We start from the raw sequence: 56160 nt of genomic DNA on the forward strand, positions 1-56160 counted from the left end.
GCCAGGGGCCCCCGGTTCCGGCTTCGCTGCGGCCGGCCCCACTCCGAACGGCAAGCCGCGCCGCAACTCACGACTGCTGCTCATCCTCGCGATCCCGGCGGCGGCGCTCATCGCGGGTCTCGGCGGCTATTTCATCGGGGAGAGCAACGGCAGTGTTCTTGCGGCGGAGCCGTTGCAGGCGGAGGTGACTCGCGTGCTGCAGGACGACTTCGGGCTCGTGGAAGTCAGCGATGTCAACTGCCCGGAGCAGGTGAAGGCCGACCAGGGTTCCGAGTTCCAGTGCACGTTCACCTACGCGGAGCAGGACCAGTCGGTGACCGTCACCGTTTCCTCCGCCGACGGCCAGGTCGTCGTCGGCGCGCCCGAGTAACCTCCGCCGGTCACCGAGCGGACGCGGGTCACAGGACGCAGACGCCGCCAGCCTCCAGACTGCCCGTTGACCGGCAAGCGGCCGAGTCCCAGCCCGTCCGCGCGAGACGGCAGGGTCAAGAGGCTGTCCAACATCAGTGCGATATCAGTGCGCTGAGCCCGCCCAAGCTTCAATCGGCTGGAAATCGCACTCATTTTGGACAGGCGGGCTCCGAGTCGGCCCCGCCACAGCCCGTCCCAGCCCCTTCGGCCCGAAGGCCTTGACTCGCCGGCGCTACGCGGTCCCGTTCGGCCCGACGATCGGCAGCGCGACGCCATCGACGAGCAGCTCGCATTCGGGGCGGTCAGCCACCGCGACCGCGACGCGCGACGCGAGGTGCTCGGGCATGGCGGGGAGCGCATCCACTGGGAACCAGGCGACGTCCACCGACTCGTCGTCACCGACGGCAGCCTCGCCGGAGACCCACGTGCACCGGAAGACGAGGTCGCAGTACTGCGCCCGGTCACCCGTCGCGTGGACGATCTTCGGCGAGACGCTCAACCGCACGAGCCGGTCGACGCGCACCTCGACCATCGCCTCCTCGAGACTCTCCCGCACGGCGGCTGTCGCGGGATGCTCACCGGGGTCGACGATGCCCGTCACGGGACTCCACACCCCGTTGTCGGAGCGGCGAACCAGCAGCACCTCCTCGTCGGCGGGCACAGCCTCGCCAGCCGGCCGAGATCCTTCGACCGGCGACAGGTCGCCCGCGCGTGCACGCGGGCGGATGATGACGGCGGTCGAACCGGCAAGCCAGAGCGGATGCTCCGGCCCGATCTTGGCACGCAGGTCGGCGACGAATTCAGGAATCGGCATGGGGCCTATCCAACCGCAACACCGAAGATGAGGCCCAGCACGTAGGTGACGGCGGCCGCTCCGTAGCCGATGAGCAGCTGGCGTCCCGCGCGGCGCCACGGCGGGCCGCCCGAGAGCACGCCGACGATGGCGCCGGTCGTGAGCAGCGCGATGCCGACGACGATCGCGGAGACGATGACGGCCGTCAGCCCGCTCATGCCGAAGATGTAGGGCAGCACCGGCAGGAGTGCGCCGGCGGCGAAGAAGCCGAAGCTCGAGAGCGCCGCTGTCCACGCGGTGCCGAGCTCTTCGTGCTCCTCATCGGCTGCCTGCAGGGCGATGGGGCCCGAGGCTGGGTCGGCTCCCTGCAGCGCGAACACGCGATGCGCGTACCTGCGCGCCTCGGCCTCGTCCATGCCCCGCGCCCGGTACACGAGCTCCAGCTCGTTCGCGTTGACGTCGAGCCGCTGAATGGTCTGCGGCGTGTCAGGGCTGGGCGTGGATGCCTGCAGCAGTTCGCGCTGCGACCGCACCGAGACGTACTCTCCGGCCGCCATGGAGAGGGCGCCGGCGAGCAGCCCGGAGAGGCCGGTCGCGAGGATGATGACGGTCGGAGCGCCGGTCGCGCCGATGCCGAGCACCAGGGCCAGGTTCGAGACCAGGCCGTCGTTCGCTCCGAACACGGCAGCCCTGAACATGCCAGACATGCGGGACCGGCTGCGCATCGCGAGGCCGCGCACGACCTCTTCGTGGATGCGCTCGTCGGCGGCCATCCCCGGCGTCGCATCCGCTTCTCGCTCGTACGGGGACCTCGACTCGGCCCGCTGGATGAGGGCAAGCACGAACAGGGAGCCGAAGCGGCGAGCGAACCACCCGAAGAGGCGCGTGCCGAGGTGGGCGCGGACGCCGCCGTCGCCGGCAGGGCCGAGCAGCCGCAGCCAATGCTCCTCGTGGCGCACCTCAGCGTTCGCGAGGCCGAGGAGGATCTCCCTCTCCTCACCTTCACGCTTCGCGGCGAGGTCCCGGTAGACGGAACCCTCGGCGCGTTCGTCGGCGAGGTAGCGGCGCCAGCGGCGGATGTCCGCCGAGGTGGGTTCCCGCGTGAGATCCCCGGTCCCCGGGACTGGCGGTGGTGTCTGTGGCATGGCCGTGCATCCTTCGTGCGGATGCCTCGAGCCCTGTGGAGCACGGGCATCGTTGGCAACGTTCAGCCAACGCTACGCGCGCGCCTCCTGGTTTCCGCAACCTCGCGGAGATGTTCGGCGCACCTGAGCGGGGCTCAGGGTCACTGCCCGGGGGCGCCGGCCTCGGTCACGGAGACGTCCGCGCGCGTGAAGTTCATGAAGGAGCGGGATGCGGTCGGTCCGCGCTGCCCGAGGTACCTGGAGCTGTAGATCGCTGACCCGTAGGGGTGCTCCGCGGCGCTCGAGAGCTGGAAGAAGCACAGCTGCCCGATCTTCATCCCCGGCCAGAGCTTGATCGGCAGGGTCGCGACGTTGGAGAGCTCCAGGGTGACGTGTCCGGTGAAGCCGGGGTCGATGAAGCCGGCCGTGGAGTGCGTGAGGAGTCCGAGGCGGCCAAGCGAGCTCTTGCCTTCGAGGCGCGCGGCGACGTCGTCGCCGAGGGTGACGCGTTCGAACGTGGAGGCGAGGACGAACTCCCCCGGATGCAGGACGAACGGCTCGTCGGGCTTCGACTCCACGAGCCGGGTCAGCTCTGGCTGCTCCTCCGACGGGTCGATGAACGGGTACCGGTGGTTGTCGAACAGCCGGAAGTACCGGTCGAGGCGCACGTCGATGCTCGAAGGCTGGATGAGCCCCGGCTCGTACGGCTCAAGGCCGATGCGGCCAGTCTCGACGCCCTGTTTGATGTCCCGATCGCTGAGAAGCACGTCGCCAGCCTAGTTGCTCGCCGGAAGCCGACGGCTAGGCTCAGCCCGTGAGCAGAAACGTGTGGACCGTCATCGGGGTTGTCGTGGCCGTCGTCATCGCGTGGTGGCTTGTCGATGTGCTCTTCCACCTGGCGTGGATGGTGGCCCGCCTGAGCATCGTCGCGGTGGTCGCTATCATCGTGTTCTTCGTGATCCGGGCCCTCGTCACAAAACGCGACTGACGCCGACCGGGCGCCCTTGCGGTCTCGAAGCGGCGTGCATGTACGATGGTCGAGTCCGCAGGCCGAGTGCCGGCGGGTGCGCGGATGTAGTTCAATGGTAGAACTTCAGCTTCCCAAGCTGATAGCGCGGGTTCGATTCCCGTCATCCGCTCCACGAAGAAGGCCAGGCCGGATGCTGTTCGCATTCCGACCTGGCCGTTCTCGCCTTCTGGAGGCAGGCGCCGCGGTCAGCTCTCGCCGCGACCGGTCTCGTGCTGCAGCCGGTCGATGTGCTCCGACGCCTCCGCCTTCGTGATGTCCGCAGGGATCTCCTCGCCGGCCTCGCGAGCGAGCGTGTCGAGGTAGCTGCGCTGCGCGCCGGTCATCGGCTCATCACCGGTGACCCACGTCGACGGGTCCTTCTCGGTACCGTTCTCTCCAGGCTCGGTCGCGCCGAGCATTTCACCTTCGTGTGTCTCTGCCATGTCCGCGACAGTAGGTGGCGCTCCTGGCTGGCGGCCCGACGGATGCTGGGAATATGTGTTCGAATCCGGGTGGCCAGCGCACCTCGGGGTGCTAGGAATCAGAAGTCGGCGATCACGATCTTCTTCATCTGCATCATGCGCTCGTACCCCCCTGGCCTCGCCATCAGCTCGCCCATGTTCGCGGGCACGATCTGCCAGCTGACACCGAACTTGTCCACCAGCCATCCGCACTGCTCCGCTTCGGGTACGGCGGTGAGTGCATCCCAGTAGCGGTCGATCTCGGCCTGGTCGGAGCAGTCGACCTCGAGCGAGACGCCGCAGTCGAAGCCGAACTCCTGTCCGGCACCGTTGTCCATGGCGGCGAACCACTGCCCCGCAAGCTGGAAGTCGGCGTACATGATCGCCCCGGCCACAGCCGGGCCTGACGGAGCCGGATATTCGGCGACGGTGCCGATACGGGACTCCGGGAACAGGGATACGTAGAGGTCGATGGCCTCGCGCGCCCTGTTCTGCGCTTCGCGACCGAACATGAGGCTCGGGACGATGAATGGACGAGGCTCGTCAGCCGTGCTCAGCCCGTCGGGGTCGACGAGCATGAGCTGCCAGCTCACGCCGTACCGGTCTTCGATCCAGCCGTAGTGCGGGCTGAACGGGTAATCCTGCAACGGCATGAGGGCCTTGCCACCCTCGTTGAGCCCTGCCCAGACCCGGTTGATCTCCTCGCGTGCCGACGCCGCGTCTCCACCGAGCACGCGGGGGTCGAAGTTGAGCATGAACGAGATCGAAGGATTGGGCCTGAACTGGTCGCCCGCGTTGATGAGCGTGAACCGGTACTCGTCGATCTCCACGCCCACGACGAGCGGGAGGCCGGCGAACTCCTTCTGGAAGTCGAGGAGGTCGGTCTCGGGATACCTGGCTTCCACTGACGTCGTCGTCTTCGGGAAGATGGAAGCGTAGAACTCGCCCGCTTCCTCGGCGTTCTTGTTGAACCAGAGGTTCGGGATGATCTTCTGCATGACTCGCTACTCCTGCACGCGTCGGTGGTTCCGGGCCCAGTCGACCCCACTGGCAAAGTTACTCCCGACTACCGACATTGGCCGCGCGCCCGGACTCCGGGTCGGAGCGAACATCCAGACTGCGCCTACTGCAATCCCGCCGTGAGCCGCGCGAGGTTGTCGAGCACGGTCGAGCGCATCGGCTGCTTGCGCCACTCGAACATGGTGAGCTCGCGCGAATGCTCGCGGTAGTCCTGCTGCACCTCGCGGAGGTCCTCGACGAAGTCGGCGCTGCGCACCATGAGCGACACCTCGAAGTTGAGGGAGAACGAGCGCATGTCCATGTTCGACGACCCGATGACCGCGACCTCGTCGTCGATCGTGAAGTGCTTGGCGTGCAGGATCGTCGGCGACTTGTACATCCAGATGCGCACCCCCGCGAGCAGCAGCGCCTCGTAGTAGGAGCGCTGCGCGTGGTAGACCATCGCCTGGTCGCCGATCTCGGAGACGAACAGCTCGACGACCACACCGCGCGCGGTTGCAGTGGTGATCGCGTACAGCATCGACTCGTCTGGAACGAAGTAGGGGCTCGTGATGATGATCGACTTCTGGGCGACGTAGAGCAGATTGAGGAAGAGACGGAGGTTGTTCTCGCTGGGGTAGCCGGGACCGCTCGGCACGATCTGGCAGTCCATCCGCGCTTCCTGCGGCATGGTCTCGACGTCGGTGAGGTCCTCGGGGATGATCGTGCCCGATTCCGAGTACCAGTCGGTGATGAAGACGGCGCTGACGGCGTGCACGGCCGGACCCTCGAGGCGCACCATGAGGTCGTGCCAGTGGAGCCCGCGGCGGATGTTGCCGCGCTTGTTGTATGTGGAGTCGACGACGTTCTGCGAGCCGAGGTACGCGGAGTTGCCGTCGACGATGAGCAGCTTCCTGTGGTTGCGCAGGTCGGGCCGCTGGTACTCGCCGCGCCACGGACGCACCGGCAGCATGTAGTGCCACTCGGCACCTGCCCGCTCGAGGGCCTTGAGGCGTGACAGCGTGTGCTTGCGGTACCCGGGCACTCGGATGGACGCGATGTGGTCGAGCAGGATGCGCACGCTCACGCCGCGGGCGGCTGCCCGGTCGAGGGCATCGAAGATGGGGAGGGTGGTGTGGTCGCAGGCGAGGATGTAGAACTCGATGTGCACCCACTTCTCGGCCGTGTCGATCTCGGCGGCCATCGCCAGGATCGTCTCCTCGTAGCCTCCCTGCAGCACCACCTCGTTGTCGCTGATGAGCGGCATCGCCGTGTACGTGCGGTTGAGGGCGACGACGGAGTCGAACCACGGCGGGTCGGTGTGCTCGGTGGGTTCGACCTCCACGCTCGAGACGGCCATGTTGATGAAGGTCGTGACCTCCTGCTGGCGCTCCATGCGCTTGGCGGGGAGGCGGAAGCTGCCGAGCAGGAGGAAGGCGACGACGCCGACGTACGGGATGAGGAAGATGGCCATGAGCCATGCGATGCCGACGCTCGGCTTGCGGTTGCGGGGCACGACGATGATCGCGATGACGCGGATGATCAGGTCGATGATCGCGAAGATGAAGCCGGCGCTGATCGTGATGTGCGGAATCTCGGCCATCTGGTCTCCTCGGGGTACTAGGGGACAGCGTAGGGCAACGGATGCGCGTGGCGAGGCCTCGCATCCACTCGGAAGGCTTGTTGCACTTCCGGCTGGAAGTGCAATACTGCACTTGTGACCGATAGTGCAACGAGCCTGCGCGCCCGCAAGATGGCGCAGATGAGCCGCGACCTCGCGGCGGCCGCCCGCAGGCGAGCCCTCGATGCAGGACTCGCCGGCTTCACGATCGAGGAGCTCTGCGAGCAGGTCGGGATCTCCCGGCGGACGTTCTTCAACTACTTCGCATCGAAGGAAGACGCAGTTCTCGGCATCTCCGCTCGGCGCGACACGGCGCACCTCGACGAGGACTTCGTGGCTGGCGGTGACCCGCAGAGCAAGCACCTGAGCCCCGACCTCCTCGAGGCGCTCACCCGTCTCGCACTCGAGCGGTGGCGGATAAACGATCCCGAACCCTACCCCGAGCGCGTGCGCGAGGTCATGGCCGTCATCGACCAGGAGCCGCGCCTCTTCAAGCGTGTGCTCGAGCACATGTCGAGCGACGAGAAGCGCGACGTGGCACTCGTCGAGCGACGCGAGGGGCTCCCCGCCGGCGACCTCCGCGCCTCCGCCGCCGTGCAGATCCTCATGTCGATCATGCGGGCGAGTGCGTTCGAGTTCTTCACGACCGACAACACCGACGACATGGAGGCGATCGTCGGCAGGCGCGTCGACGCGATGCGCGCCGTGCTGCAGCGCTGACCCTCCCCCCTCCCGCGGTTCGCCGCATCCCCCACCGCACTCTTCGAACGGACCAACGCATGACCTCCACCGCACACGCGCCTGCCGAGCCGCAGTTCCTGCTGACGAAGCGCCGGATCTGGACGATCTTCGGCGCCCTCATCGCAGGAATGCTGCTCTCGAGCCTCGACCAGACGATCGTGTCGACCGCGATGCCCACGATCGTCGGCGAGCTCGGCGGCGTCGACCACCAGGTGTGGATCACGACGGCCTACCTGCTCGCGACGACCATCGTCATGCCGATCTACGGCAAGTTCGGCGATGTCCTCGGGCGGCGGAACCTGTTCCTCGTCGCGATCGCGATCTTCACGCTCGCCTCCGTGGGGTGCGCCTTCGCGGACAGCTTCTGGGCGTTCGTCGTGTTCCGCGCCCTGCAGGGACTCGGCGGCGGCGGCCTCATCATCCTGTCGCAGGCGATCATCGCCGACATCGTGCCGGCGAGCGAGCGCGGCAAGTACCTCGGCCCGCTCGGTGCGGTCTTCGGCCTCTCCGCGGTCGGCGGCCCGCTTCTCGGCGGTTACTTCGTCGACCACCTGACGTGGCAGTGGGCGTTCTACATCAACATCCCCGTCGGCATCGCGGCCTTCATCATCGCGGTCGTCGCACTGAAGCTGCCGAGCAAGAAGGCGACGAAGCGCATCGACTACCTCGGCGTCATCTTCCTCTCGGCCGCAACGACGTGCCTCATCTTCTTCACCGACTTCGGTGCGGATGCCGAGCACGGCTGGGGTTCGATGGTCACGTGGGCGTGGGGTCTCGGACTGCTGGTTGCGGCAGCACTGTTCGTCTTCGTCGAGTCGCGCGCCGAGGACCCGATCATCCCGCTCGGTCTCTTCAAGAACCCGATCTTCGTGAACGCGACGGCCATCGGGCTGACGCTGGGCATTGGCATGTTCGCGGCGATCGGCTTCGTGCCGACGTTCCTGCAGATGTCGTCCGGCACCTCGGCGGCGGCGTCCGGTCTGCTCATGCTGCCCATGATGGCGGGCCTCATGGGCACGTCGATCGCGTCCGGCATCCTGATCTCGAAGACCGGCCGCTACCGCATCTACCCGATCATCGGGACGGTGCTCACGGGGCTCGCGATGGTCGCGATGACGACCCTCACGGCGGATACGCCGGTCTGGTTGATCTGCGTGTTCCTGTTCTTCTTCGGGGCGGGGCTCGGCCTCATCATGCAGGTGGTGGTGCTGGTGGTGCAGAACGCGGTTCCGGCTGCGGAGATCGGCACGGCGACGAGCACGAACAACTACTTCCGCGAGGTGGGTGCGGCGCTCGGCACGGCGGTGTTCGGCGCGATCTTCACGACGCGCCTCACCGAGAACCTGACGTCGGTGTTCACGGCGAGCGGGGCCAGCCCGGCGGATGCGGCGGCGGCCACGTCGACGATCGACCCGCAGACGTTGTCACAGCTGCCCGACGAGGTACGAGATGGCATCGTCACGGCGTATGCGGATGCGCTGGCGCCCGTGTTCTGGTACCTCGTGCCGTTCATCGCCCTCGCGTTCCTGCTGTCGCTGTTCCTGAAGCAGATCCCGCTGTCGGATGTCGCGGGGCTGGTGGCCCGCGGTGAGGCGGTTGGCGGCGACGAGGCTGAGGAGCTGGATGCGGCGGCCCGAGGCGGCGCTCGGGCAGCGCACGCGGGTGTCGCAGAGACGGCACGGGTCGGCGCGGCGGCGGGCACGGGCGCGGTGACGACGACGGCATCGGCCGCAGAGGGGCCTGATCAGGCGTCTGACATCGGGCCGCAGCGCGACTAGCGTCCTGTCGTCACGGGCCGGCTTGCAGAGAGCTTCTTCTCTGCTCTTCTCTCAGGCAGCTGGCCCGTTGGCGAATGCCCGGGCGGCTCGGAGCGCGGCCTCGACGTGCATCCCCTCGAAGGGCAGGACGGCAACAAGCGCGTCGCGAGTGAGGTCGGGGCCCAGCTGCGCGGCGCGGAGAACGGCTTCGGTGTCCACGCGTTCGGGCGCTGATTCCGGGTCGTCGAGTTCCATGGCGGCGCCTTGGAACCAGTCGTCGGCGGCGTCGAGCATCCGTTGTTCGCTGAGCGCGGGCAGCAGGTGCCGGTCGAGGCCGTCGGCGACGCCGTGGTCGACGGTGTGCCAGTCGGCTTGACCGCGGTCGAGCCAGGAGACGAATCCGAGCCAGGGCTGCTCGTCACCGCTGGACCACTCGCTGCCCGATTCGTCGCGAACGGCGGCTTCGACGTGTTCGATCGCCCAGTCGGGGAGACCGGCAGTGGGGTCGATGCCCGTCTGATGCGTCTCGGAGTAGTCGCGGTCGATGCCGCTGAGGACGGCGCGGCCGTCGGCGAGTGGAGTGAGGCGGGCCCAGCTGCCGCCGCCGTCGGAGTAGAACCAGCCGTGGTGGTCGGCGCGCGCGTTGTGGTTGTTCTCACCGAGGATCGCCGTCTCTATGGCGGCCGCCAGGGCCCAACGGCCCCTCATGACCTCGAGGGGTGGGAACTGCTGAGCGCGGATTCGTGGCATGCGTCTATTCTCGCGAGCTGCCGGTCGACAGCTCCTGGGCGACGGGGTCGGCGACATGACTTGCGACGAGGTCGGGGGCCGAAGCCCTGAACTCCACGGGGCGCGCCGAGCTGTCACTTGAGCGAATCTGGCTGCGACTGATCCTTGGCCCTGTCGCGGGCTCGACCTTCCAGACACGGTCGGCCGAGGGCACGATGACGAGCCTTTCCAGGTGGACTTCGTGGTGGTGGAAGCTGCACAACGCGATGCCGTTGCAGGTGTCGGTGAGACCGCCCTGCCACCAGGGTCTGACGTGGTGGAACTCGATTATGTCGAAGGGGAACACGCAGCCGGGTGCCCGGCACCCGCCGTCTCTGGCGAAGATCGCTCTTCGCTGAGCGGGGCTGAAGAGTCGTCGCTTGCGACCCAGCTTGAGCACTTCTCCGTCGTCGTCGACGAGGGCGGCCCGGATGATGCCGTCGCACAGGATGCGCCTGGCGACGTCGATCGAGGCCGGTTCGCCGGAGTGTTCGAAGCGCGGTACATCGACCAGGCTGTCGATGGCTCCGAGGAGCCCTGTGCGAGTGACCGAGACGACCAGGGTCGGAGCCTCGCCGCCCGTGCGCGGCGCGGCCGGGGACTCAGCATGCTGCGCGAACACCGACACGAGAGCGTCGATGCGCCGTTGGGATGGGCTGCGCTCGTCTCGGATCGGCACCTCAGGCTCGTGCACACCGGACGTGCCGGGCACACCGAGTACACCTGACGCATCGGGCACACCGAGTACACCTGACGCATCGCACACACCGAGTACACCTGACGCATCGGCCACACCGACTGCACCGGACGCGCGAAGCGTGGCGTCATGGCCGACGTCTTCCTCGTCGCAGGCGTGATCGCGCCTCGGCGAGAGGTACGCGTCGAGGACTCGCCGCAGGATCTCGCCCTGCTCAGGCGTCGCGAGGAGTCGCCCCTGCACCATTCCGTCGGGGCGGCGCGTGAAGGAGAGACCGCGCTTCTCGGCTTGGCGCTCGGCGTTCGGCTCCGCACCGTCGGGGTCGAGGAAGGCAACCCACACGGCCGCCTGCTTGGCGAGGCGCTCCGGCGAGGCGGGCTCGTCGTCTTCTGGCGTGAGTCCGCAGGCTGCCCGCACGAGCTCGTACTCCGCACGATCGAGGGCGGAGACATCAGCGCGACCATCGGCCTCACGCAGCCCTCTGGCGATCGCCGACGCCTGCGAGAGGGTCACTCGCCCTTCTGCGACGGCGACCGCCACATGGCCCCGCGTCGGCTGCAGCGGCTCACCCGTCATGCTGATCGTCTCGCGAGTCGCCTCCGCGAGCTCTCGCAGGGCGCCCGCCTCACCTCGCCGGAGCCCGAGGGTCTGCTGCACGGCCTCGTGCACCGATCTGAACCCACCGCACCGAACCAGCGACCCTGAGAATGCCACGGGGGTCACCTCGTCGCGCCCGAGCAGCTCGGCGGTTATCTCGAGGAGGGTCGCGTCGAGCATCCGCTTGCGTGCGGCCAGCTCTTCGAATGCGGCGAAGAACTCCGTATCGAGCAGGGATGCGACGGGACGGCGCCCGTCGATGAGCGCCTCGACTCCCGGAGTCGCGTTGACAGCGGCCTCGCGAACGGACGCCGCAACACCTGCCGGAAACGACACAGCGCCCGAGCACGAAGCCTCGTCGTCGCGCAGATTCTGCGTTTCATCCCACATCTCGACCTCCCCCAAGATCCAGCTCCACCCTACCATGTTCTCGAACATATATACGAGTATCCACAGTAGATTCTCTCCGCCGCGGCCCGCTAGCGGCCCACTCACTGCACCTCGGAGGTGGTGACCAGCCTGAGCCACGGCCCCGGCGGCACGTCCTCGACGTCGACGAACGCCCAATCGACGAGGTCGGCGACGGGGAGACACCCGCGCACGTTGGTGAGCGATTCCCCTGCCTGGACGTCCAGACCGCGAGCCGCAACACGACCGACGCCCGCGGTTGACACAATCGCCCCCTCTTCGCCCATCCGCAGGGGATACCCTTCGTTCACCTCAAGAATTCTGCGACTGGATGCATCTTCCGTGGTTCCCACACTCTTCCCCTGGCTCGACCCCGAAACGATCATTCACGGCGCGGGTCCCTGGGCGCTGCTCGTCGTCTGCCTCATCGTGTTCTCGGAGACCGGACTCCTCGTCGGATTCCTGCTGCCCGGCGACACGCTGCTGCTCATCACCGGCCTCCTCGCCTTCTACCCGGGCATCGGCTTCGACATCTGGTGGGTGTGCCTCGCCATCGGCCTCGCCGCGTTCCTCGGAGGCGAGGTCGGCTACCTGATAGGCCGCAAGGCCGGCCCGAGGATCTTCGAACGCAAGGAGAGCGGCCTCTTCAGCATGAAGAACGTCGAACGCACCAATGCCTTCTTCGAGCGCTTCGGCGGCCTCGCCGTCATCGTCGCCCGCTTCGTGCCCATCGTCCGCACGTTCGCTCCCGTCGCGGCCGGCGTCGGCAAGATGGACTACCGCAAGTACACGATCTACAACCTCATCGGCGCCCTCATCTGGGGGGCCGGCCTCACCTTCGCCGGTTACCTCCTCGGCTACGTGCCCGTGCTCGGCGACTTCATCCGCGAGTACATCGACGTGATCCTGATCCTCGCCGTCCTCGCGACCGTCGTGCCCACGACCATCCACTACCTCCTCAACGCACGGAAGTCGCGGCGCGAAGCTCAGCAGCTGAGCGGTGAAGAGGCGGAAGCCCTCGCCCTCGCGCCGAAGGACTTCGACCAGAAGCTGGGCGACTGAGCGCCGCACGAGAGGAAACCGGACGGCGCGAACCGCCCGTCACAAGCCCAGCCTCGACGCGTTGCGGCACGTTTCGCACCGCCGACCGACGCCTCCAGTGAGACGTAGGCTGGCCTTCCGCGGCATCGTCTGCCGCGTCTCTGACGGCGTTGCAGTGAGGAGTTCTGTTCTCGGATGAGCGGCATCTGGCGGTACCAGTCGACTTCGATCCCCCTCAGACTGGCGAACGCCGGAGCGGTCGTCGCTCTTCCTCTTCTCGCCGTCGAACAGCTCGGAGATGTCGCGGTCGGCGGGTTCCTCGTCGCCGTCGCCCTCTTCCCGAGCGTCATCGCCGCGCCGCTCGTCGGCGCGCTCCTCGACCGGATGCGCCGACCCCGCCTGCTCCTCATCATCGGCGGTGCCATCACAGCCGCCGCGTACCTGTTCGCGTCGCAGCTCGGCACCCTGCCGATCGGCGTCATCGCGCTCATCCTGGCGGTCGCCGGCTTCGTGACCCCCGCATACATGGGCGGCCTCTCGAGCTTCGCGCCAGACAACATCGAACCCGTTCGGAAGGCGTATGCGCAGGACGCCCTGTCCTACACGATCGCGTCGGTCGGCGGGCCCGCGCTGGCCGCGCTCGCGATCCCGCTCGCCGGGTCCGCTCGGCTCGCGATGGTGCTCCTCGCAGCCCTCGCGTTCATCGGGGCGATGGCCGGGTTCGGCATCCGGATGCACCCAAAGGCGGGCACCGTCGAGGGGCTCGGCCGCACCATCGCCCGCGGCATGACCTACCTCGTGCGGCACAAGCCGATCGCCATCGTCACCACGGCGGGCACCGTCAGCCAGATCGCCGGCGGGGCGCTCGGCATAGCAGCGATCGCCATCTCCCTGGAGCGCACCGGCTCGGAGGCATCCGCCGCCTGGATCGTCACGGCCTACGCCATCGGCGGCCTCGCCGGCGCACTGTTCATGGCCATCAGGACCTGGACCACGCGCGGCCCCGTCTGGGTCATGGGCATGGGCTTCGTCGCGACGGGCGCGTTCCTCCTCATCGCCGTCCCAGCGCTCCCCGTCGGCTTCACGTTCGCCGCCGTCTTCATCGCCGGCCTCTTCGCGGCCCCCGCGAACGCCGCCATGATGCTGCTGCGTGACAAGGAGAGCAAGCCGAACGTGCGCTCCCAGGTCTTCACCATCGGCGCAGGACTGCGCGTCACCGCCGCCGCGATCGGCGCCGCCGTCGCAGGCCTCATCGCCGGGTTCGACGCCGGATGGCTCGTCGCCAGCATGGCCATCATCTGGATCCTCTCCGGCGCCATCCTCTGGTTCTTCCCGAACCCGCCGGCACGCACCGGCGTCATCCCCGTGCAGAAGGGCCCGCGGGCACCGTAGGGGCGCGGCGCGGGCCGCGACGCGCGATCACTGCCAGCCAATTGGCCCTGGATGCGAGCCAGACCTCAATCGCTGCCAGCCGAATGGCCCTCATCGCGCCCTCGATGAGGGCCACTTGACTGGCAGTGATCGCGACGGGATCATCCTGCGATGAGGCCAGCCGCGAGGTTGGCTACGACATGCACGACGGCGCCCGGAACGAACGTGCCCGTCTTCTCGCGCAGCCAGCCGAGCATCCACCCCGCCGCGAACTGCACCGGGATGATCGGCCACAGGCGGACGTCGATGAGCAGCAGTGCAGAGTGCGGGAGCACGAACAGCGTCGATTGAACGAGGTTCCCGACGGCGAAACCGAGCCGCCGAACGAAGACTCCCCCGAGCAGACCACGGAAGAAGACTTCCTCACCGACCGCGCGCAGCACCATCGACACCGCGACACCGACCGACGTGACCCTGGTCACCGTGACTCCGGGCGCGGCGAGCGCCTCCTCCGGGATGAGCACTATCGCGAGCCAACCGGTGAGGAGCAGCGGCAAGAGGAGCAGCGCCGCCAAGCGGTAGGCGGAGGCTGAGCCCCAGGATGCGCCGAGCCTGTCGAGCGCTGAGCGCAGCGTGCGGTGCTCCCCGCGCGACTGCACCAGCACGTAGACCAGCGCGGGGAGGCAGAACACGACGAACTCGACCACGGCCCGAGCCTAGCTGCGGGGTGGTGGCGCCCGCGGTATCCACCCGGTATCCGTCCCCACGCCCGCGCCCGCAGCATCCGTTCGGCAGTCGCTGCCAGTCAAGTGGCCCAATCGCCGCCGCACGACTCCATCGCTGCCAGCCAAGTGGCCCTTCAGCCTCTGCCAGAGGGGCTACTTGACTGGCAGCGATCGAGTGCGGCGGCGGATGCGTGCGCGGGTGGGGTGGGGTGGGGCTACGCGAGGCCCACGATCAGCCAGACGACGGAGCAGAGCAGGAAGCCGACGAGGCCGAGCACCGTCGTGAGGACCGTCCAGGTGCGAAGGCCGTCCGCGACGCTGAGGCCGAGGTAGCGGGTGACGACCCAGAAGCCCGAGTCGTTGACGTGCGACAGGCCGAGGGCGCCGAAGGACATCGCGAGGGCGAGGAGCGCGACCTGGATGGTGGAGTAGTCGCCTCCGAGGACCGACGCGCTGAGCAGCCCGGCTGTCGTGAGGATCGCCACGGTTGCCGACCCCTGCGCGGCTCGCAGCGCGAGCGAGATCAGGAAGGCCAGGAGCATGAGGGGCATTCCTGTCGCGAGGAGCGTCTCGCTGAGCGCCGTTCCGATGCCGCTCTCCGTGAGCACGCGGGCGAACGATCCGCCGGCTCCGGAGACGAGGATGACGATCGCGACGGGCGGCAGAGCCGATTCGATGACCTCGCCCAGCTGGGTTGCGTTCCATCCTCGACGGAATCCGAGGAAGAAGCTCGCGAGCAGCACTGTCACGAGCAGAGCGAACAGCGGTGCGCCGATGAAGCCGAGCACGTTGCGGACCGGGTCGCCGGCCGGGAGCAGCGTGGCTCCGACCGTGCCGAGGGCGATCATGAGGAGCGGGGTCAGGATGAGCGCCATGATCATTCCCGAGCTCGGGGGGGCGACCGTGCCGGTCTTCGTCGAGGTCGCGACCGCCGACGTCCCCGCGCCTGATCCGTCGACGATCGACTCGGTGCCCTTCTCGGTCCCGAACGCTGCGAAGGAGGCCGCGGTGCTCGGCAGCATGGTGATGTCACGACGGTTGAGCCACTTGGAGACGAAGTGCGCCACCACGGCGAGGGGCAGGCACACTGCGAGCCCCAGCATGGTCACCCAGCCGAGGTCGGCCCCGAGGATGCCGGAGCCGCCGACGATGCCCGGGTGCGGTGGTACGGACACGTGCACGGCGAGCATGATGCCGCCGATGGGGAGGCCGAACTTGACGGGGTTGACGCCTGCCGCCTTGCAGAAGCCGTAGATGATCGGCACGAGGATGATGAAGCCGACGTCGAAGAACACCGGGATCGCGAGCACGAGGGCCGCCGCAGTGAGTGCGCCGGCGACGCGCTTCGGGCCGAGGATCTTCGTGAACCGGCCGGCCAGGCTCGACGCGCCGCCGGAGATCTCGATGATCTTGCCGAGCATCGCGCCGAGTGCGACGAGGATGGCGACCGAGCCGAGCACTCCGCCCATGCCGGCGATGATCGATTCGATGACGCCGAGCTTCGCCGGCTCCAGGTCGGTTTCGGGGATCGTGACGAGCGGCAGCCCCGTCGCGAGACCGACGAGGATGCTGACGATGAGCAGCGCCAGGAAGGCGTGCACCTTGAGTTTGATGATCAGCAGCAGGAGGAATGCGATTCCTCCGACGCCGATGGTGAGCAGCAGCAGTGTGGACAAGTTCGTCTCCTTTGACGAGAACGACGGGGCGAGAGCGGGGGCTCACGCCGAGGGAGTGTCTGGGGGAGCTAGTCGGTGGTCTTCGGGGCGAGGGCGAGGATGACGGCCGAGTCGTCGGCCGCGCCGAGACCTTGCGCCTGCCCGAGGAGGTACAGCTGCTCGGCGGCGGCTGCGACCGGCGTGGGGAGTCCGACGGCGCGGCTCGCCTTGCCGACGATGCCCATGTCCTTCACGAAGATGTCGAGTCGGCTGAGTACCTCGGCGCCGTCCTCGTCGTAGGCCTCCAGGATGCGCGGCCCGCGGTTCGCGAGCATGAACGAGCCGGCGGCACCCGCCCCGAGCGTCTCGAGCGTCTTCTCGGGGTCGAGGCCGAGTCGCTCGGCGAGGGCGAGCGCCTCGGCGGCGGCGGCGATGTGCACGCCGCACAGCAGCTGGTTGACGGTCTTGAGCGCCTGGCCGTCGCCGGGGCGGTCGCCCACGACGGTGAGCGTGGATGCGAGCAGCTCGAGCACGGGCTGCGCCTTCTCGCGGGCGGCAGGGGTCGCGCCGACGACGATGAGGAGGTCGCCCTGGCCCGCGCGGACGGGACCGCCCGACAGGGGCGCATCCACGAGCTCGACCGAGTGCTGCTCGAGGCGGGCGACGACCTCGGCGATGCCGTCGGTGCCGACCGTGCTCGTGAGGATGACGACTGCGCCCTCGTCGAGCTTGTCCGCGATGCCGTTCGCGCCGAACAGCACGTCGTGCAGCTGCTCGCCGTTGCGGACCGCGAGGAGGACGGCGTCGACGCCCGTGACGGCGCTGGCCGCGGAGTCGTGCGGCACGATGCCCGCGGCGGCCGCGAGGTCGAGGCGCGGCTGCGCGATGTCGAAGCCGTTGACGGTCAGCTGGCTGCTGAGGCGCGTGGCCATCGGCAGGCCCATGGCGCCGAGCCCGAGGACGGCGACGGAGTAGGAAGAGGAGGTCATGGTTGCTCGTTTCTCGGTGCGTGTTGAGGTCTCAGCGCTGTTGCTGATCAGTTGGCTACGGGTGCGGATGCGGGTGCTGCCGCGCCGGCCGCGGGGACGACGCCGGTCGCGGCGCTCGCGTGGAACTTCTCGACGACCCGCGCGAGCGAGTCCTCGTCGCCGACGTTGCCGGCGAACACGACGTAGGGGATGCCGTCGGCCGGTCCCCCGACCGCCTGCCAGAGGGAGACGATGCCCGGGAGCATGGGGCCGCGCACAACCGCGTGGCGGATCTCGAGGCCATTGGTGGCGACGTCGCTCGAGGTGATGCCGCCCTTGGCGATGACGAAGCTGGGCGGCGTCTCGCGGAGCGCGTGGGCGACGACCTCGCAGACGGCGGCCGAGACGTTCCTCGAGATGGCGAGCGACGCATCCGCATCGTCGGTCTTCACGAGCTCGCGGCTCGTGTGGAGGATGACGTCCCCGACCGCGAGCGCCTCGATGACGCGCGCCTTGGCGTCGTCGAGGTGCGCCTCGCGATGGTCGGCGTCGATGATCGTCGAGACGGAGAGCTCGACGGTCGGGAGGTCGGGGTGCTCCTGGTGGAGGGCCGCGAGCTGGCGGGTCGTGAGGTCGACGTGCGAGCCGACGACGATGAGGCCGCCGGCGGCGGACGCGTCTGCGCGAGCGCGCGTGAGCTCGGCAGGTTCGAGGGGCGAGGCGATCTCCTGACCGATGCGGGCGCGCACGAAGGGCGGCCCGACGCGGTACAGGAACTGCTTGCCGTCAGCCTCTGCAAGCTCGAGCCCGAGGGCGACGATGCGGATGTCGTCCTCGATGACCACGTCGACGACGATCGGCTGGCCGTCGCGCGCGTCCTGCAGCATGGCGGCGACCGCCTCCGGCCCGCTGCGGATGATGTCGAGCGAGAGCACGGTGACGTCGGCGGCCGCCCAGCGGCCCTTCGTCTTCTCCTCGACCCACTCGGGCAGGGCCGAGCTGCGGAATCCGAACGTCGCGTCCTTCGCGAACTCCGTCTCGGCGACGGGCACGAGCTCACCGTTCTGGCGGTAGTAGTGGATGCCCCCGATGGTGACCCTGCCGGCGTCGGGGAAGGCGGGGACGATGAGGACGCCGTCGGGAACTGGGCCGCCAAGCTCTTCGAGCGTCGCCGCGATGACGTCGGTCTCGAGCGGGTAGTGGCCGCGCAGCGTGCTGTCGCCGCGGCTCACGAAGGCGACGCGGCGTTCGAGGCGCTCGGCGGCGGCGAGGGCCGCCGTGACGATCTCGCGGTTGCGCGCGGCGGCGGACTCCGCGTCCAGGCTTCGGGTGTTGGTGAGCACGTAGACGGCGTCGCGGCCCTGCTCGAGCGCCCAGACGAGGTCGTCCTGCTCCCAGCGGGTGAGGACGGGGAGGTCGGCGACCGACTGCGTCCCCGTCGGGTCGTCGTCGAGCACGATGAGGGTCACTCCGGACTCGCGGACCCGGTCGGCGACCTCCGCGGCATCGACGTGCACTGGGGCGGGGTACTGCTCGAGCAGTCGGGTTTCATCCATCAGAGAACTCCCTTGTAATCGGATATCAGATATCTTGCGCCCGATGAAGAGTGTTGTCAAGGAGATATCTGATATCTACGCCGGGTTGCCCGGCCTCGGGGTCAGGCCTGAGGCTTGAGTACGTACTGCTGGAGGTCGTCCGCGGTCTGCTGCATGTGCGATTCCATCGCGACGCGGGCGGCGGCGGGCTCGCCGGAGCGGAGCGCCTCGAGGATCCCCGCGTGCTCGCGGATCGCATTCACCTGCACCTGCGGCACCGCCGAGGTCTCGTAGCGGCGCTCGTACAGGAAGCGGCCGAGCGGCTCGAGCAGCACACGCAGGAACGGGTTGCCGCTGGCCCGAAGCACCACGTCGTGGAACGCGATGTCAGCCGTCACGAACGTGTGCACGTCCTCGGCGGCGGATGCGGCGCGCATCTCCTCGAGGTACGCCTCGAGTCGCTCGAGGTCGTCTTCCGTGCGCAGGGGCGCCGCGAGCTCGCACGCGCCGGTCTCGATCATCCGCCGCAGCTGCACCAGCTGCACCGACGCCTGCGCTTTGCCTTCCGTCGAGGTCGCGGCGCGCAGGAGCGGCTCGATGCCGGTCCAGTCCTCCATGGGCAGCACGCGGCCGCGCGTGCCGGGGACCGGCTGCACGACCCCCTGCGCCTGCAGCGTCTTGAGCGCCTCGCGAAGGGTCAGACGGTTCACGCCGAGCCGCTCGGCAAGGTCGATCTCGCGCGGCAGCGGCGCCCCCTGGGGCAGCTCCCCCGAGATGATGTCATCCAGGAGCCGGTCGCTGACCGACTGAACAAGCGACGCTCTCGCCATGGTGACCTCCGGTGGTGACCTCCGAACTCGCAATGGTAGTCGGCGGGGTGGTGGAGGTGGAGGTGGGGCCGCGTCACGGCAGCGTGACGGCGACTTCCACGGCGAGGTCGCTTTCGCCTTCGCCGACGACGCGCTGGCGCACCTCCTGCGACTGGAGCGCCACCCCGCGCTGCGCGAGCGCGTCGAAGAGGGCCACGACGGCCGGATGCACGGAGCCGTCCGGCAGGTCAGCGCCGTCCGCCCGCCACACGGCAACAAGCTCGGTCCGCGGCGGCAGTTCGTCGGCGAGGATGCGCTCGTCGTCCCACGACGCGTCTCCGGTTTCCGGATTGCGCGCGACCGGCCAGCAGAGCAGCATCTGCAGTTCGGGTGCCCTCGCCGGGCTGCCGGGGGCCTCCCGCAAGGACGTCCAGAACGCTGGCCCGGGCTCGAGACCGGCCTCGACGCAGTGCTGATACAGGTCGGCGAAGGCTCGATGCGCGTCCTCATCAGTCGGCGCGATCCCTTCCCTGCCAGCGCCATCCACGCCTGCGGCGTCCAGGTCGGCGGTCAGCTGAATCACGCGCGCCACGAAAGGCGTGGCCCCAAGATGCCGCTCCTCGACGGCGGCCGGGCGCGCGAATGCCGTGAGCACTGCATCCGCCGCCGTCATGGCTGTATCCTCGGCGTCGCGCTTCTGGAGCACTTCCGACCGGTGGCGACGCAGCACGTCGGCCGCGTCGCCGTCTCGAAGAGCCCCCGCGGCGGCAGGCAAGGGAACGCCGGCTGCCCTCAGCGTCTGCAGGAGGGCACCGTCGCGCACCTGCGACTCGGAGTACCTGCGGTACCCGGTCGCCGCATCCACCTCGAAGGGGACAAGCGCCTTCGTCTCGTCGTAGTGACGAAGCGCCTTGACGCTGATGCCGGTGGTGTTCGCGAATTCTCCGATGCTGAGCATGACTCAAGCCTGCCGTCTCCGGTAACCGGAGAGTCAAGCATGGGAATAGACCGAAGCCCTACCCGGTTTCCTCAGATACCCCCAAGGGGTATAAACAACGGGCGCCACGTCGCGCGAGCCGAGGAGCAGCACATGAGCACACAGCACGAAGCGCACACCCACGAGCCGGGCCAGGCGATCACGCACGGCCAGCCTTCCCAGCACGAGCACGCAGGGCACGGAGGGCACGCAGATTCCGCGGCGCACACGGGTCACGAAGGCCACGCCGGCCACGGCGCGGATCACGTCGCCCAGTTCCGGCGCCTGTTCTGGATCAACCTCGTCATCGCCGTACCAGTGGTCGGCTTCTCGAGCATGTTCGCGATGCTCGTCGGCTACGAGATCCCCGACTTTCCCGGTGCGGCTTTCATCGCGCCCATCCTCGGCACCGTGATGTACGTCTGGGGCGGGCGCCCGTTCCTGACCGGTGCGATCAGTGAGCTCAGGGCACGCAAGCCCGGCATGATGCTGCTCATCGCGCTCGCGATCACCGTCGCGTTCGCCGCATCGTGGGGTGCGAGCCTCGGCCTCCTGCACCACGACCTCGAGTTCTGGTGGGAGCTCGCGCTGCTGATCGTCATCATGCTGCTCGGCCACTGGATCGAGATGCGCTCGCTCGCGCAGACCACCTCAGCACTTGACTCCCTGGCGGCCCTGCTGCCGGATAGCGCCGAACGCGTGGAGGGCGATCGCATCGTGCAGGTCTCCCCCGCCGAGCTGGCCGTCGGCGACGTCGTCGTGGTTCGCCCGGGTGGGAGCGTGCCGGCGGACGGCAGGATCACGGAGGGCAGGGCCGAGATCGACGAGGCGATGGTCACCGGCGAGTCGCGCCCGGTGTCCCGCGGCGTCGGCGACACCGTCACGGCCGGGACTGTCGCGACCGACTCCGGTCTGCGCATCCAGGTGACCGCGACTGGCGACAACACGACCCTCGCCGGCATCCAGCGGCTCGTCACCGAAGCACAGAACTCGACATCGCGAGCGCAGCGGATCGCCGATCGGGCCGCCGCCTGGCTGTTCTGGTTCGCCCTCGGTGCAGCCGCCATCACGGCCATCGTCTGGACGCTCGTCGGCAACCCTGACGCCGCCGTCATGCGAACCATCACCGTCCTCGTCATCGCCTGCCCCCACGCACTGGGCCTCGCGATCCCGCTCGTCGTGTCGATCGCCACAGAGAAGGCGGCGCGCAGCGGCGTCCTCATCAAGGACCGCCTCGCGCTCGAGAGCACCCGCACCGTCGACGCGGTCCTCTTCGACAAGACCGGCACCCTCACGAAGGGCGAGCCGACGCTCACCGAGATCGCGATCGCAGGCAGCTCCGCAAGCGCCCTCACGGCCGACGAGATACTCGCGATCGCGGCCTCCGCGGAAACCGACAGCGAGCATCCGCTTGCCAAGGCCATCGTCCGCGCGGCGGCCGAGCGCGGCCTCACCGTGCCGGCGGCGTCGAACTTCAGCTCATCACCGGCGGTGGGCGTCACGGCGACCGTCGACGGTCGCGAGGTTCGTGTTGGCGGGCCACGCCTCCTCGAGGCGCTCGGCGCATCCGAGATCAGCGAAGCGGATGCATGGCGCGAAGACGGGGCGATCATCCTGCACGTCGTGCGAGACGGCGCGGTCGTGGGCGGCCTCAAACTCGCCGACGAGATCCGCCCCGAGTCGCGCGAGGCCGTGGATGCACTCCACCGCCTGGGCATCGCGGTCGTCCTGATCACGGGTGACGCCGAAGCCGTGGCCCGAAGCGTCGGCGAGGAGCTCGGCGTCGACCGCATCTACGCCGGCGTGCGGCCCGAGGACAAGTCGGCGAAGGTCGCCGAGCTGCAGGCCGAGGGCAAGAAGGTCGCGATGGTGGGCGACGGCGTGAACGACGCCCCAGCACTGGCGCGCGCCGACGTCGGCATCGCCATCGGCGCTGGCACGGACGTGGCGATCGCGTCCGCCGGGGTGATCCTCGCGAGCGATGACCCCCGCTCCGTGCTCTCCGTCATCACGCTGTCGCGAGCGAGCTACCGCAAGATGACGCAGAACCTCTGGTGGGCGGCCGGCTACAACCTGCTGTCGGTGCCACTCGCGGCGGGCATCCTCGCGCCCGTCGGGTTCATCCTGCCCATGTCGATCGGCGCCGTGCTCATGTCGCTCTCCACGATCGTCGTCGCCCTCAACGCGCAGCTGCTGCGCCGCGTGGACCTCTCCCCGGGTTCGAGCGCGCTCGTGAAGTAGCTGCACTGGGTGGTCGCTGCCTGTGTCCCCAACCGCCTGCGAGTCCGGAGCGGTTGGGAACACCGGCAGCGATCGACTTCAGTCCCCCCGCGTAGACTGAGCGCATTCCCCGGGAGGAGCAACGATGCCCGAACCGAAGCATCCAGAGAAGCACGCGAAGCCCGTCGACGGCGTAGCGCGCATCGTCGAGAACATCGACGAGACCGCCGCCATGTTCTCCGAGCCGAAGATCACGGCCGTCGGCATCCCCGCCGTGCTCAACTCGCTCAAGGTCACGACGGCACAGATGGGCGCGACACGCACGGCCCGCACCCTGCTGCGCATCAACCAGAAGGACGGCTTCGACTGCCCCGGATGCGCGTGGCCGGAGGGCAAGCACCGCAGCCCCGCCGAGTTCTGCGAGAACGGCGCCAAGGCCGTCGCCGAGGAGGCCACGAAGCGGCGCATCCCGCCGACCTTCTTCGCCGAGCACTCCGTCGAGGAGCTGCGCACGTGGGACGACTACTCGCTTGGCCAGCAGGGCCGCCTGACGCATCCCATGCTCCTCGACGAGGGCGGCACGCACTACCGCGCCGTCAGCTGGGACGAGGCGTTCGACATCATCGCCGACGAGTTCGCCCAGATGTCGAGCCCGGACGAGGCCATCTTCTACACCTCGGGCCGCACCTCCAACGAGGCGGCGTTCGTCTACCAGCTGTTCGTGCGCGGACTCGGCACCAACAACCTCCCCGACTGCTCGAACATGTGCCACGAGTCGAGCGGCTCAGCCCTCGGCGAGACCCTCGGAATCGGCAAGGGCTCGGTGAGCCTCGAGGACATCCACGAGGCCGACCTCATCATCATCGCCGGCCAGAACCCCGGCACCAACCACCCCCGCATGCTGACCGCGCTCGAGAAGGCGAAGATCAACGGCGGCAAGATCATCGCCGTGAACCCGCTGCCGGAGGCTGCGCTCATGCGGTACGAGAACCCGCAGACCGTGCGCGGCATGGTGCTCGGCGGCACCGCACTGAACGACCTGTTCCTGCAGATCAAGCTCGGCGGCGACCAGGCGCTCTTCCAGGCGCTGGGGCGCATCCTGCTCGACGCCGAGGAGGCCAACCCCGGTACCGTGTTCGACGCCGAGTTCATCGCCGCCAAGACGGAGGGGGTGGATGCGTACCTCGAGTCGCTCCGGCGGCTCGACTGGCCGGAGGTCGAGACGGCCACGGGCCTCACCGAGGCTGAGATCCGCGAGGCCGGCGAGATGCTGCTCGCCTCGAAGTCGACGATCGTCTGCTGGGCCATGGGCCTCACGCAGCACAAGCACTCCGTGCCGACCCTCCGCGACTGCGTCAACCTGCTGCTCCTGCAGGGCAACATCGGCAAGCCGGGTGCGGGCGTCTGCCCCGTGCGCGGGCACTCCAACGTGCAGGGCGACCGCACGATGGGCATCTTCGAGAAGATGCCCGAGTCGTTCCACGACAAGCTCGACGCTGAGTTCTCGTTCGCCTCCCCCCGCAAGCACGGCTACGACACGGTCGAGGCGATTCGCGCCATGCGCGACGGCAAGGCCCGCGTCTTCATGGCGATGGGCGGCAACTTCTCCCGCGCGACGCCGGACACGGCCGTGACCGAGGCCGCCATGGAGTCGCTCGCCCTCACCGTGCAGGTGTCGACGAAGCTCAACCGCTCGCACGTCGCGACGGGACGCCGGGCCCTCATTCTCCCCACCCTCGGCCGCACCGAACGCGACCGACAGGCGGGCGGCACGCAGCGCGTCACCGTCGAGGACTCCATGAGCGCGGTCCACGCCTCGCGCGGACGCCTCGAGCCGGCCAGCGATGAGCTGCTGAGCGAGGTCGCGATCGTGACGATGCTCGCCGAGCGGGTCCTCACCAGATCGCGGCCGAACGTGCCGCAGGTGAACTGGGCCGAGCTGCGCGCCGACTACGCGAACGTGCGATCGTCCATCTCCCGTGTCATCCCCGGTTTCGAGGACTTCGAGGCGAAGATCGACGAGCCGGGTGGGTTCATCCTGCCGAACGGCCCGCGCGACGGCCGCGACTTCTCGAGCATCGGCGGCACGGCGAAGTTCACCGTGAACGAGCTCGAGTACCCGAAGGTGCCGGAGGGTCGCCTCCTGCTGCAGACGCTGCGCTCGCACGACCAGTTCAACACCACCATCTACGGCAAGGACGACCGGTACCGGGGCGTGAAGAGCGCCAGGCGCGTCGTGTTCGTCAACGAGGCGGATGCGCGCGACCAGGGCCTCGCGGACGGGGACCACGTCGACATCGTCTCTGAGTGGCCGGGCCGCGACGGCACCGTCGAGGAACGCCGGAGCGACCGCCACCGCATCGTGGTCTACTCGACGCCGCGCGGCTGCGTCGCCGCGTACTACCCGGAGACGAACGTGCTCGTGCCGCTCGACTCGACCGCCGACGTCAGCAACACGCCGACGTCGAAGTCGATCGTCGTCCGGCTGGAGAAGCTCGCCTCGTAGATGCGGGCAAGCTCCGAACTCGCTCCGAGCCCTCTCCGGGCCGGCCTGAATCTCGACTCCCGCTTCACATGCTCAGAGAGCTGACAGGCGAACGGGACCGGTCCGTGACTCCATTTTCGGGGCGGAGTCAAGCCGGTTCCTTAGTGTACGAAAGATCGGGCGGAGGGGCGCCCGGACACTTCTGGCCCTCCTCCGTCCCCTGAACGCGGGACCCGAGATTCGGGTCCGCGCCATGAGAGGAGGACGATCATGTCCACTCGACAGGAATCCGATCCAGGACTGACCCCGCGCCGGGTCTTCTCTGTGCTCGCCGCCACGGCGGGGGCGTTGGTGCTCGCGGGCTGCCAAGTTGCAGCGCCACCTGCCACCTCGGCTCCGCCGGCCGTGACCGAGACGGTCACGGTGACCGAGACGGCCGCCCCGGCCGAGCCCGCCGACGGCGACACAGATGACAGCGACACCGGGACGGACGGCTCGTCGGAGACCGGCTCAGACGTCTTCGATCCGGACGGAAGCATCGAGGGTGCAGAGAGCGTCGCGGAGATGTTCTTCACCGCAGTGGATGAGGGCGACTGGGTGACGGTCGCCGACAAGTCAGGCGACCCCGAGATCGTGTCGCGTATCCAGAACAACAGCGACATCCGCGACGCCTTGACCCAGTACGCGGGTTCGCCGGTCACCTGCGTCCATCGTGATGATGACCGCATCCAGCAGACCCTGAGCGACGCCTTCACCGTGATCGACGACACCTACGCGTGCACGCGCGTCGACGTCGAACCGCTCGACGCGGAGTTCTGGACCTTCCCGACGCTCTTCATCTCCGTCGATTCCGCCGGCGAGATGATGATCGTGTACCGCACGATCACCTACTGGGACTGAGCAGCAGGGATGGTTCGGCCGGTGCGGATGGTTCAGCGGCGGCGGATGCGGATCGGCCCCTTGGCCGTCGCGCCGTCGACCACCTCGCCGCCCTGGGTGATGTCGACCTCGCCCGACTCGACGAGTCGCCGCGCGGCGGCCCGCGCCGCCTCCATCTCATCTCGCCACTCGTCGCCGCCGACAACTCGGGCCGCCTCCGATGGGCAGATCGTGGCCCCTTCGGCGCGCTTGTCCAAGAGATCGAGAATCACCCGCTCGAGCTCGCCTCCTGCGCGATCGGGGCCGCTCTCGGGGCCGCCCGCCGCGCTCACAGCAGCCGCTCCGCCAGCACCTTCGCCGTCGCTTCGGGATGCACGCGGTGGCCAACCGACTCGGCGACCTCGACGAGCTCCGACCCAGGCAGGGTCTCGGCAAGCCGCTTCGCTGCGCTCGCGAGGAACGGGAACGTGTCGCCGCCCACGACGATCGTCACGGGCACCTGCACGGCGACCATCGCCTCCGTGGGCGTCGACACCTGTCGCACGAGCTGCGCGTCGTAGACGGTCGACTGCGCGAGCGGCACGAGCCCAGGGAAGATCGGGCTCTGCTTGATCTGCTCCACGAGGGCAGGGTCAAGGCCCACGCCTTCGAGCTGGAAGGTGGAGACGGCCGTCGCCTCGTCGCCGTCGTCGACGAGGCGCTGCAGACGCTCGGCGAGATCGGCGGCAGGCTCGTGCTGTCCGAAGCGGAACGGAGGCTCGGAAAGGAAGAGATGCCGCACGGGCACACCCAGCGACGCGGCGAAGAGCGCGAGCACGGCGCCAGAGGAATGCCCGATGACACTCACCCGACCGCCGACCGCGTCGATGACGGCCGCCAGGTCTTCAGCTTCGCGCTCCGGTGCCGAGGGTTTCGTGTCGCCGCTGTCCCCGCGAGCGCGACGGTCGTAGGAGACAGCCGCAAATCCCGCCCGGACGAGCGCCATCGCGAACTCCGTCACATCGCGCGCCGTCGAGAAGGCACCATTGACGATGACCACCACAGGCCCCTCCCCGCGGATCTCGTACGCGATGCGGGTCCCGTCGGCGGAGGTGGCGACCTCGCGGTCGACGCGCACCCCACCCAAGTCGTTCTGTTCTGCTGCAACCATGTTCCTGCTCCCCTGCGCCCGCAAGTACCGGCCTCGGTGCCCGCACTCGACTACGACGACAGTCTGCACCCGGCCACCGACAAAACCAGGCGAAAGCCCCCGACGCATACGTCGAGCCCCGCACTGCAGTCCATCCCTGCAGCGCGAGGCTCGGCGCCATCCACGCTCTGTCGCGGTCTATTGTCCCCCGCGCAGAGCTACTTCACGTAGCCATTCGGGTTGAGCACGTACTTCTTCGGCGCTCCCGCGTCGAAGTCGGCGTACCCCTTCGGAGCCTCGTCGAGCGTGATGGGGGTCGCCTGCACTGCATCCGCGATCTTCACCTTGTCGAAGAGGATCGCCTGCATGAGCTGGCGGTTGTACTTCATGACCGGGCACTGGCCGGTCGTGAACGACAGCGACTTCGCCCAGCCGAGGCCGAGACGGATCGACAGCGAGCCGACCTTCGCGGCATCGTCGACGCCGCCCGGGTCGCCCGTCACATACAGGCCGGGGATACCGAGCGCTCCGCCGGCCTCCGTCACCGTCATGAGCGAGTTGAGCACCGTCGCGGGCGCCTCGTGCCCCGCATCCGAGCCGTGCCCGCGGGCCTCGAAGCCCACCGCATCCACACCGCACTCGACCTCCGGCACGCCCAGGATCTGCTCGATCTGCTCGCCCGGGTCGCCCTTCGAGACATCGACCGTCTCGCAGCCGAAGGATCTCGCCTGCGCCAGACGGTCCTCGTTGAGGTCGCCGACGATGACGCACGCTGCGCCCAGCAGCTGGGCGCTCACCGCGGCCGCGAGGCCGACGGGCCCAGCACCCGCGATGTAGACGGTCGACCCTGGTCCGACACCCGCGGTGTATGCACCGTGGAACCCGGTCGGGAAGATGTCGGAGAGCATCGTCAGGTCGAGGATCTTCTCCAGCGCCTGGTCCCGGTCGGGGAACTTGAGGAGGTTCCAGTCGGCGTACGGCACGAGCACATACTCAGCCTGCCCGCCAACCCAGCCGCCCATGTCGACGTAGCCGTACGCGCTGCCGGGACGGTCGGGATTGACGTTGAGGCAGATGCCCGTCTTGCCCGCCTTGCAGTTGCGACAGCGCCCGCAGGCGATGTTGAACGGCACCGAGACGATGTCACCGACCTTGATGAACTCGACGTCCGGCCCGACCTCGATGACCTCCCCCGTGATCTCGTGCCCGAGCACGAGGTCGACCGGGGCAGTGGTGCGGCCGCGCACCATGTGCTGATCGGAACCGCAGATGTTCGTGGTCACGGTGCGGAGGATGGCGCCGTGCCGCACCTGCCGGCCCACGTTCGCCGGGTTCACGCCCGGCCCGTCCTTCAGCTCGAACTCGGGGTACGGGATGTCGATGACCTCGACCTCGTTCGGCCCTTTGTACGCGACAGCTCTGTTGCTCGCCATGATCTCTCCTTTGAGTTGAGCGGATGCTGCGTGCGGTGCGCGCGGACGCGCAGCCCTGCGAACGTCTCTGTTACGCAGTGTTTCGAGGCTATGGTCCGCCCCCACGCCGCGCCAGGATCAGGGGCGGATGAGGGGTGGATGCACAGGCGCGTGTCCGGGTGACCGACCGCGGCCTTCCCACTGGTCCATCCGGAATAGCCGCGACGATCCCGTGGTTGTTGTAGCTGCAAGCACCCCCTTGGAAGGAACAGCACAGCATGGCAATTGTCATCACCGGCGCGACCGGACAGCTCGGCACCCTCGTCATCGACAGCCTCCTCGAACGAGGTGCGGCTCCCGCCGACATCGTCGCGGGCGGGCGCAACGTGGAGCGCCTCGAGCAGCTCGCCTCGAAGGGCGTCCGCACTGCCGTCATCGACTACGCCCGCCCCGAGACAGCCGCGGAGGCGATCAGCGCCGGCGACACCGTGGTGCTCATCTCCGGCAACGAGGTCGGGACCCGCGTCGCCCAGCACGAGACGATCATCGACGCGGCGAACGACGCAGGTGCGGCCCGGATCATCTACACGAGCGTCCTCGGCGGCGACCCAGACGCCCTCATCCTCGCCCCGGAGCACGTCGCCACCGAGTCCCTCATCCGCGAATCGGGCCTGCCCTACACCGTCGCCCGCAACGGCTGGTACACCGAGAACTACGTCGCCGAGATCGCCCAGGGCGAGACCACGGGCGTCATCGCGAACAGCGCCGGCAAGGGCCGCGTCGCGAGCGCGTCGCGAGCAGACTACGCGTCGGGCATCGCCGCAGTCGCCCTCGAGGACGGCCACGACGGCAAGGTCTACGAGTTCTCCGGCGACAAGGCCTGGGACTTCGACGAGTTCGCGAAGACCCTCGCCGACGCCATCGGCCGCGACGTCGAGTACCGCGCCCTCACCACGGAGGAGCACGCGGCGGCCCTCACTTCGAACGCCGTCGACGAAGGCACGATCGGCTTCATCACCGGACTCGACGCCAACATCCGCGACGGCGCCCTCGGGCTCACGACCGGCGACCTCTCCCGCGTGTCCGGGCGACCGACGACCACCCTCGCCGAGACGCTCCGCACCCTGACCGCGTAGCGCCGCGAGCTCGGCGCGCAGCGTGCCGCCGCGACCCGAGGCTCTCGACCCTCGACTTGCCCGCTTTCGGGATGGGTTACACGCACGCAGATGGGTTGCAGAGCATCCGCGTGCGCGAACGCCATCCCGAAACGGAAGCGGCAGCTAGAGACGGCGGCGGCAGCCGCCGAGGCGACACGGTGCAGCCCGCCGCCGGTCCCGCAGGGCCAGGCGAGCCGGTAAGGCGAGCACGCACGCCACACCCGACTCGGGATGGAGAACTCACTTCGTTGCGGGAACTTTCCCAGCACGAAGCGATGTTCCCATCCCGAGACGCCCCGGGGAGCAGGCGAGCCGGTAAGGCGAGCACGCACGCCACACCCGACTCGGGATGGAGAACTCACCTCGTTGCGGGAACTTTCCCAGCACGAAGCGACGTTCCCATCCCGAGACGAACACGGGGAACAAACGAGCCGGTACGGCGAGCACGCACGCAACGCCCCACTCGGGATGGAAAACTCACCTCGTTGCGGGAACTTTCCCAGCACGAAGCGATGTTCCCATCCCGAGACGAGCACGGGGACGGGGCGGGGCAGGCGTTCGGCCGCACGGCCGAGCGGATGCGCGGAGCGGCTACCGCAGGGGCTGCGCGGCGAGCGAGCGCGGCCGGTTCAGGGAGAACAGCTCGGGCGCCGCGCCCGGGCCGTTCTCGGCGAGGTCGGCACCGAGTCGCCCGATCGACGGCACGAACTTGAAGCCCTCCCCCGCGAATCCGGCGAGCACGACGATGCGGCCGACTCTGTCGACCACGAACCTGGCGTCGTCGGTGGTCGTGTAGGTGCAGCTGATCGGTTCGGCGCTCTCAGCGTCGACGCCGGGCAGCCAGTCGCGGGCGTACTGCCTGATCGCGTCGAGCTGCGCCGGCACCGGCAGGAAGTCGCGCGAATCGGGGTCCACGATGGGCCCAACTCCGTGCCAACCCGCTTTGATGCCCTCGCCCGGCGTGAGCATCCCGTAGACGGGGGAAAGCCACCCCTCGTACCCGGGGCGGCCGAACGCCGGGAGGTGGTTGAAGCTCGGCCAGTCGATGTAGCCGTTGAACTCGCGGAAGTGCACGGGTGCTTCCTGCGTGACCCGCATCCGCGGCAGCTCGACGATGCCGGCGAGCAGCGTGCGGGTCCACGCGTTGACGGCCGAGACGACGACCTTCGCCGTGATCGTCTCGCGCGCGTGGCCGCGGTGCTCCGGCGCCTCACCCCACGAGTGGGCCTCGACGACGACCCGATCGGTCTCCTCCACGACGCTCACGGCGCGCTTGCCCCAGCTCAGCTCGGCCCCACTCGCCGCGGCCAGCTCAGCCATGCTGGTGAGCGCATCGGCGGCCCGGACCCGGCCCGCTCTCGGCAGGTGCAGCACCTCGGTATCGAAGCGGATGCCCGGCCACCGCTCGCCCGCGTCCTTCGTCGAGAGCAGCTCGGCCGCCTCCCCTCCCGCGGAGATGACGGCGTGGACGTCCGGGCTCGCAGCCCCCGGCCCGTGGTTGACGAGGCCGACGAGGTCGAGGACCTGCCGGCCGGAGTCGAGCTGCAGCTCGGTCCACAGCGCGCGCGACTCGTGCAGCATCGCGACGAGGTCAGGCTGCGTGTACGAGGTGTTGAAGTTCCGGGTCGCACCGTGGGACGCGCCCTGGTGGTGGCCGGGCTGGAACTGCTCGAGCAGCCGGACACTCCTGCCGCGCCTCGCCAGCTGCCACGCGGTCGACAGCCCCATCGCTCCGCCGCCGATGATGAGCACGTCAACGTCAGTCATGACGCAACGCTACTCGCACTCACCCGGGTCACTTCCTGGGTACGATTGCCGAATGCTCACCGTCTCCGGTCAGCGGGAGAAGATTCTCACCGCGTACATGAACCTGCTCGTCGACTCCGGCGTGCGCGGGACGACCCTCGAAGCCGTGGGCACGACCTGCAAGCTGTCGAAGGCCGGCGTCCTCCATCACTTCGCGTCGAAGCAGGCGCTTGGCGAGGCGCTTCTCGCCGAGCTGCAGGCGCAGGCGCGGGTCGACGCCGACAACATGCTCGGCGACCTCGACAACGCCGTGTCGTACTACATCGTCTCCTCGCAGGATCGCGACAGCCTCCTCGAGCGTCTCGTCGAGGCCGTCTACCGCCTCGCGCAGACCGGTGACAAGGATGCGCTGGATGTGCTTCGCCAGTGCCGCGAGGGCTGGTTCGACGCGCTCGTCCGGGCCATCGGCGACCCAGCGGTCGCGCGCCTCGTGCTGTTCGTCGGAGACGGCATGAACCACAACGCGCTGCTCAGCGTCGGAGCGGGCAGCGAGAAGTTCATCAACGCGGAGTCGACGGCCGAGATCATGGGCGCGATCGAGAAGCTTCGCGCGTAGCGAGCCGCCCAGGCATTCTCCCCTGGCATCCGCTCACGTCTGGAAACACAACCGTTACGACGGGATGCGAGAAATCCCTCGGCGCGTCACCGACCGAATGGTAAGTTCAGCACCACTCCGCGAACGCGGCAGGCCCTTTGATGCGGGAGACAATGATGACCAACGCACAACCCGGCCCGATCACCGAAGCACTGGCGACGCAGACGCCAATCGGTAAGGGCCTCGCCCCAGCACGACTCGGCATCTGGGGGTCGACCGTCATCGGCCTCGCCTCGACCGCCCCGCTCTTCTCCCTCGCCGCGACCCTCGGCTTCGTCGTCATCGCCGTCGGCGAGCAGGCGCCGATCGCGTTCATCCTGGCGTTCATCCCGATGATGTTCACCGCATTCGCGTACCGCGAGCTCAACAACGAGCTCAACGACTGCGGCACCGTCTTCACCTGGGCCGCGAAGGCCTTCGGCCCCCGCACCGGATGGATGTCCGGCTGGGCCCTCGCGGTCGCCGGCATCCTGGTCATGGCGAACCTCGCCGAGATCGCCTCCGTCTACATCCTGCTGCTCATCGGCGACGGCTCCCTGGCCGAGAATCGCGTGGTCGTCACCCTCTTCGGTGCGCTCATCATCGCGGTCATGACCTGGATCTCGATGCGCGGCATCGAGCTCGGCGAGAAGATGCAGGTGGTGCTGCTGATCATCCAGTACGCCGCCATGGCCGCGTTCGTCGTCGGCTGCCTCATCGGCTACGCCAACGGCACCGCCCCCGACCCGACCCCCGTGAGCATCGACTGGTTCAACCCGCTCCTCGCCGACGGGCACGGCATGGTGCAGGCCATCATCCTCGCCCTCTTTATCTACTGGGGATGGGACACCTGCCTCGCCCTGACCGAGGAGACCAAGGACCCCAAGAAGACGCCGGGCCGCGCAGCGGTGCTCTCGACGGTGCTGCTGCTCATCACCTACGTCGGCATCACGATCGTCGTCATGATGTACGCCGGCCTCGGCGACACCGGCACCGGCCTCGCGAACGAGGAGAACGCCGACGACGTCTTCTCCGTGCTCACCGACCTGGCGATGGGCCCGTGGGGCTGGTTCCTCGTGCTCGCCGTCGCCGTCTCGTCGCTGTCGTCCTCGCAGACGACGATCCTCCCCACCGCGCGCGGCACCTTCGCGATGGGCGTCTACAAGGCCCTGCCCGCACGCTTCGCCGTCGTCAGCGAGAAGTCGAAGACCCCGACCTTCTCGACGCTCCTGATGGGCATCGTCGCGATCGTCTACTACGTCGGCATGAGCTTCGTCTCGAACAGCGTCCTCCAGGACTCCATCCTCTCCATCGGCCTCGCCATCGCGTTCTTCTACGGCATCGCGAGCTTCGCCTGCATCTGGTACTTCCGCACGAGCCTCTTCTCATCGGCACGCAACTTCGTGTATCGCTTCCTGTTCCCGCTGCTCGGCGGGGTGTTCATGGTGTGGGCGTTCGTCCAGTCGGCAATCGACATGGCGAACCCCGAGTACGGCTACACGACCTTCTTCGGCCTCGGCAGCGCGTTCGTCATCGGCATCGGCTCGTTTGTTATCGGCTTCATCCTCATGTTCGTCTGGGCCGCCATGCCCGGATCGAAGGACTACTTCGAGAAGCGAACCATCAACCGCCACTCGGCGATCCTCGCCCCCGAGGACTGATCCCCGAGGCAAGGCGCCCTGCAGTTCCGCAGGGCGCCTCGCTTGCTCACCACGACCTACCAACCGCACGGTTTACCCCCGCGAACCGGGCGCCATCCATCGCACGTGATCAACGAAAGGCCAATCGTGCACATCCTCATCATCGGTGCAGGAGGCGTCGGCGCAGCCGCCGCCCGCATCGCGAAGCGCCGCAGCTTCTTCGACTCCTGCCTCATCGCCGACTACGACCCCACCCGGCCAGAAGACCTCGTCGCCGAACTCGACGACACCCGCTTCCAGGCGGCGCAGATCGACGCATCCGACCCCGCAGCCGTCGAGACCCTCGTCCGCGACAACGGCATCACGCACGTCCTCAACGCCGTGGACCCACGCTTCGTGATGCCCATCTTCACGGGCGTCACCGCAGCCGGCGCGACCTACCTCGACATGGCGATGAGCCTCTCGAAGCCGCACCCCGAGCATCCGCACGAGCAGACGGGTGTGAAGCTCGGCGACGAGCAGTTCGAGCACGACGCGGCGCTCAAGGAGCGTGGCGTGCTCGCCCTCTGCGGCATCGGGGTCGAGCCCGGTCTTTCCGACGTGTTCGCCCGCTACGCCGAGGACGAGCTGTTCTCCGAGATCGACGAGCTCGGCGTGCGCGACGGCGCCAACCTGACCGTCGAGGGCTACGACTTCGCCCCGTCGTTCTCGATCTGGACGACGATCGAGGAGTGCCTCAACCCGCCCGTCATCTACGAGCGCGAGCGAGGCTGGTACACGACACCGCCCTTCAGCGAGGCTGAAGTGTTCGACTTCCCAGAAGGCATCGGCCCCGTCGAGTGCGTCAACGTCGAGCACGAAGAAGTGCTGCTCATGCCGCGCTGGACCAACGCGAAGCGCGTGACCTTCAAGTACGGCCTCGGCCAGGAGTTCATCGACGTGCTCAAGACGCTGCACATGCTCGGCCTCGACAGCACCGAGCCCGTCAGCGTCAAGGGCCAGCAGGTCTCGCCCCGCGACGTCGTCGCCGCGGTCCTCCCCGACCCGGCCAAGCTCGGAGACCGCATGCGCGGCAAGACGTGCGCCGGACTCCTCGTAACCGGCAAGGGCAAGGACGGCGAGCCCAAGCAGGTGTACCTGTACCACGTGGCCGACAACGAAGAGACGATGGCGAAGGACAACTCGCAAGCCGTCGTCTGGCAGACCGCCATCAATCCCGTCATCGCGCTCGAGCTGCTCGCGACGGGCGTCTGGTCTGGCGCGGGAGTGCTCGCGCCGGAGGCATTCGACGCGAAGCCGTTCCTCGAGCTGCTCGGCGGCGCCGAGCCGTCCGGCTACGGTTCGCCGTGGCACGTGCAGGACCGCAGCGCCGAGCGCACGGCGTAGACCGCCAGCTCGTCAGCTCGACTGTCCAACATCAGTGCGATATCGGGTCGAAAGCGCCGTTTCGGCGCCGCTTGGCCCGATATTGCACTGATGTTGGACAGCGACTCCGCAGCAGGTCCTCGATCTCGGCGCGGTCGGGATGCTCGGCGCGGTCGGGATGTTCGGCGGCCGGGCCGGCACGCCCCACTCCGAGCCTGGCCGCGTGTGCCGCCCGGTGGCCAACTTCCGTGCTGTACGAGGCCCTGGCGCGACTACGGACGCTGCGAGCGCCAGTTCATCACGCGAGTTGGCCGCGTCAGCGCGCGAGGAGCTGCTCGATCTCGGCGGCGGTCGGGATGCTCGGCGAGGCGCCGCGCTTCGAGACGGCAAGGGCGCCGGCCGCCGCTCCGTACCGGATCGCGGCTTCGAGCGGCTGCCCGCTGGCGAGGGCCGCCCCGAGCGCGCCCGCGAAGGCGTCACCGGCCGCCGTCGTGTCGACTGCCTCGACCTCGATCACCGCGAACGTCTCGACGTTGTCCCTGGTCACGAGCGTCGTCCCGGCTCCACCCCGCGTGATGAGCACAGCGCCGACGCCGCGGTCGAGGAACCAGCGCCCGGCTTCCGCGGCGCTCGCCTCGCTGTCGACGACGATGCCCGTGAGCATGCGCGCCTCGGTCTCGTTCGGTGTGACGATGTCGACCGACGCCCACACCTTCTCGTCGAGGGGGATGGCGGGCGCCGGGTCCAGGATGGTCATGATCCCTGCATCCCGTGCCGTGCGCAGGATGCTCTCGGTCAGCCGCTCGGGCGTCTCCAGCTGGGTGAGCAGCACCGAGCTCGTCGCCGCGGCGTCGCCGATGCCCTGCAGCACCATGGACTCGTCGAGGGCATCGTTGGCCCCCGGCACGATGACGATCGAGTTCTCGCCGGTCGCATCCACGCGGATGTGCGCGATCCCGGTCTCGCCAGCCACGGTTCGCACGCCGTCGACTGCAACCCCGGCGGACCGGAGCTCTCGCAGGACCATCTCGCCGAAGGTGTCGTCACCGACGCACGCGATGAATGCAGTGGGTGCCCCCGCTCTGGCGGCCGCGACAGCCTGGTTCGCGCCCTTGCCGCCGAGGGCGAGGCTGAAGCTCTCGCCGCGCAGCGTCTCGCCAGGCTCGGGCGCGCGCGTCGAGAAGGCAGTGAGGTCGGCGGAGACACTCCCGACGACAAGCACCCCGACTCGTTCCAAGCTGCTCATGCGCGCTTCGAGCGCATCGCCTTGAGCTGCTTGAGCGACTCGTCGCCCGCCTTCTCCTCGTACTCGTCGGTGCCGAGCGGAACAAGCGCGATGCGCGCCTCCCCGTCGGAGTGAATTCCCCAGCCCCAGCGCTTCCCGAGCGGCGAAGCGCGCAGGCACGCCTGGTCCTTCGCGAAGAACGCAGCGCGGGCCGTCTCGCGCTCCTCGTCCGGGATCGCGTTGCGGACGGCGTAGGTCTCGAACAGCACATCATCCGACGTGTACTCGTACGGATGCTCGCTGACGAGCTTGTGCTGCAGGCTCGCGATCGTCGGCCCCTTCGCCGACTCCGGCGGCGCCTCAGCCTCGTCGACGGGGCAGTCGTCGGCGATCTGGATGAACGTGCTGGTGTAGTTCGTCGTCCCCATGGGCAGAGCCTACGGGTCCGCGGTGCCGGGGACCAGGGAGGCGGATCGCGCGCGGCAACGCAGGCGTGACACGAGCGTGACCGGTCGTACCGCGCGGGGCCGCGCCACGCTCACCGATGGCGCGATCGCACGACGTCACGCGCCTCGCGCTCCTCCCGCTCCACCGCGCGTGGCCGCGATCCTGCCAGCCACTGCCCGAGCCCTCGGTGCTCTGAACTGCGGAACGCGAAGACCAGAGCGGTGACGCCGAGGACGAACTGCAGGAGTCCGCCGAACTCCCAGAGGGCGAGCAGCGTGAATCCGCCGATGCCGAACAGCAGACGCGCCGTTCGTCGCGCAATGATGCCCATGAATCCGACGGCCTCCGCCTCGCGCGCACGGATCAACACGGCACGCTCACCGAGCGTCACCCCACCCGCATACACCGAGACCGCCTGCAGCAGGAAGGCGACGACCAGCGACAGGGACCGTGTCCAGGATGCGCTCACGTCGACACCGAAGACGCCCTGCAGCACCAGCGCGGTCAGGCTCGCAAGGATCTGCACGAGTCCGAGCATCGTGAGGTCAGCGACCATCGCGAACAGACGACGGCCGAGCGTCATCTCGACGGGCACCTCGATCAGCTCGCCGGGCAGGCGGTCGGCGGCGCCACGGTGCGCACGGCCCATGACCAGCAGCCCGACGATCGCGCCGAGCAGTGCACCCGTCGTGTTCGTGACAAGGTCGCCGGTGTCGAAGAAGCGATACGCGCATGGGAACGCCCCGAAGACCCCGGTGAGCTGCGTCACCTCGACGAGCAGCGACACGGCGAAGCCGACCGCGGTGGATGCGAGGATCCCAAGACCGAGAAGCGCGCGGGCCAGGAAGCCGAGCGGCACGAACAGCACGACATTGAGCGCAAGCTGCAGGAACGCGCGATTCGTCAGCAGCGACGAGCTCTCACCCTGCAGGCGGATGACATCGGTCACGGAATCGAGCGGGTTCCAGATGGGCGAGCGGCACGTGTACGCCCCGTCGGGCAGCGGGAACAGCGTGTACGCCCAGATCGCCACGAAGAAGAAGCCCGCGGCCACCCACCCCAGGAAGCGGGTCCGCGAGAATCCGCCGCTGCGACGGTAGCTGGCCACGATGAGCGGCACGAGGACGAGGAAGTTCAGGAGGAGCCCCGCGGTGAGAGCCAGCACGGTGGAGACGGCGATGTTCATAGCTCGCTCATTCTGCTCGGGATGCGAGACCACCGCGTCACCCGACAGGCGCACCGCAGGTCATCCGCTGGGTGCACACGGCCCTCGGCTCGGCTGTGGTGGGGACGCGAAGAAGGCCGGATGCGTGGCATCCGGCCTTCTCGTGCGCGTTCGGGGGGAACGCGCGACACGATCGGGGGAGATCGTGCCTCAGCCGCCGAAGCGACCAGGTTCTGCGACTACTGGGCGAGCGTCGCCTGCACGTCGAGGTTGATCGTGACCGTGTCACCGAGCGTGAGGCCGCCGGCCTCGGTCGGTGCGTTCCAGTTGACGCCGAAGTCCTTGCGGTTGATCTTCGTGACCGCCTCGAAGCCGAGCTTCTTCTGGCCGTAGCCGTCGGTCGTGATGCCACCGAACTCAACGTCGAACGTGACCGGCTTGGTGACGCCGCGCAGCGTGAGCTCGCCGTCGACCTTGACCGAGTCGCCCTCGACGCGCGTCGCGGAGGAGGCGAACGTGAAGGTCGGGAACTCCTCGGCGAGGAAGAAGTCGGAGGTCGCGAGGTGCTGGTCGCGTGCGGGCTGCTTCGTGTTGACGGATGCGACCTCGACCTCGGCGTTGACCGTGGACTCCTCGATGGTCTCGCCGGTCGTGATGACGCCCGAGAAGGTCTCGAAGCCGCCACGGACCTTGCTGATGGCGAGGTGGCGGACGACGAAGCCGACCTCCGTGTGGGTGGGGTCGATGTTCCAGGTGCCGGCGGTCCAGCCGTTGATGTCTGCTGCGCTGATGCTCATGTCTTCTCCTGAAGGCTCGGGTGTTGTCTCGGTCAAGTCCTGGACAACGTAACACATTGTTGCGGATACAAGTTATTCAAACGCATAGAGATGTGACGGTATTCCGACCGGCAGGAGAAACTTCGGTGAACTCGTCGACGACCCCACCGAACGCGGCGAACAGCTAGGCCTGCTGCTGCTTCGCGGCAGCGCTCACCGACTTCATGAAGCGCAGCACGTTGTCGTCGACGAAGATGTCGTTCGGCTGCAGGGGTCGCGACAGGTGCAGCCCATCGAGGGCGCGGATGCGCGACAGCGCCACGTAGGTCTGCCCGGGCGAGAAGGCCCTCGCGCCGAGGTCGACCACCGCACGGTCGTAGGTCTTCCCCTGCGACTTGTGGATCGTGACCGCCCACGCGAGGCGCAGCGGGAACTGTGTGAACTCCCCCACGACGTCGCGCGACAGCTCACGCGTATCCGGCGAGTACGAGTACTTCAGCTTCTCCCACACAAGCGGTTCGACCTCGTGCTCGTCACCGTCGATCTCGACGTAGACGGTCTTGTCGATGCGCGTGACCTCGCCGATGGAGCCATTCACCCAGCGCCCGTCGGAGTCGTTGCGCAGGAACATGACCTGCGCGCCGACCTTCAGGTCGAGGCGCTCGTCGGCGGGGAAGTTGCGCCCGCCGAACTCGCCGGAGATGTCGGCGTTGGCGGTCATCGACGCGCCCGGCAGGCGCTCGAGGTTCTGCGCGTTGATGCGCGACACCTGCGCGTTGCGGGACGCGAGCGTGATGGTGCCGTCTGCCGGGGCGGGCCTGGCGCCGACCGTGTTGAGGCGGTTCGCCATGTCGGCCGTGACCTGCCCGTACCTGACGGCGGTGAGGATGTTCTTGAACTCGTCCTCGTGCTGCCGGTGGATCTCACGCAGCGCGTGGATGCGCAGCTCCGCCTCCTGCCACACCTTCGCGTCGAAGAACCAGAGCGAACGGTAGTGGTCGCGGAAGTACGCACGCTCGTCCGGGTCGGACGGCGGGACGGGTGCCAGCTGGAACGGGTCCCCGAACATGACGAGCTGCACGCCGCCGAACGCCTCGTTCTTGCGCTGCCTCGCCTGCCGCAGCGAGCGGTCGATGGCGTCCATGAGGTCGGCGCTCACCATCGACACCTCGTCGATGACGAGGGTGTCGATCTTGTTGAGCAGCTTGCGGACGTCGCCGTTCTGCTCGATCGGCGCATCCCCGATGACGCCAATCGGCAGCTTGAAGAGCGAGTGGATGGTCTGCCCACCCACGTTGAGGGCCGCGACTCCGGTCGGCGCCGCGATGACCAGCTGCTTCGAGGTGTGCCACGCCAGGTGGTTGAGCAGGGTCGACTTGCCGGTTCCGGCGCGACCCGTCACGAAGAGGTGGTCGCGCGTGTGCTCGATGGCGTCGAACACACCCTGCTGCTCCGGGGTGAGGACGATCGTCACTGCTTCGCCCCCTGCTCTGCGTCACGCTCAAGCTGCGCCTCGTGCTCGCGCCGGTCCTGCTTGCGCTTCTCGAGTGCCGCTGTGCGGTCGGCCATCACCTTCAGCTGCGCGTTGTACGCCTCGAGCTCGGCGTCGCCGTCCCGGTCCGCCTTCCGGTCGCGCCGCTTGGCTTCCCGATCGTCGGAGCGAGACCACGAGAACGCGACCAGCATGGCGAGGATGACCGTCGGCACCTCGCCGACGCCCCAGGCGATGGCGCCGCCGATCTGCTGGTCGGTGATCGCATCCGCACCCCACGGCCTGCCCATCGCCCCGTACCAGTCGGCGAGCAGCAGCCCCGTTCCGCTCATGATGCTGAGGCCGAAGAACGCGTGGAACGTCATGACGAGCACCAGCGCGATGAGGCGCATCGGATAGGGAGCTCGGGTGCCGATCGGGTCGATGCCGATGAGGGCGTTCGCGAACAGGTAGCCGACGATGAGGAAGTCGGCGATCATCCACATGTGCCCGACGTGGTCGGTCACCGCCCAGCGGAACAGCGGCGTGTAGTAGAAGACCAGGAGCGAGCCGGCGAAGACGACGGCGGAGACGATGGGGTGCGAGAAGAACTTCGCCCACTTCGAGTGCACGAACTTCAGCGCCCATTCCCGGGTTCCCATGCTGCCGTCGTGTCGCGCGTGCACGGCGCGAAGCAGCAGCGTCATGGGCGCTGACAGCACGAACATGATCGGCACCAGCATGGTGAGGAACATGTGCTGCGTCATGTGGAAGCTGAAGACGAACTTGCCGTAGACGATGAGCGAGCCGTTGACGAGGTAGAGCAGGATCAGGATGCCGAGGACAAACGAGATCGTGCGCCCCAGCGGCCACTCGTCGCCGCGGCGGCGGAGGCGCAGCACGCCAGCGATGTAGAAGAACAGCGCGAAGAGGCACAGGGTTGTCCACATGGGGTCGAGGCGCCACTCGGTGAGCAGGCGGAAGGGCTCGAACTCGGGCGGAAGAGGGTCCCCCGTCAGCAGCTGCGCGGGCGTCGGCGACGCGAGCTGGTCGGCCGTGACCTCGGTGACGGGCGACGGCGTGCGGCCCAGAGCTGCCGCCGCACCGGATGCGATACCCATGAACGCGAGCTCGAGCGAGACGAGCCACACGAGCGGCTTGCGAGTGGAGGCGCCCTGTTCGACCGCGGCGCGCATCCGGTTGATGAGTCCCCGTCGCTGCGCCCAGCCGATGAAGCCGAGCGCGATCAGCACAACCGCCTTCACGATGACGATGACGCCGTAGGGCGTGACGAGCTCGGCGAATGAGCCGATGTTCGCGACGCTCGCGACGACCCCGGACGCGGCGACCACGATGAAGGCGATGAGCGCGAGTGTCGAGTAGCGCTCGAGCACCGCCAGGCGACGGACGTCGGGCAGGCGCGGAGCGAGGATCGCCACGACGAGCAGCCCGCCGAGCCAGAGCGCCGCACCCATGTAGTGCAGGGTGATGCCGCCGACGACGGTCTCGTGGTTCGCTGCGCCCGCGGCGTGGCCCTGCGCTCCGAGCGGCCACAGGCAGAAGAACGAGAACGCCGCGGAGAGGCCGACCATCCAGGCGCTGCGACTCGCGAACACGACGATCGACAGCACGAGAACCATGCCGACCGCAAGCACCCAGGCCTGGCCGAGTTCCAGCGAGGTGAAGAAGAACAGGAGGCCCTGGCCGAAGGCCGCGTCGAACGAGAACGCCGCGTTGGAGATCTGGAGGTACGTGAGGAACGCCGCGGCGAACGTGGAGACCACCCAGGCGGCGGCACCAGACGACGCGATGGTCATCGCCCGCTCGAACTCGGGCTGCTTTCGGCTCGCCGCCCACGCGGCGAGCACCAGCGCGCCGATCGTGACCGACGCGGACAGGTTCAGGGCAAGGCGCGCGATCGGCACGCCCCACATGACGACGGGGCCCGGGTCGGAGACGATCAGGGCCTTCGCTCCGCCGCCGTACGCGAGGCCCCAGACGACCGCGACGAGGGCGGCGAGGAGGAAGAGCGCGGGGCCGAGGACAACCATCCGCTTCGTGTGGAGCGACCAGGAGTCCGCATTCGCGCGGTTGCGCTCAGCCTTGCTGGCGGTCTTGTCCGCGGCTGCCGCCGTCTTCTCGTCTCTGGAACCGGGGACGAGGGGCGTAGGCATGATCATCAAGTGTAGATCGTCGCCGCCGGACGGGCTCTTCATCCACAGGCGGATGCGGTGTGAGCCGCGCACACGAACGCGGGGCCGCTTCCGAGTGGAAGCGACCCCGCGTGCATTCAGGCGCGAACGCTACTTGGCTGCAGCCTTGAGCTTCGAGCCAGCCGAGATCTTGACGCCCTTGGACGCGGCGATCTGGATGGCTTCACCCGTCTGAGGGTTGCGGCCGGTGCGCGCGGCACGAGCGGTCTGCTCAACGGAGAGCCAGCCCGGGATCGTGACCTTGGTGCCCTTGGCAACGTTCGAGGCGAGCTCGCTGAAGAGTGCGTCGAGGACGCTTCCAACAACAGCCTGGCTCTGGCCGGTCTCAGTCGCGATCGCGGCAACGAGTTCGGTCTTGTTCACAGTCTTGTCTGCCATATGTCCTCCTTAGGACGCGGCCCCGCCCTTGCGAGTGCAGCATGTTGGGTTCAGAAGTCCTGCAGTTCCGCGGGATTCCGCGGCAGGACCTTCGTCAACCTACCAAAGCGAAGGCCCGTGGCATGCAGATTCGCCTGACACGCCGTGTCTTGCCACCGAATTCACCGGTTCACGACCCCTCTGGACCGGATCGATGCCCGGATCGACGCCAATATCCTCAGAACCGCAGGCAGTGCCGCACGACGTGCGATCCGGATCAGCGTCGCTTGATCTCCGGGAAGTCATCATCGCGCCACTCATGCTCGAGCCGGTTGCCTTCCGCCTCGATCTCCCGGTTGCGAAGCTCGACTCGGCGGATCTTGCCGGATGCGGTCTTCGGCAGCTCGAAGAACTCGAGTCGTCGGACCCTCATGTACGGCGGCATGACCGACCGTGCGTGCCTGAGCACCTCGAGGGCCGTCTGCCGGTTCGCCTCCCACCCCGCTGCGAGGGTCACGTAGGCCTTCGTGATGTTGAGCTTCGTCGCGTCCGGCGCCCCGACGACCCCAGCCTCGGCGACGGCGTCGTGCTCGAGCAGGAGGCTCTCGACCTCGAACGGCGAGACCTTGAAGTCGGAGGACTTGAAGACGTCGTCGGTGCGCCCGACGAAGGTGATGCATCCGTTCTCGTCGCGAGTCGCGACGTCGCCCGTGTGGAAGTAGCCGTCGCGCACCGCGTTGTCGGTCGCCGCGGGCGAGCCGAGGTACTCGGTCATGAGGTTCACGGGGCGCTCGCCGCGCATGTCGAGGCAGATCTCGCCCTCGTCGCCAGCCACCCCGGTGAGGGGGTCGAGCAGCACCACGTTCATGCCGGGCAGCGGATGCCCCATCGCACCGGGCTTGATGACGGACCCGGGCGCGTTCGCGATGAGGGCGGTGGTCTCGGTCTGCCCGTAACCGTCGCGGATCTCGAGGCCCCACCAGTCGTGGATGCGCGCGATGACCTCGGGGTTGAGGGGTTCGCCGGCGGAGAGCAGTTCCCGCATGGCCCGGGGCTTCTCGGTCCTGCCGTGCTGCACCAGGATGCGCCACACCGTCGGCGGCGCGCAGAACGAGGTCGCACCCGCCCTGTCGAGCTGCTCGAGCAGCAGCCCCGCATCGAACCGCTCGTAGTTGACGACGAACACGGTGGCCTCCGCGTTCCAGGGCGCGAAGAAGCTGCTCCAGGCATGCTTGCCCCAGCCGGCCGCGCTGATGGCGAGATGCACGCCGCCCGGCTCGACGCCGATCCAGTACATCGTCGAGAGGTGCCCGACCGGGTACGATCGGTGCGAGTGGACGACGATCTTCGGGTGGCTCGTCGTGCCGGAGGTGAAGTAGATGAGCGCGGCGTCGTCACTTGCCGTCTGCTTCACGACCGGCGCATCCGAGGCGTCGTAGACGTCGTTGAAGTCGAGCCACGAGTCGCGAGCTGCGCCGTCGAGACCGGCACCCACCTGCACGATGCGGTAGCTGCCGAGCACGTTGTCGAACTTGGCCGCGTCGGCCTCTTCGGCGATGACCAGCCGCACCCTGGCTCGCTCGACTCGGTCGTCGAGGTCGTGCGGGCCGAGCACAACCGAGGTGGGCAGGATCACGGCGCCGAGCTTCAACGCGCCGAGCATCGCCTCCCACAGCTCCCGACGGTTGCCGAGCATGAGCATGACGACGTCGCCGCGGCCGATGCCCTGGGCTTCGAGCCAGTTCGCGACCCGGTTGGAGCGGCGACGGAGGTCGTCGAAGCTGTACTTCGCCTCGCTGCCGTCGGCTTCCACGATCCACAGCGCTGTGCGGTCGTTGCCCTCGGCGATCTCGTCGAACCAGTCGAGCGCCCAGTTGAAGGTGTCGCCCACGTCTGGCCACTCGAACTCACGGCTCGCTCGCTCCGCATCCGTGCGGAGGGCGAGCAGCTGGTCACGTGCGCTGCGGAAGGCGGAGGCACCTCGAACATCTGACATGCGTGCCATTCTCACGCACGCCACCGACATTGCGCCGCCGATCCGGATGCGCGCGCGCAGATCAGCGCGGCGGCAGGTAGTCGAGGAGCTCGCCCGGCTTGCATTCGAGCACGGCGCAGAGCCTCGCGAGCGTCTCGAAGCGGACCGCCTTGGCGCGGTTGTTCTTCAGAACCGACAGGTTGACGACGCTGATGCCCACCCGCTCCGACAGGTCGACGAGCGTGATGCCCCGCCTCGCCATGATCTCGCCCAGATGGCACACGATGTAGTGGGGCTCCTCGAGGGGCTCCGGCACCATCAGACGAGGCCTTCCTGGTCCTGCTCGAGGCGCGCGCCACGACGCATGATGAGGTTCACGACGAGCAAGATCACCAGGATGAGGAGGAACGTCCACGTCTGGTCGAGGATGGTCGGCTCAGGCGCGTCGGACCCGCTCCACCCGAGCTTCGCGATCGCCCAGTTCGTACCGAGGAGCTCGAAGAACCCTGGCGCCGCGAGTGCAGCGACGACCAGCCCAGACGACCAGTCGAGGAGGCGGATGCTCTTGCGTCCGAAGAAGTCGCCTTTGGCGAGGTTCCTGGCAAAGAGCAGGAGCATCCACACTGCGGCGAGGCTCAGGACGGCGCCGATGATCTGTCCGATGAGGAGCAGAACAAGCGCACCTGTCGGGAGGAGATCCCCGGCGACGAGGATCGTCGAGGCACCGTCGAGGGGCACATCAGCCCCGACGGGGGTGGGCAGTGAGACGGATGCCCCTTCGAACGACGCGTTGACGCGCACGCTGCCGTCGACGAAGTAGCCGATGACGTTCTCGAGGGGCTTCAGGATGACGAGGCCGGCGGCAGCGATGCCGAGCGGCCAGAGGTAGCCGAGCTCCTTCGCTTCGCGGTCGGTGCCTGCCGGGTTCTGTCGTGCGTTCATGATCTTCCTCCATATCGTTTCTCGATATGCATAACGATAAACGATATGGCTGGATGCGCAACCCCTGGCTCGCATCCCGGAACGCACGAAACCCCCGAGCGGAGACGCTCGGGGGTTTCGGGGAAGCACTACGCCATTGCTGGCGGGCTGGTGGTTACCAGCTCGACTTCGTGATTCCTGGAAGCTCACCGCGGTGAGCCATGTCGCGGAAGCGGACACGCGAGATGCCGAACTTCGAGACGTGGCCGCGGGGGCGTCCGTCGATGCTGTCGCGGTTGCGAACGCGGACCGGCGAAGCGTTGCGGGGAAGCTTCTGCAGGCCGAGGCGTGCTGCCTCGCGCGACTCGTCGGTGCCGTTCGGGTCGACAAGAGCCTTCTTCAGCTCTGCGCGGCGTTCCGCGTAGCGCTCGACGATGACCTTGCGCTGCTCGTTCTTGGCGATCTTGCTCTTCTTGGCCATGTTTAGCGCTCCTCTCGGAATTCGACGTGCTTGCGGATGACCGGGTCGTACTTCTTCAGCACGAGGCGGTCAGGCGTGTTGCGACGGTTCTTCTTCGTCACGTAGGTGTAGCCCGTTCCAGCGGTGGAGCGGAGCTTGATGATCGGACGTACGTCCTGGCTCTTCTTCGCCATTAGAACTTGACTCCCTTCGCACGAAGCTCAGCGACGACGGACTCGATGCCGCGTGCGTCGATGACCTTGATGCCCTTAGCCGAAAGCGTCAGCGTGATCGTGCGCTTCATGGAAGGCACGAAGTACTTCTTCTTCTGGATGTTCGGGTCGAACCGACGGTTGGTCCGTCGGTGCGAGTGCGAGATGTTGTGACCGAATCCGGGAACCGCCCCGGTCACCTGGCACACTGCTGCCATTGTTTCCTCCGTAGATACCGCGGGAACCAGAAGGCCCCGCCCAAGATCTCTTGTCTGCGTCAGTGGCGGTTGCACACCAACACGGTCGCGCCCGAGGGGAACCCAGACGCACCAAGGGTCGAGCTTAGGCGACACGCCCGGCAAAGCGCAAGCTTGGGCCGCAAGAAGGCGCGGGATCGGATGCAAGACTCGAGCATGGCCTCTTCCCCCAGCTTCTCCCCTCCCTGCGGTCCTGTCACGGGATGGACCGAGGAGTGGACCGGCGAGGTGCCGCTGGTGCGAGCCACGGGCATCCGGTACGCCGCGGCACGCAGGTTCGAGGCCCCACGACCAGCAGCCGACCACACCGAGGTCTTCATGGCGACGAGCTGGTCGCCGGCCTGCCCGCAGCCCCCCATGCCCGTGCTCGAGGAGGTGCTCGGCGGCGGCATCGGCGAGCTCGGCGTGGACGAGGACTGCCAGCGGCTCTCGATCACGCTGCCCGGCGACCTCGCGCCCGGAGAGCAGCTGCCGGTGATGGTGTGGATCCACGGCGGCTCGTACGTCTCGGCCGCCGGAGACGCCGCGGTCATGGACCCCGCTCCTCTGGTCGCGGAGCAGCGCGTGGTCGCTGTGAACGTGACGTTCCGGCTCGGCCTGTTCGGGTTCCTGGGTGGCTCGGATGCGCGCCCCGCCAACCTGGGGCTGCTCGACATCGTCGAGGCGTTCCGCTGGGTGCAGCGCAATATCGCGGCGTTCGGCGGCGACCCCGGTCAGGTCACGGCGTATGGGCAGTCCGCTGGCGCGCACGCGATCGCGCAGCTGATGGCACTGCCGGAGGCTCCGAGTCTGTTCCGGCGGGCGATCATCCAGAGCGCACCGCTCAACGTCGAGGGTGGCCGCGAGGAGATGCAGGGCAGGATGCTCGAGGCGACCGCCGAACTCACTGCCGAGAGCCCCGTGGCGGCGGTGGTGCGCGCGCAGGCCGCAGCGCTGCGCGCATCCGCCGAGTACGGCCTGCAGGGTGCGATGTCGTTCAGTCCGCAGCACGGCTCGGATCCGCTGCCGGACACTGCAGGCGTGCTCGCGGGTCGCGATGCGAACGCCCCCGCGATCGATCTGCTCATCGGGTACACGTCGGAGGAAGCGCTGCTGTTCGTGCCGCGCATCCCCGCGACCAAGCGGCTCAGCGAGCTGCCTGTCGTCGGCAAGCCGTTGACGAGGGTGGTCGTGAGCGCGCTCACGTGGCTCGTCTACCGGCGCGACGCGGCCCGGTTCGCGAGGCGGCACGTGCGGGCCGGAGGGCGCGCATCCACCTACGTCGTGAGCTGGAAGGCGCCGCACAACGTGTGGGGCGCGTGCCACATGATCGACCTGCCGCTGCTCTTCGGCGGCGAGCGGACATGGAGTCGTGCCCCGCTCGTGCGAGGCGCCAGCTGGACTGAGATCAACCGTGTTGGCAGGCGGATGCGTGCCGTCTGGGGCGACTTCGCGCGCGGCACCCTGCCCGCCGAGGCCGACAGCATCCCGGGCGCCGCGAGCTTCCGCCGCCGTGGCTGAGCGCCGCCGCTGAGCACCGCCGCTCCACTGCCCCACGCCTTCTCGCCCCGCTCCGCGCGCTTCCCATTCGCGAGTCGGCGGAAACGGTCGCGAAGAGCCGGCCAGAACGACCGCTTGAGGCATCTCGCGGACCGCACTCGACCGTGTGAGGCGACTCGCGAACGCTGACCTGCCGCTAGGACAGGAACGCGAGTGCCACCGGCGCGATGATGAGCGCCGGCAGCAGGTCGCCGACCGGGATGGCCCTGAGCGGGACGAGTCGCACCCCGAGAGCGATCAGGATGAGCCCGCCGACGGCCGAGAGCCCGTCGATCTGGGCATCGCTGAAGACATCGCCCGCCAGGAATCCGACGAGTGTGAAGGCGCCCTGGATGATCCCGACCGGGACCGCGGCGAACAGCACCCCCTTGCCGAAGGTCGAGGCGAAGGCCATCGCGGCAAATCCGTCGAGCACCGCCTTGACGTAGAGCTGGTCGGCGCCGAGCCCCAGGCCGTCGGAGATGGGGCCGAGGATGGCAAGCGGGCCGACGCAAAAGAGGAGCGTGGCGGTCACCATGCCGTCGACGAAGCGGCCGTCGCCATCGGATTCGGACTTCAGTCGACCGCGCACCCAGACCGCCAGCCCCTCGAGGCGATCCTCGATGCGCAACCACGACCCGAGCAGAGCGCCGAACACAAGCGACAGCAGGATGATGATCATCGCGAACGGGCCGGCCGCATCCGCGAGCGCTGCAGACCCCATGTCGGCGACGCTCATGCCCCCGAGGACGATGACGAACAGGCCGAGCACCGCGGTCACCGTCGTCTTCGTGCGCTCCTTCAGGCGGTCACCCAGGAGGATGCCGAGCACGCCGCCGACGAGGATGAGCGCGACGTTCACTAGCGTCCCTGACCCGATGATCACCGTCCGATTATGGTGCAGGCCTCGAACGGCGCGAACGCGAGAAGTCTTGAGCGGCCTGAACCGCAAGAGCCGACTGCACAAGGTCAGGTCGGCGCGCCCCACTACGTGCAGATCAGACTGGCAGATGCATCCCCCGGGAGCCGCCCCTCGCAGCCGTCAGCGTCGCCTGGAACCGGTATGCGCTGGCCCGGTAGTTCGAAGTGCTCAGATGCAAGGGCGCTCCATGCTGGTTGTAGCTCAGCTCCTCGCCGACGAGAACCGGATCGCTGGCGTCGATGCCGAGCGCAGAAGAGATGCTCCCCGCGAGCGCGGCCGAGACGATGAAGTCGCTCCGTGACGGTGTCGCACCATGGCTGCTCATCAGCTCGTAGAGAGAGCGATCGACGAAGGACTCGCCATCGAGCCCGGGTGTCAGCCACAGCGCTATGACCGATCGTTCCACGCAGATCGGCTCCCCCTCGAGGAGACGAATCCGCTCGAGCTCCAAGACACGGTCGGAATCGCGCGGCTGCAGGCGCTGACGCTCTTCGTGGCTCGCGAAGCGCGTCAGCTGATGCGTGACCTGGGTCTGCACCGCGAGGCCGCGGCGCCTGGCCATCTCCGTGAAGCTGAGCAGCTGACGCGGGGGCGGACCGTACGGCACGTTCGTGATGAACCAGCCCGACTGCGGGGCGGGTGCGACATCGCCCTGCGCTGCGAGCAGGTTCAGAGCTTTGCGAAGCGTCGACCGGCTCACCTCGAAGTGCTCGCTGAGCACCCGCTCCGGAGGCAACCGCCCAGAGGGTCCTACCTCCTGCGACCGGATGTACTCCAGGAGACGCCCCGCGACGGTCTGCGTGAGCAGGGACGTGGACGACCCCGCCGGGGGCCCTAGCTGTTCTGCACGCTCGATGTGCTCCATACGAGCACACTACAGACCAAAGCAATCCAATTGGCACGAACTGTGTCAAGCCATTCCGTGACGAGTCCGCTCCTGCCTAAACTCCGAGGCAGTTTGACCGACCAAGAAAGACCAATCATGCATACGGAAAGGACCAATGCATGACGAAACAGCTCGTAGCCCTCGCCGGCCACGGCGACATCGCCGCAGGCATGCGAAGCGCCGCATCGCTCATCCTCGGGGAGCGAGACGACCTCCGCGCGTTCCCGCCATACAGCGGTGACGTGGACGCCGTCCGACGCCACGTCGAGGCCCTCCTCAGCGAGGTGGGCAGCACCGGCACGCTCATCCTCGTCAGCGACCTCGTCGGCGGCAGTGTCAGCAACACGCTCCTCGAGTACCAGCAGGACCCCCGGGTGCACCAGATCACCGGCATGACGCTCTCACTCGTGCTCGAGTTGCTCACGACGCAGTCCATCACCACAAGCGCCTCCATAGACCCGGCGCTGATCGACCGCATCCGCGCCACCGTGAGCGTCCTGCCCCACCCCCACACCGACCAGGAAGACGACTTCTGATGATCCAACTGCTCCGAGTCGACCACCGGCTCATCCACGGCCAAGTGGTCATGTCGTGGGTGCGCACCCTGGACCCGACCGCCATCCTCATCGCCAACGACGACGTCCCCTCCGACGAGTTGCGCAAGAGCACGCTGAAGCTCGCGAAGCCCGCCGACGTGAAGCTCGTCATCAAGACGGTCGCCGACTCGATCGAGGCGATCAACTCAGGCAAGACGGACAGCTACCGCCTGCTGATCCTGACCGACAACGTCGCAGACGCCATCCGCCTCGCCGACGGCTGCCCGACCGTGCAGCACATCAACCTCGGCGGCACGAAGCGACTCGAGGGGACCACTCCCCTCACCAACACCGTCAATCTGACCGAAGACGAGACCGCCAGCCTGATCAGGCTGGCCTCCCGCGGCGTCGAGGTCGAAGCGCGCGCCGTCGCCACAGACCGGAAGGTTCCGCTCAGCGGCAGTGGGAGCGCACCCGCATGATGACCGCGCTCACGCTCTTCATCGCCGCGCTGGCGCTCGGGCTCATCGACCTCTTCCTCGGCCGCAACCTCGCCATCCGCCCCATCGTCACCGGAACCGTCGTGGGGTTCATCCTCGGCGACCCCGTCACCGGGATGGCCATCGGAGCGACCCTCGAACTCGCGTTCATCGGCCTCTTCACCGTCGGCGGCGCTATGCCGCCTGAGATCCTCACCGGCGGCATGCTGGCGACAGCTCTCGCGATCAACGCCGGAGCCGGACCGGAGACGGCGCTCGTGCTCGCCTTCCCGATCGCCGCTCTCGGTCTCATCGTGAAGAACCTCCACTTCGTCTTCGTGGCCCCCGCGCTGCTCCACCGAGCGGACACCTACGTCGAGCGAGGCTCGATCCGCGGCGTCAGCGCCATGCACATCCTCTCCGGGTTCCTCTGGATCTTCTGGCTCGCCTGCGTGGTCGGCGTCTCCTACGCAGTGGGCAGCGACGCCATCGGTGCGCTCGTCGCCGCCATCCCAGAACCAGTGACGGTCGGACTGCAGGTGGCGACGGGCATCCTCCCCGCCCTCGGCTTCGCGCTCCTCGGCCGGATGCTCATCAACAAGAGGGTCATGCCCTTCTTCTTCATCGGCTTCCTGCTCGTCACGTACGGAGGTATCCCGATCGTCGGCCTCGCCGCCGGCGCGGCCATGATCGCCTGGGTCCTCGTGGACGCAGAACGCCGCCGCACCAGCGCGCAGCAGCCAGCACTCGCCATGAACGGAGCAGCAGACGATGACTTCTGACACGACAGCACCAGGCACGCACCTCGACGAGGTCAGCCCTGAAGCACCGACGACGCAGACCGGCAGGATCACCACCGCGGTCCTGAACCGCATGTACCTGAGGTCTCTGAGCATCGAGGCGTCATTCAACTACGAGCGCCAGCAGGGCCTCGGGTTCGCCTACTCCATGATCCCCGCCGTCCGGGCGCTCTACGAGAAGGAGTCAGACCAGGCCGCGGCGCTCAAGAAGCACCTTGAGTTCTTCAACACCACCCCATACGTCGCCGGTGCGATCGTCGGCGTCTCCACCGCCGTCGAGGAGCAGCTCAGTCAGGACCCGAGCCTCGCACCATCCACCGCGAACAGCGTCAAGGCCGCCCTCATGGGTCCTCTCGCGGGCATCGGCGACTCGCTCTACTGGGGCACCATCCGGCTCCTCATCACCGGCATAGGAGTGTCGCTGGCGATGGCGGGGAACATCCTCGGGCCGCTCATCTTCCTCCTCGGCTTCAACCTGCCCGTGCAACTGCTGTCCTACCTGTACCTGCGATCCGGATACAAGTTCGGCACCAAGCTGCTGCAGCGCATCTCCGGCAGCGACGCCATGTCGAGCCTCACCTACGGGGCCGGCATCGTGGGTCTCATGGTCATCGGCGGGCTCACGGCCTCCATGGTCTCCGTGTACGTACCGCTGCAGTTCGAGGTCGGCGAGGGAGTCAGCTCCATCCAGACGGACGTGCTCGACGGCATCATGCCGGGCATCCTCGGTCTCGGCGCCTTCTGGCTCGTGTACTGGCTTCTCGGCAAGGGATGGAAGACGACCTGGGTCCTGCTCGCCATCTTCGCCGTCGGGCTCCTCGGCGCGCTGACCGGCGTGCTCGGCACCGCACCGTGACCACCCACTGACTGATCGACCCACGAACTCGAAGGAATCACATCATGACGACGATGCTGGACTGCATCAACGAACAACCCCGCGTCTGCGAGCAGATCCTCGCCGACGAGGCCACCAGCTTCTCGGAGTTCGACCGCCTCATCGAAGACCGCCAGGTGAACCGCGTCCTCGTCCTCGCGACGGGGTCATCCCTCAACGCCGTGCACGCCGCCGAGCGCCACCTCGAGGTGGTCGGCGGCATCGTGACAAAGGTCGTCGAACCGTTCACGTACTCGGAGTACGAGAGCCTGGACAACGACTTCGACCTGGTCATCGCGGTCTCCCAGCGCGGGACCAGCTCATCGACGATCGACGCGGTGAAGGCCGCGCGGGACCGCGTCGCGGCTCCCATCCTCATCGTGACCGCCGACACACGGAGTCCACTCGCTGCCCTCGGCGACTGCCGTCTGGACATCGGCTGCGGTGACGAGGCCGTCCGCTACTCGACGAAGGGCGTCACGGCCACCGTCCTGAGCCTGCTGCTCCTGTCCGTTCGACTCGCGGAGCACGGACGGCGTGAGATCCCCGCCGAGCTCGCGCGGCCCGGAATCGCCGCGGCGGTGGCCTCCATCGGTGGCGTCATCCAGCACGCGGAGCGGTACTACGAAGAGCACCGGAAGGAACTCGAAGCGGCGACCCGAATCTCCGTGCTCGGCTTCGGACCCAATGTCGGCACCGCCGTGGAAGCCGAGACGAAGATCATCGAGACAGTTCGCGTCCCCGTCCAGGGGATGGAGCTCGAGGCGTACATGCACGGGCCGCTGTTCGAGCTGCGCCCCGAGTACACCCTCTTCCTCACCGAGGTGCCCGGCACCGCCTCAGCTGAGCGGCTGCGACAGTTCGCGGACTTCGCATCAGGTCACTGCGACCACGTCCACATCGTGACATCGGGGACCAGCACGGGCAGGGAGCGGGAACTGGCTCTCGACGAGCAGACCGCGGAAGAGCTCTCGCCGCTTCTGCTGATCCTCCCCTACCAGGTGCTCGCGTACCGGATGTCGGCGTCCCGAGGCATCGACCTCGTCGAGCCAGCGTTCCCCGACTTCCGCTCGGCCATGCGGACCAAGGTCGCGGGTTAACCCTCCTTGCACGAGGGGTGGCCAGATGTCCTGGTCACCCCTCGTTGCGCCGCTACCCTTCGATCTCCTCCACGGAGAACACGTAGTAGGTGTGGCCGGGGGCCGTCACCTCGACGACTCTGCCGCCCGGGATGTCGCGGGGCTCGCCCGTCGTGACGTTCGCATGCTCCGCTCGCCACGCATCCACGTCGTCGACGAAGTACATGGGGCCGGCGGGCCCCCAGCCGGGCTCGTCGTCGAGCATCAGCTCGATCTCGAGCTCCGGCATCTGCATAGACACGGTGTGCTCGCCTTCGCGCCACGCCTCTTCCCAACCCAGGTCGAGGTAGTGCTGGACGGCCGCCCCCAGGTCTTCGACGGGCTGGAACTGGAACGTCAGGATCACGGTGGTCTCCCCAGTCGGCGTGCGGGCGCGGTGCTCCGAATGTAACCGCCGACGCACCTCCGACGCCACGTGCCGACTCCGAATCGTGATGCACGAGACGAGCGTCGAGATCGTTCCGTGACCGGATGCGGGCCGTCCCATCCATAGGGTCGGTGCATGCTCTCCCGTTGCCTCGCCCCTGCGTCGATGCTCTGCGGCGCCCTCCTGCTGCTGGTCGGATGCGCCTCACCCGAATCGGCGATCGTCCCGCAGACCGATGCCAGCGCCGCACCCGCCGCGAGCGCGGGCGGATCGGTGGCCGGCGAAGCTCCCTCGCAGGACGCGCTCGATGGCATCCCCATCGAGGAGATGACGCACCAGCCCGTGCCGGTGCAGATGACGCAGTGCCTCACGCAGCAGGCGAAGTGGATCGACCTGCCTGCGGGGAAGACGTCGTCAGACCTGTACACCCGCATCGCTGCGCACGAGCAGGAGCTGCTGTTCCTGCTCCCCGACGAGGTCGGCGGGTTCGACAACGTGGACGTCGCAGCCGGTCCCGGCCCGAGGGGCACGGTCGGCGTGTCCGTGGTCGGCTCAGCTGCGGCAGACCCAGCTGCGGTCTGGCAGGCGCTGCGAGACGCGACGCCGGAGGTCGACACCGCGGCGGCCGGCATCGAAGCGGAAGGAGCGTCGTTCGCTCCGAAGCTCGTGGACTTCTCGTACGCCACGCTCTGCAAAGCCGCTCTCGCGGTGACGTCCCTCTGGAAGGGCAACGACGACGGCCTGGTGTCCGTGCGCATGGATGTGGAGCTGAATCGCCTCATCCTGGGCATCGATGCTGCGACCCTCTCCGACTCCTACCGGCAGGAGCTCCTCGAGACGGCGCCCGCCGGAATCTTCGAGTTCGAGGACGTTCAGTAGTCGCCCGTCAAGGTTCGAGGCCGCGCTCAGGCCGCTCTGCGGCGAGGTAGACGCGGCATTCCTGAGCCGTCGCGGGGCCGAAGACGGACACCCAGCCCGCAGGGATGTCGGCGAAATCAGGCCAGAGCGAATGCTGTCGGTGCTGGTTCATGACCACGAGCATCTCGGTGCCAGTGTCGTCCCAGGCATTCATCTGACGTGACTCTCGGCGCGGTCGTGTCGGCGTGCGCTGGCAGGGTGCATCTCGATCCTCGCTTCAGCGTGCAGGCGCATTCCTGAGCGGATTGCGATGCTGCGTTCTGCGGGGTCCAGGCAGATGCCGTCAGACTACGAGCGTCAGGAGTGAACAAGATGTGAAACGGGACACGCCCGAGAGACTGGGCGTGCTTCGAAGTTCTCATTGGACTTCCCGCCAGCGCGCTTAGCCTGACCCGCATGACTGCGACCACGCATGCAGGTGTCACGTTCGGCAACCGCTTCGCTCGGGAGCTGCCCGAGCTGTCAGCGCCGTGGGAAGCCGAGCCCGCACCCGCCCCGCACCTCGTGCTGCTGAACGAGGCGCTCGCCGTCGAGCTCGGCTTCGACGCCGAGTTCCTGCGGTCGAGCGACGGCGTCTCTGTCCTGCTGGGCGCATCCGTCCCTGAAGGCGCGACCCCCGTCGCGCAGGCATACGCGGGGCATCAGTTCGGGCAGTACTCGCCGCGCCTGGGCGACGGTCGCGCACTCTTGCTGGGAGAGGTGACCGATACGCGCGGACGACTGCGGGACATCCACCTCAAAGGTTCGGGCCGCACCGCATTCGCCCGCGGTGGTGACGGGCGCGCGGTCCTCGGCCCCATGCTGCGGGAGTTCATCGTCAGCGAGGCCATGCACGCCCTCGGCATTCCCACCACACGATCGTTGAGCGTGACCCTGACGGGTCGCCAGGTGCAGCGCGACGACGTGCTCCCGGGCGCGGTCCTCACCAGAGTCGCGAGCAGCCACCTGCGCGTCGGCTCGTTCCAGTTCGCCCGAGCCACCGGCGACCTCGAACTGCTGCGGCGTCTCGCGGACCACGCCATCGCCCGCCACTTCCCGTCTGCCGCGAAGGCGGCGAATCCGTACCTCGCCTTCTTCGAGCGGGTCGTGTCCGCCCAGGCGAAGCTCGT

The 56160-nt window shown here is 68.2% G+C and carries 57 protein-coding genes and 1 tRNA gene (2 of these 58 running past the window's edge); 22 read left to right on the plus strand and 36 right to left on the minus strand.

Annotated features, from left to right (window positions below; genetic code table 11):
- A protein-coding gene (locus C5B97_RS16845; protein ID WP_104313220.1) for a DUF4333 domain-containing protein crosses the window boundary here: on the plus strand, nt 1-370 show its 3' end. Its footprint begins 629 nt before the window's first position; the window shows 370 of its 999 coding nt (coding positions 630-999); its start codon lies off the left edge, out of view; its stop codon occupies nt 368-370.
- A gap of 273 nt (nt 371-643) precedes the next feature.
- Here the strand turns inward: C5B97_RS16845 and C5B97_RS16850 are convergent, their stop codons facing one another.
- The 3 genes from C5B97_RS16850 to dcd form a co-directional block, all read right to left on the minus strand.
- Nucleotides 644-1225, minus strand: coding sequence for an NUDIX domain-containing protein (locus tag C5B97_RS16850; RefSeq protein WP_104313222.1), 582 nt, complete (start codon nt 1223-1225; stop codon nt 644-646).
- A 5-nt stretch (nt 1226-1230) separates the two neighbouring features.
- On the minus strand, nt 1231-2349 hold the full coding sequence (locus tag C5B97_RS16855; RefSeq protein ID WP_104313223.1) for a VIT1/CCC1 transporter family protein: 1119 nt from the start codon (nt 2347-2349) through the stop codon (nt 1231-1233).
- 140 nt (nt 2350-2489) lie between these two features.
- Nucleotides 2490-3095, minus strand: coding sequence for a dCTP deaminase (dcd, locus tag C5B97_RS16860; RefSeq protein WP_104254259.1), 606 nt, complete (start codon nt 3093-3095; stop codon nt 2490-2492).
- Nucleotides 3096-3142: 47 nt separating this feature from the next.
- On the opposite strand from dcd, the gene C5B97_RS18030 reads away from it, so the two are divergent.
- Complete coding sequence (locus C5B97_RS18030; protein WP_181027061.1) at nt 3143-3316, plus strand: hypothetical protein; 174 nt, start codon at nt 3143-3145, stop codon at nt 3314-3316.
- 80 nt (nt 3317-3396) lie between these two features.
- A tRNA-Gly gene (locus tag C5B97_RS16865) sits at nt 3397-3470 on the plus strand.
- Nucleotides 3471-3543: 73 nt separating this feature from the next.
- On the opposite strand, the gene C5B97_RS16870 is transcribed toward C5B97_RS16865, so the two are convergent.
- The 3 genes from C5B97_RS16870 to cls all read right to left on the minus strand — a co-directional run bounded on the left by C5B97_RS16870 (nt 3544) and on the right by cls (nt 6400).
- Nucleotides 3544-3756, minus strand: a complete 213-nt coding sequence (locus C5B97_RS16870) for a DUF3072 domain-containing protein (protein WP_244296218.1) — start codon at nt 3754-3756, stop codon at nt 3544-3546.
- Between the two features lie 122 nt (nt 3757-3878).
- On the minus strand, nt 3879-4796 hold the full coding sequence (locus C5B97_RS16875; RefSeq protein WP_104313225.1) for a VOC family protein: 918 nt from the start codon (nt 4794-4796) through the stop codon (nt 3879-3881).
- A gap of 125 nt (nt 4797-4921) precedes the next feature.
- On the minus strand, nt 4922-6400 hold the full coding sequence (cls, locus tag C5B97_RS16880) for a cardiolipin synthase (protein ID WP_104313227.1): 1479 nt from the start codon (nt 6398-6400) through the stop codon (nt 4922-4924).
- 114 nt (nt 6401-6514) lie between these two features.
- On the opposite strand from cls, the gene C5B97_RS16885 reads away from it, so the two are divergent.
- Both C5B97_RS16885 and C5B97_RS16890 read left to right on the plus strand, forming a co-directional pair.
- Nucleotides 6515-7138 carry a TetR/AcrR family transcriptional regulator gene (locus C5B97_RS16885; RefSeq protein ID WP_219819829.1) on the plus strand — a complete coding sequence of 208 codons (624 nt, stop codon included), beginning with the start codon at nt 6515-6517 and terminating at the stop codon, nt 7136-7138.
- A 59-nt stretch (nt 7139-7197) separates the two neighbouring features.
- A complete protein-coding gene (locus tag C5B97_RS16890; RefSeq protein ID WP_104313229.1) occupies nt 7198-8937 on the plus strand; it encodes an MDR family MFS transporter in 1740 nt (579 codons plus the stop codon).
- 51 nt (nt 8938-8988) lie between these two features.
- Here C5B97_RS16890 and C5B97_RS16895 read toward each other — a convergent pair whose 3' ends face one another.
- The 3 genes from C5B97_RS16895 to C5B97_RS16905 are packed head-to-tail and all read right to left on the minus strand — an operon-like array spanning nt 8989 to nt 11697.
- Nucleotides 8989-9666, minus strand: a complete 678-nt coding sequence (locus C5B97_RS16895; protein ID WP_104313231.1) for a hypothetical protein — start codon at nt 9664-9666, stop codon at nt 8989-8991.
- 4 nt (nt 9667-9670) lie between these two features.
- Entirely contained in the window at nt 9671-11416 is a 1746-nt protein-coding gene (locus C5B97_RS16900) for an HNH endonuclease signature motif containing protein (protein WP_104313232.1), read from the minus strand.
- Nucleotides 11417-11469: 53 nt separating this feature from the next.
- Nucleotides 11470-11697, minus strand: a complete 228-nt coding sequence (locus tag C5B97_RS16905) for a hypothetical protein (RefSeq protein WP_146080857.1) — start codon at nt 11695-11697, stop codon at nt 11470-11472.
- A 31-nt stretch (nt 11698-11728) separates the two neighbouring features.
- On the opposite strand from C5B97_RS16905, the gene C5B97_RS16910 reads away from it, so the two are divergent.
- A complete protein-coding gene (locus C5B97_RS16910) occupies nt 11729-12448 on the plus strand; it encodes a DedA family protein (RefSeq protein WP_104313238.1) in 720 nt (239 codons plus the stop codon).
- 174 nt (nt 12449-12622) lie between these two features.
- Nucleotides 12623-13819: an MFS transporter gene (locus tag C5B97_RS16915; protein ID WP_104313241.1), complete on the plus strand. Its 1197-nt coding sequence runs from the start codon at nt 12623-12625 to the stop codon at nt 13817-13819.
- A 140-nt stretch (nt 13820-13959) separates the two neighbouring features.
- Here the strand turns inward: C5B97_RS16915 and C5B97_RS16920 are convergent, their stop codons facing one another.
- The 6 genes from C5B97_RS16920 to C5B97_RS16945 all read right to left on the minus strand — a co-directional run bounded on the left by C5B97_RS16920 (nt 13960) and on the right by C5B97_RS16945 (nt 20448).
- Complete coding sequence (locus C5B97_RS16920) at nt 13960-14505, minus strand: CPBP family intramembrane glutamic endopeptidase (protein WP_104313244.1); 546 nt, start codon at nt 14503-14505, stop codon at nt 13960-13962.
- Nucleotides 14506-14738: 233 nt separating this feature from the next.
- A complete protein-coding gene (locus tag C5B97_RS16925) occupies nt 14739-16199 on the minus strand; it encodes a GntP family transporter (RefSeq protein WP_104313246.1) in 1461 nt (486 codons plus the stop codon).
- 68 nt (nt 16200-16267) lie between these two features.
- Nucleotides 16268-17167 carry an NAD(P)-dependent oxidoreductase gene (locus C5B97_RS16930; RefSeq protein WP_104313249.1) on the minus strand — a complete coding sequence of 300 codons (900 nt, stop codon included), beginning with the start codon at nt 17165-17167 and terminating at the stop codon, nt 16268-16270.
- Between the two features lie 47 nt (nt 17168-17214).
- Nucleotides 17215-18702 (minus strand): four-carbon acid sugar kinase family protein, encoded by a 1488-nt coding sequence (locus tag C5B97_RS16935; protein WP_104313251.1) that lies wholly within the window; start codon nt 18700-18702, stop codon nt 17215-17217.
- A 101-nt stretch (nt 18703-18803) separates the two neighbouring features.
- A complete protein-coding gene (locus tag C5B97_RS16940; protein WP_104313254.1) occupies nt 18804-19511 on the minus strand; it encodes a FadR/GntR family transcriptional regulator in 708 nt (235 codons plus the stop codon).
- Nucleotides 19512-19584: 73 nt separating this feature from the next.
- Nucleotides 19585-20448: a MerR family transcriptional regulator gene (locus C5B97_RS16945; RefSeq protein ID WP_104313255.1), complete on the minus strand. Its 864-nt coding sequence runs from the start codon at nt 20446-20448 to the stop codon at nt 19585-19587.
- Nucleotides 20449-20580: 132 nt separating this feature from the next.
- Here C5B97_RS16945 and C5B97_RS16950 point away from each other — a divergent pair, with 132 nt between their 5' ends.
- The 3 genes from C5B97_RS16950 (at nt 20581) to C5B97_RS16960 (ending at nt 26071) form a co-directional block, all read left to right on the plus strand.
- The gene (locus tag C5B97_RS16950) at nt 20581-22707 is read left to right on the plus strand and encodes a heavy metal translocating P-type ATPase (RefSeq protein ID WP_104313257.1); all 2127 of its coding nucleotides are present in this window, start codon (nt 20581-20583) and stop codon (nt 22705-22707) included.
- 211 nt (nt 22708-22918) lie between these two features.
- Nucleotides 22919-25192 (plus strand): FdhF/YdeP family oxidoreductase, encoded by a 2274-nt coding sequence (locus C5B97_RS16955; RefSeq protein WP_104313479.1) that lies wholly within the window; start codon nt 22919-22921, stop codon nt 25190-25192.
- Between the two features lie 249 nt (nt 25193-25441).
- A complete protein-coding gene (locus C5B97_RS16960) occupies nt 25442-26071 on the plus strand; it encodes a hypothetical protein (protein ID WP_104313259.1) in 630 nt (209 codons plus the stop codon).
- A 32-nt stretch (nt 26072-26103) separates the two neighbouring features.
- On the opposite strand, the gene C5B97_RS16965 is transcribed toward C5B97_RS16960, so the two are convergent.
- The 3 genes from C5B97_RS16965 to fdhA all read right to left on the minus strand — a co-directional run bounded on the left by C5B97_RS16965 (nt 26104) and on the right by fdhA (nt 28612).
- Entirely contained in the window at nt 26104-26382 is a 279-nt protein-coding gene (locus C5B97_RS16965) for a DUF3253 domain-containing protein (protein ID WP_104313261.1), read from the minus strand.
- On the minus strand, nt 26379-27200 hold the full coding sequence (locus tag C5B97_RS16970) for an alpha/beta fold hydrolase (RefSeq protein WP_104313263.1): 822 nt from the start codon (nt 27198-27200) through the stop codon (nt 26379-26381). The genes C5B97_RS16965 and C5B97_RS16970 overlap by 4 nt, the downstream gene beginning before the upstream one ends.
- Before the next feature lie 197 nt (nt 27201-27397).
- Complete coding sequence (gene fdhA, locus C5B97_RS16975; protein ID WP_104313265.1) at nt 27398-28612, minus strand: formaldehyde dehydrogenase, glutathione-independent; 1215 nt, start codon at nt 28610-28612, stop codon at nt 27398-27400.
- Nucleotides 28613-28869: 257 nt separating this feature from the next.
- On the opposite strand from fdhA, the gene C5B97_RS16980 reads away from it, so the two are divergent.
- Nucleotides 28870-29727: an SDR family oxidoreductase gene (locus tag C5B97_RS16980; RefSeq protein WP_104313267.1), complete on the plus strand. Its 858-nt coding sequence runs from the start codon at nt 28870-28872 to the stop codon at nt 29725-29727.
- A 612-nt stretch (nt 29728-30339) separates the two neighbouring features.
- Here C5B97_RS16980 and C5B97_RS16985 read toward each other — a convergent pair.
- Complete coding sequence (locus C5B97_RS16985; protein ID WP_104313269.1) at nt 30340-31515, minus strand: FAD-dependent oxidoreductase; 1176 nt, start codon at nt 31513-31515, stop codon at nt 30340-30342.
- Nucleotides 31516-31567: 52 nt separating this feature from the next.
- Here C5B97_RS16985 and C5B97_RS16990 point away from each other — a divergent pair, with 52 nt between their 5' ends.
- The 3 genes from C5B97_RS16990 to C5B97_RS17000 all read left to right on the plus strand — a co-directional run bounded on the left by C5B97_RS16990 (nt 31568) and on the right by C5B97_RS17000 (nt 35154).
- Nucleotides 31568-32110 carry a TetR/AcrR family transcriptional regulator gene (locus C5B97_RS16990; RefSeq protein ID WP_181027062.1) on the plus strand — a complete coding sequence of 181 codons (543 nt, stop codon included), beginning with the start codon at nt 31568-31570 and terminating at the stop codon, nt 32108-32110.
- A 155-nt stretch (nt 32111-32265) separates the two neighbouring features.
- Complete coding sequence (locus C5B97_RS16995; protein ID WP_104313271.1) at nt 32266-33789, plus strand: APC family permease; 1524 nt, start codon at nt 32266-32268, stop codon at nt 33787-33789.
- 126 nt (nt 33790-33915) lie between these two features.
- The gene (locus C5B97_RS17000) at nt 33916-35154 is read left to right on the plus strand and encodes a saccharopine dehydrogenase family protein (protein WP_104313273.1); all 1239 of its coding nucleotides are present in this window, start codon (nt 33916-33918) and stop codon (nt 35152-35154) included.
- 295 nt (nt 35155-35449) lie between these two features.
- On the opposite strand, the gene rbsK is transcribed toward C5B97_RS17000, so the two are convergent.
- The 13 genes from rbsK to rpmB form a co-directional block, all read right to left on the minus strand.
- Nucleotides 35450-36379, minus strand: coding sequence for a ribokinase (rbsK, locus tag C5B97_RS17005; protein ID WP_104313275.1), 930 nt, complete (start codon nt 36377-36379; stop codon nt 35450-35452).
- On the minus strand, nt 36376-36786 hold the full coding sequence (locus C5B97_RS17010) for a DUF6157 family protein (RefSeq protein ID WP_104313277.1): 411 nt from the start codon (nt 36784-36786) through the stop codon (nt 36376-36378). The genes rbsK and C5B97_RS17010 overlap by 4 nt, the downstream gene beginning before the upstream one ends.
- A gap of 110 nt (nt 36787-36896) precedes the next feature.
- On the minus strand, nt 36897-37991 hold the full coding sequence (locus C5B97_RS17015) for a VanZ family protein (protein WP_104313279.1): 1095 nt from the start codon (nt 37989-37991) through the stop codon (nt 36897-36899).
- 218 nt (nt 37992-38209) lie between these two features.
- On the minus strand, nt 38210-38767 hold the full coding sequence (locus C5B97_RS17020; protein ID WP_068483909.1) for a YceI family protein: 558 nt from the start codon (nt 38765-38767) through the stop codon (nt 38210-38212).
- A 163-nt stretch (nt 38768-38930) separates the two neighbouring features.
- Entirely contained in the window at nt 38931-40220 is a 1290-nt protein-coding gene (locus C5B97_RS17025) for an ATP-dependent RecD-like DNA helicase (RefSeq protein ID WP_104313281.1), read from the minus strand.
- Entirely contained in the window at nt 40217-42391 is a 2175-nt protein-coding gene (locus tag C5B97_RS17030) for a bifunctional copper resistance protein CopD/cytochrome c oxidase assembly protein (RefSeq protein WP_258068339.1), read from the minus strand. The genes C5B97_RS17025 and C5B97_RS17030 overlap by 4 nt, the downstream gene beginning before the upstream one ends.
- A gap of 129 nt (nt 42392-42520) precedes the next feature.
- Nucleotides 42521-42808, minus strand: a complete 288-nt coding sequence (locus C5B97_RS17035) for an HU family DNA-binding protein (protein ID WP_068483913.1) — start codon at nt 42806-42808, stop codon at nt 42521-42523.
- Between the two features lie 256 nt (nt 42809-43064).
- Entirely contained in the window at nt 43065-44783 is a 1719-nt protein-coding gene (locus tag C5B97_RS17040; RefSeq protein WP_104313283.1) for an AMP-binding protein, read from the minus strand.
- A gap of 61 nt (nt 44784-44844) precedes the next feature.
- Nucleotides 44845-45081, minus strand: a complete 237-nt coding sequence (locus C5B97_RS17045; RefSeq protein ID WP_104254297.1) for a helix-turn-helix transcriptional regulator — start codon at nt 45079-45081, stop codon at nt 44845-44847.
- Nucleotides 45081-45704, minus strand: a complete 624-nt coding sequence (locus C5B97_RS17050; RefSeq protein ID WP_104313286.1) for a DUF2975 domain-containing protein — start codon at nt 45702-45704, stop codon at nt 45081-45083. Before C5B97_RS17050 ends, C5B97_RS17045 begins: the two co-directional genes overlap by 1 nt.
- Nucleotides 45705-45858: 154 nt before the next feature.
- The gene (gene rpsN / locus C5B97_RS17055) at nt 45859-46164 is read right to left on the minus strand and encodes a 30S ribosomal protein S14 (RefSeq protein ID WP_104313288.1); all 306 of its coding nucleotides are present in this window, start codon (nt 46162-46164) and stop codon (nt 45859-45861) included.
- Nucleotides 46165-46166: 2 nt separating this feature from the next.
- Entirely contained in the window at nt 46167-46337 is a 171-nt protein-coding gene (gene rpmG, locus C5B97_RS17060; protein WP_068483925.1) for a 50S ribosomal protein L33, read from the minus strand.
- Nucleotides 46337-46573, minus strand: coding sequence for a 50S ribosomal protein L28 (rpmB, locus tag C5B97_RS17065; protein WP_068483927.1), 237 nt, complete (start codon nt 46571-46573; stop codon nt 46337-46339). The genes rpmG and rpmB overlap by 1 nt, the downstream gene beginning before the upstream one ends.
- Nucleotides 46574-46768: 195 nt before the next feature.
- Here rpmB and C5B97_RS17070 point away from each other — a divergent pair, with 195 nt between their 5' ends.
- Nucleotides 46769-48112 carry a carboxylesterase family protein gene (locus C5B97_RS17070; RefSeq protein ID WP_104313485.1) on the plus strand — a complete coding sequence of 448 codons (1344 nt, stop codon included), beginning with the start codon at nt 46769-46771 and terminating at the stop codon, nt 48110-48112.
- 175 nt (nt 48113-48287) lie between these two features.
- Here the strand turns inward: C5B97_RS17070 and C5B97_RS17075 are convergent, their stop codons facing one another.
- Nucleotides 48288-49016 (minus strand): DUF554 domain-containing protein, encoded by a 729-nt coding sequence (locus C5B97_RS17075; RefSeq protein WP_104313290.1) that lies wholly within the window; start codon nt 49014-49016, stop codon nt 48288-48290.
- A 112-nt stretch (nt 49017-49128) separates the two neighbouring features.
- Entirely contained in the window at nt 49129-49917 is a 789-nt protein-coding gene (locus tag C5B97_RS17080; protein WP_104313291.1) for a GntR family transcriptional regulator, read from the minus strand.
- 140 nt (nt 49918-50057) lie between these two features.
- On the opposite strand from C5B97_RS17080, the gene C5B97_RS17085 reads away from it, so the two are divergent.
- From C5B97_RS17085 to C5B97_RS17105, 5 genes are read left to right on the plus strand one after another with little or no spacing between them, the layout of a single operon-like run.
- Nucleotides 50058-50474, plus strand: a complete 417-nt coding sequence (locus C5B97_RS17085) for a PTS sugar transporter subunit IIA (RefSeq protein ID WP_104313293.1) — start codon at nt 50058-50060, stop codon at nt 50472-50474.
- Nucleotides 50474-50956, plus strand: a complete 483-nt coding sequence (locus C5B97_RS17090; RefSeq protein ID WP_104313295.1) for a PTS sugar transporter subunit IIB — start codon at nt 50474-50476, stop codon at nt 50954-50956. Before C5B97_RS17085 ends, C5B97_RS17090 begins: the two co-directional genes overlap by 1 nt.
- Nucleotides 50953-51735 carry a PTS sugar transporter subunit IIC gene (locus C5B97_RS17095; protein WP_104313297.1) on the plus strand — a complete coding sequence of 261 codons (783 nt, stop codon included), beginning with the start codon at nt 50953-50955 and terminating at the stop codon, nt 51733-51735. Before C5B97_RS17090 ends, C5B97_RS17095 begins: the two co-directional genes overlap by 4 nt.
- On the plus strand, nt 51725-52609 hold the full coding sequence (locus tag C5B97_RS17100) for a PTS system mannose/fructose/sorbose family transporter subunit IID (protein ID WP_104313298.1): 885 nt from the start codon (nt 51725-51727) through the stop codon (nt 52607-52609). The genes C5B97_RS17095 and C5B97_RS17100 overlap by 11 nt, the downstream gene beginning before the upstream one ends.
- A 44-nt stretch (nt 52610-52653) precedes the next feature.
- Nucleotides 52654-53727 carry an SIS domain-containing protein gene (locus C5B97_RS17105; RefSeq protein ID WP_104313300.1) on the plus strand — a complete coding sequence of 358 codons (1074 nt, stop codon included), beginning with the start codon at nt 52654-52656 and terminating at the stop codon, nt 53725-53727.
- A gap of 52 nt (nt 53728-53779) precedes the next feature.
- Here the strand turns inward: C5B97_RS17105 and C5B97_RS17110 are convergent, their stop codons facing one another.
- Nucleotides 53780-54112: a hypothetical protein gene (locus tag C5B97_RS17110; protein ID WP_104313302.1), complete on the minus strand. Its 333-nt coding sequence runs from the start codon at nt 54110-54112 to the stop codon at nt 53780-53782.
- A 156-nt stretch (nt 54113-54268) separates the two neighbouring features.
- Between C5B97_RS17110 and C5B97_RS17115 the strand changes: the two genes are divergently transcribed.
- Nucleotides 54269-55012, plus strand: coding sequence for a hypothetical protein (locus C5B97_RS17115; protein ID WP_104313304.1), 744 nt, complete (start codon nt 54269-54271; stop codon nt 55010-55012).
- 7 nt (nt 55013-55019) lie between these two features.
- On the opposite strand, the gene C5B97_RS17120 is transcribed toward C5B97_RS17115, so the two are convergent.
- The gene (locus C5B97_RS17120; protein ID WP_104313306.1) at nt 55020-55205 is read right to left on the minus strand and encodes an MbtH family NRPS accessory protein; all 186 of its coding nucleotides are present in this window, start codon (nt 55203-55205) and stop codon (nt 55020-55022) included.
- A 242-nt stretch (nt 55206-55447) separates the two neighbouring features.
- Between C5B97_RS17120 and C5B97_RS17125 the strand changes: the two genes are divergently transcribed.
- On the plus strand, nt 55448-56160 hold the 5' portion of the coding sequence (locus C5B97_RS17125; RefSeq protein WP_104313308.1) for a YdiU family protein. The gene runs 754 nt beyond the window's last position; only the first 713 of its 1467 coding nucleotides appear in the window; its start codon is at nt 55448-55450; the stop codon falls past the right edge of the window.

The organism is Pseudoclavibacter sp. RFBB5 (genome assembly GCF_002931555.1).
Classification (GTDB): Bacteria; Actinomycetota; Actinomycetes; order Actinomycetales; family Microbacteriaceae; genus Pseudoclavibacter.

Bases quoted from the DNA above. Each gene is read 5' to 3' on its own strand.
- C5B97_RS16995 (WP_104313271.1), top strand. From the start codon at position 32,266: ATGACCAACGCACAACCCGGCCCGATCACCGAAGCACTGGCGACGCAG.
- C5B97_RS16940 (WP_104313254.1), bottom strand. From the start codon at position 19,511: ATGGCGAGAGCGTCGCTTGTTCAGTCGGTCAGCGACCGGCTCCTGGAT.
- C5B97_RS17080 (WP_104313291.1), bottom strand. From the start codon at position 49,917: ATGGAGCACATCGAGCGTGCAGAACAGCTAGGGCCCCCGGCGGGGTCG.
- C5B97_RS17120 (WP_104313306.1), bottom strand. From the start codon at position 55,205: ATGAATGCCTGGGACGACACTGGCACCGAGATGCTCGTGGTCATGAAC.
- C5B97_RS16985 (WP_104313269.1), bottom strand. From the start codon at position 31,515: ATGACTGACGTTGACGTGCTCATCATCGGCGGCGGAGCGATGGGGCTG.
- C5B97_RS17090 (WP_104313295.1), top strand. From the start codon at position 50,474: ATGATCCAACTGCTCCGAGTCGACCACCGGCTCATCCACGGCCAAGTG.
- C5B97_RS16980 (WP_104313267.1), top strand. From the start codon at position 28,870: ATGGCAATTGTCATCACCGGCGCGACCGGACAGCTCGGCACCCTCGTC.
- C5B97_RS16970 (WP_104313263.1), bottom strand. From the start codon at position 27,200: ATGGTTGCAGCAGAACAGAACGACTTGGGTGGGGTGCGCGTCGACCGC.
- C5B97_RS17115 (WP_104313304.1), top strand. From the start codon at position 54,269: ATGCTCTCCCGTTGCCTCGCCCCTGCGTCGATGCTCTGCGGCGCCCTC.
- C5B97_RS17020 (WP_068483909.1), bottom strand. From the start codon at position 38,767: ATGAGCATCAGCGCAGCAGACATCAACGGCTGGACCGCCGGCACCTGG.
- C5B97_RS16945 (WP_104313255.1), bottom strand. From the start codon at position 20,448: ATGCTCAGCATCGGAGAATTCGCGAACACCACCGGCATCAGCGTCAAG.
- C5B97_RS17035 (WP_068483913.1), bottom strand. From the start codon at position 42,808: ATGGCAGACAAGACTGTGAACAAGACCGAACTCGTTGCCGCGATCGCG.
- C5B97_RS16900 (WP_104313232.1), bottom strand. From the start codon at position 11,416: ATGTTCGAGAACATGGTAGGGTGGAGCTGGATCTTGGGGGAGGTCGAG.
- C5B97_RS16960 (WP_104313259.1), top strand. From the start codon at position 25,442: ATGTCCACTCGACAGGAATCCGATCCAGGACTGACCCCGCGCCGGGTC.
- fdhA (WP_104313265.1), bottom strand. From the start codon at position 28,612: ATGGCGAGCAACAGAGCTGTCGCGTACAAAGGGCCGAACGAGGTCGAG.
- C5B97_RS17105 (WP_104313300.1), top strand. From the start codon at position 52,654: ATGACGACGATGCTGGACTGCATCAACGAACAACCCCGCGTCTGCGAG.
- C5B97_RS17030 (WP_258068339.1), bottom strand. From the start codon at position 42,391: ATGCCTACGCCCCTCGTCCCCGGTTCCAGAGACGAGAAGACGGCGGCA.
- C5B97_RS17095 (WP_104313297.1), top strand. From the start codon at position 50,953: ATGATGACCGCGCTCACGCTCTTCATCGCCGCGCTGGCGCTCGGGCTC.
- C5B97_RS17085 (WP_104313293.1), top strand. From the start codon at position 50,058: ATGACGAAACAGCTCGTAGCCCTCGCCGGCCACGGCGACATCGCCGCA.
- rbsK (WP_104313275.1), bottom strand. From the start codon at position 36,379: ATGAGCAGCTTGGAACGAGTCGGGGTGCTTGTCGTCGGGAGTGTCTCC.
- rpmG (WP_068483925.1), bottom strand. From the start codon at position 46,337: ATGGCGAAGAAGAGCCAGGACGTACGTCCGATCATCAAGCTCCGCTCC.
- C5B97_RS16875 (WP_104313225.1), bottom strand. From the start codon at position 4,796: ATGCAGAAGATCATCCCGAACCTCTGGTTCAACAAGAACGCCGAGGAA.
- C5B97_RS16950 (WP_104313257.1), top strand. From the start codon at position 20,581: ATGAGCACACAGCACGAAGCGCACACCCACGAGCCGGGCCAGGCGATC.
- C5B97_RS17010 (WP_104313277.1), bottom strand. From the start codon at position 36,786: ATGGGGACGACGAACTACACCAGCACGTTCATCCAGATCGCCGACGAC.
- C5B97_RS16870 (WP_244296218.1), bottom strand. From the start codon at position 3,756: ATGCTCGGCGCGACCGAGCCTGGAGAGAACGGTACCGAGAAGGACCCG.
- rpmB (WP_068483927.1), bottom strand. From the start codon at position 46,573: ATGGCAGCAGTGTGCCAGGTGACCGGGGCGGTTCCCGGATTCGGTCAC.
- C5B97_RS16890 (WP_104313229.1), top strand. From the start codon at position 7,198: ATGACCTCCACCGCACACGCGCCTGCCGAGCCGCAGTTCCTGCTGACG.
- C5B97_RS17050 (WP_104313286.1), bottom strand. From the start codon at position 45,704: ATGAACGCACGACAGAACCCGGCAGGCACCGACCGCGAAGCGAAGGAG.
- C5B97_RS17070 (WP_104313485.1), top strand. From the start codon at position 46,769: ATGGCCTCTTCCCCCAGCTTCTCCCCTCCCTGCGGTCCTGTCACGGGA.
- C5B97_RS17045 (WP_104254297.1), bottom strand. From the start codon at position 45,081: ATGGTGCCGGAGCCCCTCGAGGAGCCCCACTACATCGTGTGCCATCTG.
- C5B97_RS16895 (WP_104313231.1), bottom strand. From the start codon at position 9,666: ATGCCACGAATCCGCGCTCAGCAGTTCCCACCCCTCGAGGTCATGAGG.
- C5B97_RS16850 (WP_104313222.1), bottom strand. From the start codon at position 1,225: ATGCCGATTCCTGAATTCGTCGCCGACCTGCGTGCCAAGATCGGGCCG.
- C5B97_RS17015 (WP_104313279.1), bottom strand. From the start codon at position 37,991: ATGAACATCGCCGTCTCCACCGTGCTGGCTCTCACCGCGGGGCTCCTC.
- C5B97_RS16990 (WP_181027062.1), top strand. From the start codon at position 31,568: ATGCTCACCGTCTCCGGTCAGCGGGAGAAGATTCTCACCGCGTACATG.
- C5B97_RS16915 (WP_104313241.1), top strand. From the start codon at position 12,623: ATGAGCGGCATCTGGCGGTACCAGTCGACTTCGATCCCCCTCAGACTG.
- C5B97_RS16955 (WP_104313479.1), top strand. From the start codon at position 22,919: ATGTTCTCCGAGCCGAAGATCACGGCCGTCGGCATCCCCGCCGTGCTC.
- C5B97_RS17100 (WP_104313298.1), top strand. From the start codon at position 51,725: ATGACTTCTGACACGACAGCACCAGGCACGCACCTCGACGAGGTCAGC.
- C5B97_RS16855 (WP_104313223.1), bottom strand. From the start codon at position 2,349: ATGCCACAGACACCACCGCCAGTCCCGGGGACCGGGGATCTCACGCGG.
- C5B97_RS16930 (WP_104313249.1), bottom strand. From the start codon at position 17,167: ATGACCTCCTCTTCCTACTCCGTCGCCGTCCTCGGGCTCGGCGCCATG.
- C5B97_RS17040 (WP_104313283.1), bottom strand. From the start codon at position 44,783: ATGTCAGATGTTCGAGGTGCCTCCGCCTTCCGCAGCGCACGTGACCAG.
- cls (WP_104313227.1), bottom strand. From the start codon at position 6,400: ATGGCCGAGATTCCGCACATCACGATCAGCGCCGGCTTCATCTTCGCG.
- rpsN (WP_104313288.1), bottom strand. From the start codon at position 46,164: ATGGCCAAGAAGAGCAAGATCGCCAAGAACGAGCAGCGCAAGGTCATC.
- C5B97_RS16935 (WP_104313251.1), bottom strand. From the start codon at position 18,702: ATGGATGAAACCCGACTGCTCGAGCAGTACCCCGCCCCAGTGCACGTC.